General features: G+C 50.1%; 52 protein-coding genes and 7 pseudogenes (2 of these 59 running past the window's edge). 35 read left to right on the top strand and 24 right to left on the bottom strand.

All coding sequences use genetic code 11. The features are described 5' to 3' along the window. The 4 genes in view from QNH99_RS05895 to QNH99_RS05880 are tightly spaced (each overlapping or abutting the next) and all read left to right on the top strand, a layout consistent with a single transcriptional unit that may run on beyond the window. Positions 1-45 carry the final stretch of a phage N-6-adenine-methyltransferase gene (locus QNH99_RS05895; RefSeq protein WP_410517406.1) on the top strand. The gene continues 828 nt to the left of window position 1, outside the view, so only the last 45 of its 873 coding nucleotides appear in the window; its start codon lies beyond the left edge, outside the window; the stop codon is at positions 43-45. Continuing rightward, positions 42-1880 carry a DNA cytosine methyltransferase gene (locus QNH99_RS05890; protein ID WP_410517405.1) on the top strand — a complete coding sequence of 613 codons (1839 nt, stop codon included), beginning with the start codon at positions 42-44 and terminating at the stop codon, positions 1878-1880. Before QNH99_RS05895 ends, QNH99_RS05890 begins: the two co-directional genes overlap by 4 nt. Then, positions 1877-2083: a hypothetical protein gene (locus QNH99_RS05885; RefSeq protein ID WP_024471313.1), complete on the top strand. Its 207-nt coding sequence runs from the start codon at positions 1877-1879 to the stop codon at positions 2081-2083. Before QNH99_RS05890 ends, QNH99_RS05885 begins: the two co-directional genes overlap by 4 nt. Beyond that, positions 2041-3207 (top strand): Arm DNA-binding domain-containing protein, encoded by a 1167-nt coding sequence (locus QNH99_RS05880; protein ID WP_410517404.1) that lies wholly within the window; start codon positions 2041-2043, stop codon positions 3205-3207. The genes QNH99_RS05885 and QNH99_RS05880 overlap by 43 nt, the downstream gene beginning before the upstream one ends. A gap of 35 nt (positions 3208-3242) precedes the next feature. On the opposite strand, the gene QNH99_RS05875 is transcribed toward QNH99_RS05880, so the two are convergent. Continuing rightward, positions 3243-3635, bottom strand: a complete 393-nt coding sequence (locus tag QNH99_RS05875) for a hypothetical protein (RefSeq protein ID WP_410517403.1) — start codon at positions 3633-3635, stop codon at positions 3243-3245. 3 nt (positions 3636-3638) lie between these two features. Further along, the gene (locus QNH99_RS05870) at positions 3639-3908 is read right to left on the bottom strand and encodes a hypothetical protein (RefSeq protein WP_410517402.1); all 270 of its coding nucleotides are present in this window, start codon (positions 3906-3908) and stop codon (positions 3639-3641) included. A gap of 399 nt (positions 3909-4307) precedes the next feature. Here QNH99_RS05870 and QNH99_RS05865 point away from each other — a divergent pair. Both QNH99_RS05865 and QNH99_RS05860 read left to right on the top strand, forming a co-directional pair. Then, a pseudogene (locus QNH99_RS05865) lies at positions 4308-4477 on the top strand (integrase arm-type DNA-binding domain-containing protein); the annotation flags it as partial. A gap of 3 nt (positions 4478-4480) precedes the next feature. Continuing rightward, positions 4481-5904 (top strand): annotated as a pseudogene (locus QNH99_RS05860) (DUF5906 domain-containing protein); the annotation flags it as partial. Positions 5905-6116: 212 nt separating this feature from the next. Here QNH99_RS05860 and QNH99_RS05855 read toward each other — a convergent pair. From QNH99_RS05855 to QNH99_RS05840, 4 genes and pseudogenes are all read right to left on the bottom strand, one after another. Beyond that, positions 6117-7661 (bottom strand): RNA-directed DNA polymerase, encoded by a 1545-nt coding sequence (locus QNH99_RS05855; RefSeq protein WP_410517401.1) that lies wholly within the window; start codon positions 7659-7661, stop codon positions 6117-6119. A gap of 201 nt (positions 7662-7862) precedes the next feature. Further along, the gene (locus QNH99_RS05850; protein WP_410517400.1) at positions 7863-8786 is read right to left on the bottom strand and encodes a hypothetical protein; all 924 of its coding nucleotides are present in this window, start codon (positions 8784-8786) and stop codon (positions 7863-7865) included. A gap of 746 nt (positions 8787-9532) precedes the next feature. Next, positions 9533-10630 (bottom strand): annotated as a pseudogene (locus QNH99_RS05845) (IS3 family transposase). A 67-nt stretch (positions 10631-10697) separates the two neighbouring features. After that, positions 10698-10850: pseudogene (locus QNH99_RS05840) on the bottom strand (DDE-type integrase/transposase/recombinase); the annotation flags it as partial. Between the two features lie 250 nt (positions 10851-11100). Here QNH99_RS05840 and QNH99_RS05835 point away from each other — a divergent pair. The 3 genes from QNH99_RS05835 (at position 11101) to QNH99_RS05825 (ending at position 12907) form a co-directional block, all read left to right on the top strand. Further along, positions 11101-11946: a YPO3983 family protein gene (locus QNH99_RS05835; protein WP_410517399.1), complete on the top strand. Its 846-nt coding sequence runs from the start codon at positions 11101-11103 to the stop codon at positions 11944-11946. Next, positions 11936-12400, top strand: a complete 465-nt coding sequence (locus QNH99_RS05830) for a DUF943 family protein (protein ID WP_218996012.1) — start codon at positions 11936-11938, stop codon at positions 12398-12400. The genes QNH99_RS05835 and QNH99_RS05830 overlap by 11 nt, the downstream gene beginning before the upstream one ends. A gap of 192 nt (positions 12401-12592) precedes the next feature. After that, the gene (locus QNH99_RS05825) at positions 12593-12907 is read left to right on the top strand and encodes a hypothetical protein (protein ID WP_410517398.1); all 315 of its coding nucleotides are present in this window, start codon (positions 12593-12595) and stop codon (positions 12905-12907) included. A 108-nt stretch (positions 12908-13015) separates the two neighbouring features. On the opposite strand, the gene QNH99_RS05820 is transcribed toward QNH99_RS05825, so the two are convergent. Beyond that, positions 13016-13093, bottom strand: coding sequence for a hypothetical protein (locus QNH99_RS05820; RefSeq protein ID WP_410517657.1), 78 nt, complete (start codon positions 13091-13093; stop codon positions 13016-13018). A gap of 936 nt (positions 13094-14029) precedes the next feature. Here QNH99_RS05820 and QNH99_RS05815 point away from each other — a divergent pair. The 4 genes from QNH99_RS05815 (at position 14030) to QNH99_RS05800 (ending at position 16660) form a co-directional block, all read left to right on the top strand. After that, positions 14030-14494 carry a hypothetical protein gene (locus tag QNH99_RS05815; protein ID WP_410517397.1) on the top strand — a complete coding sequence of 155 codons (465 nt, stop codon included), beginning with the start codon at positions 14030-14032 and terminating at the stop codon, positions 14492-14494. 204 nt (positions 14495-14698) lie between these two features. Then, the gene (locus QNH99_RS05810; protein WP_283379315.1) at positions 14699-15316 is read left to right on the top strand and encodes a TetR/AcrR family transcriptional regulator; all 618 of its coding nucleotides are present in this window, start codon (positions 14699-14701) and stop codon (positions 15314-15316) included. A 3-nt stretch (positions 15317-15319) separates the two neighbouring features. Beyond that, a complete protein-coding gene (locus tag QNH99_RS05805) occupies positions 15320-15760 on the top strand; it encodes a DMT family transporter (RefSeq protein WP_410517396.1) in 441 nt (146 codons plus the stop codon). Between the two features lie 3 nt (positions 15761-15763). Beyond that, on the top strand, positions 15764-16660 hold the full coding sequence (locus QNH99_RS05800; protein ID WP_283379313.1) for an alpha/beta fold hydrolase: 897 nt from the start codon (positions 15764-15766) through the stop codon (positions 16658-16660). A 199-nt stretch (positions 16661-16859) separates the two neighbouring features. Here QNH99_RS05800 and QNH99_RS05795 read toward each other — a convergent pair whose 3' ends face one another. Beyond that, positions 16860-17066, bottom strand: coding sequence for a hypothetical protein (locus tag QNH99_RS05795; protein WP_410516133.1), 207 nt, complete (start codon positions 17064-17066; stop codon positions 16860-16862). Between the two features lie 638 nt (positions 17067-17704). Between QNH99_RS05795 and QNH99_RS05790 the strand changes: the two genes are divergently transcribed. From QNH99_RS05790 to QNH99_RS05770, 5 genes are all read left to right on the top strand, one after another. Next, on the top strand, positions 17705-19912 hold the full coding sequence (locus QNH99_RS05790; protein ID WP_172897328.1) for a TonB-dependent receptor domain-containing protein: 2208 nt from the start codon (positions 17705-17707) through the stop codon (positions 19910-19912). A 273-nt stretch (positions 19913-20185) separates the two neighbouring features. Then, entirely contained in the window at positions 20186-21127 is a 942-nt protein-coding gene (locus QNH99_RS05785; protein WP_410516132.1) for a siderophore ABC transporter substrate-binding protein, read from the top strand. Then, positions 21128-22087: an ABC transporter permease gene (locus QNH99_RS05780; protein ID WP_283355396.1), complete on the top strand. Its 960-nt coding sequence runs from the start codon at positions 21128-21130 to the stop codon at positions 22085-22087. It abuts the gene before it with no gap. After that, positions 22077-23069: an iron chelate uptake ABC transporter family permease subunit gene (locus QNH99_RS05775; protein WP_109717487.1), complete on the top strand. Its 993-nt coding sequence runs from the start codon at positions 22077-22079 to the stop codon at positions 23067-23069. Before QNH99_RS05780 ends, QNH99_RS05775 begins: the two co-directional genes overlap by 11 nt. Then, positions 23066-23824 (top strand): ABC transporter ATP-binding protein, encoded by a 759-nt coding sequence (locus QNH99_RS05770; protein WP_283379309.1) that lies wholly within the window; start codon positions 23066-23068, stop codon positions 23822-23824. The genes QNH99_RS05775 and QNH99_RS05770 overlap by 4 nt, the downstream gene beginning before the upstream one ends. Positions 23825-23956: 132 nt before the next feature. Here QNH99_RS05770 and QNH99_RS05765 read toward each other — a convergent pair whose 3' ends face one another. Then, on the bottom strand, positions 23957-24673 hold the full coding sequence (locus tag QNH99_RS05765) for an IclR family transcriptional regulator (RefSeq protein ID WP_145394908.1): 717 nt from the start codon (positions 24671-24673) through the stop codon (positions 23957-23959). Between the two features lie 171 nt (positions 24674-24844). Here QNH99_RS05765 and QNH99_RS05760 point away from each other — a divergent pair, with 171 nt between their 5' ends. From QNH99_RS05760 to QNH99_RS05745, 4 genes and pseudogenes are all read left to right on the top strand, one after another. Next, complete coding sequence (locus QNH99_RS05760) at positions 24845-25537, top strand: methyltransferase (protein WP_096012779.1); 693 nt, start codon at positions 24845-24847, stop codon at positions 25535-25537. After that, positions 25537-26475, top strand: coding sequence for a hydroxyacid dehydrogenase (locus tag QNH99_RS05755; protein WP_410516131.1), 939 nt, complete (start codon positions 25537-25539; stop codon positions 26473-26475). The genes QNH99_RS05760 and QNH99_RS05755 overlap by 1 nt, the downstream gene beginning before the upstream one ends. Further along, positions 26472-27404: an SMP-30/gluconolactonase/LRE family protein gene (locus QNH99_RS05750; RefSeq protein ID WP_410517395.1), complete on the top strand. Its 933-nt coding sequence runs from the start codon at positions 26472-26474 to the stop codon at positions 27402-27404. The genes QNH99_RS05755 and QNH99_RS05750 overlap by 4 nt, the downstream gene beginning before the upstream one ends. Positions 27405-27442: 38 nt before the next feature. After that, a pseudogene (locus QNH99_RS05745) lies at positions 27443-28795 on the top strand (MFS transporter). A gap of 154 nt (positions 28796-28949) precedes the next feature. Here QNH99_RS05745 and QNH99_RS05740 read toward each other — a convergent pair. The 4 genes from QNH99_RS05740 to licT form a co-directional block, all read right to left on the bottom strand. Continuing rightward, positions 28950-30290, bottom strand: coding sequence for an MFS transporter (locus QNH99_RS05740; RefSeq protein ID WP_410516129.1), 1341 nt, complete (start codon positions 30288-30290; stop codon positions 28950-28952). A 394-nt stretch (positions 30291-30684) separates the two neighbouring features. Beyond that, positions 30685-32079 (bottom strand): glycoside hydrolase family 1 protein, encoded by a 1395-nt coding sequence (locus tag QNH99_RS05735; protein ID WP_410516128.1) that lies wholly within the window; start codon positions 32077-32079, stop codon positions 30685-30687. Between the two features lie 12 nt (positions 32080-32091). Beyond that, entirely contained in the window at positions 32092-33954 is a 1863-nt protein-coding gene (bglF, locus tag QNH99_RS05730; protein WP_410517394.1) for a PTS beta-glucoside transporter subunit IIABC, read from the bottom strand. Between the two features lie 132 nt (positions 33955-34086). Continuing rightward, positions 34087-34920 carry a BglG family transcription antiterminator LicT gene (gene licT, locus QNH99_RS05725; RefSeq protein WP_218995997.1) on the bottom strand — a complete coding sequence of 278 codons (834 nt, stop codon included), beginning with the start codon at positions 34918-34920 and terminating at the stop codon, positions 34087-34089. Between the two features lie 633 nt (positions 34921-35553). Here licT and QNH99_RS05720 point away from each other — a divergent pair. Further along, positions 35554-36222 (top strand): ATP-dependent Clp protease proteolytic subunit, encoded by a 669-nt coding sequence (locus tag QNH99_RS05720; RefSeq protein ID WP_109717479.1) that lies wholly within the window; start codon positions 35554-35556, stop codon positions 36220-36222. 193 nt (positions 36223-36415) lie between these two features. Here QNH99_RS05720 and QNH99_RS05715 read toward each other — a convergent pair whose 3' ends face one another. Beyond that, on the bottom strand, positions 36416-37429 hold the full coding sequence (locus QNH99_RS05715) for a zinc-dependent alcohol dehydrogenase family protein (RefSeq protein ID WP_410517393.1): 1014 nt from the start codon (positions 37427-37429) through the stop codon (positions 36416-36418). Positions 37430-37531: 102 nt separating this feature from the next. On the opposite strand from QNH99_RS05715, the gene QNH99_RS05710 reads away from it, so the two are divergent. Continuing rightward, positions 37532-37930: a winged helix-turn-helix transcriptional regulator gene (locus QNH99_RS05710; RefSeq protein WP_013026830.1), complete on the top strand. Its 399-nt coding sequence runs from the start codon at positions 37532-37534 to the stop codon at positions 37928-37930. Positions 37931-38117: 187 nt separating this feature from the next. Here the strand turns inward: QNH99_RS05710 and QNH99_RS05705 are convergent, their stop codons facing one another. Together QNH99_RS05705 and QNH99_RS05700 are read right to left on the bottom strand one after the other, a co-directional pair. Next, a complete protein-coding gene (locus QNH99_RS05705; protein ID WP_410517392.1) occupies positions 38118-39224 on the bottom strand; it encodes a right-handed parallel beta-helix repeat-containing protein in 1107 nt (368 codons plus the stop codon). 90 nt (positions 39225-39314) lie between these two features. Continuing rightward, entirely contained in the window at positions 39315-39914 is a 600-nt protein-coding gene (locus QNH99_RS05700; RefSeq protein ID WP_410517391.1) for an NAD(P)H oxidoreductase, read from the bottom strand. A 97-nt stretch (positions 39915-40011) separates the two neighbouring features. Between QNH99_RS05700 and QNH99_RS05695 the strand changes: the two genes are divergently transcribed. Further along, the gene (locus QNH99_RS05695) at positions 40012-40917 is read left to right on the top strand and encodes a LysR family transcriptional regulator (RefSeq protein WP_410516123.1); all 906 of its coding nucleotides are present in this window, start codon (positions 40012-40014) and stop codon (positions 40915-40917) included. Here the strand turns inward: QNH99_RS05695 and QNH99_RS05690 are convergent. Further along, a complete protein-coding gene (locus QNH99_RS05690; protein ID WP_410516421.1) occupies positions 40907-40969 on the bottom strand; it encodes a helix-turn-helix domain-containing protein in 63 nt (20 codons plus the stop codon). The two genes, QNH99_RS05695 and QNH99_RS05690, sit on opposite strands and share 11 nt — an antisense overlap. 46 nt (positions 40970-41015) lie before the next feature. Next, positions 41016-41173, bottom strand: a pseudogene (locus QNH99_RS05685) (hydroxyacid dehydrogenase); the annotation flags it as partial. Positions 41174-41793: 620 nt separating this feature from the next. On the opposite strand from QNH99_RS05685, the gene ompC reads away from it, so the two are divergent. Further along, on the top strand, positions 41794-42894 hold the full coding sequence (gene ompC, locus QNH99_RS05680) for a porin OmpC (protein ID WP_410517390.1): 1101 nt from the start codon (positions 41794-41796) through the stop codon (positions 42892-42894). Between the two features lie 687 nt (positions 42895-43581). Here the strand turns inward: ompC and QNH99_RS05675 are convergent. Next, complete coding sequence (locus tag QNH99_RS05675; protein WP_410517389.1) at positions 43582-46683, bottom strand: multidrug efflux RND transporter permease subunit; 3102 nt, start codon at positions 46681-46683, stop codon at positions 43582-43584. Positions 46684-47365: 682 nt separating this feature from the next. Here QNH99_RS05675 and QNH99_RS05670 point away from each other — a divergent pair. From QNH99_RS05670 to QNH99_RS05660, 3 genes are all read left to right on the top strand, one after another. After that, the gene (locus QNH99_RS05670; RefSeq protein WP_096012755.1) at positions 47366-47905 is read left to right on the top strand and encodes a GNAT family N-acetyltransferase; all 540 of its coding nucleotides are present in this window, start codon (positions 47366-47368) and stop codon (positions 47903-47905) included. A gap of 210 nt (positions 47906-48115) precedes the next feature. Continuing rightward, positions 48116-48814 (top strand): response regulator, encoded by a 699-nt coding sequence (locus QNH99_RS05665; protein ID WP_063880659.1) that lies wholly within the window; start codon positions 48116-48118, stop codon positions 48812-48814. Next, positions 48811-49878 (top strand): ATP-binding protein, encoded by a 1068-nt coding sequence (locus tag QNH99_RS05660; RefSeq protein WP_410517388.1) that lies wholly within the window; start codon positions 48811-48813, stop codon positions 49876-49878. Before QNH99_RS05665 ends, QNH99_RS05660 begins: the two co-directional genes overlap by 4 nt. Here QNH99_RS05660 and QNH99_RS05655 read toward each other — a convergent pair. After that, positions 49875-50819, bottom strand: a complete 945-nt coding sequence (locus tag QNH99_RS05655; RefSeq protein ID WP_410517387.1) for an ATP-grasp fold amidoligase family protein — start codon at positions 50817-50819, stop codon at positions 49875-49877. The genes QNH99_RS05660 and QNH99_RS05655 overlap by 4 nt on opposite strands. Positions 50820-51297: 478 nt before the next feature. Between QNH99_RS05655 and QNH99_RS05650 the strand changes: the two genes are divergently transcribed. The 5 genes and pseudogenes from QNH99_RS05650 (at position 51298) to QNH99_RS05630 (ending at position 54527) form a co-directional block, all read left to right on the top strand. Beyond that, positions 51298-52296, top strand: a complete 999-nt coding sequence (locus tag QNH99_RS05650) for an ABC transporter substrate-binding protein (protein WP_063880663.1) — start codon at positions 51298-51300, stop codon at positions 52294-52296. Further along, on the top strand, positions 52296-53333 hold the full coding sequence (locus tag QNH99_RS05645; RefSeq protein ID WP_063880664.1) for a FecCD family ABC transporter permease: 1038 nt from the start codon (positions 52296-52298) through the stop codon (positions 53331-53333). The genes QNH99_RS05650 and QNH99_RS05645 overlap by 1 nt, the downstream gene beginning before the upstream one ends. Further along, complete coding sequence (locus QNH99_RS05640; RefSeq protein ID WP_145394890.1) at positions 53333-54094, top strand: ABC transporter ATP-binding protein; 762 nt, start codon at positions 53333-53335, stop codon at positions 54092-54094. The genes QNH99_RS05645 and QNH99_RS05640 overlap by 1 nt, the downstream gene beginning before the upstream one ends. 19 nt (positions 54095-54113) lie before the next feature. Continuing rightward, a pseudogene (locus QNH99_RS05635) lies at positions 54114-54320 on the top strand (hypothetical protein); the annotation flags it as partial. A gap of 21 nt (positions 54321-54341) precedes the next feature. Continuing rightward, entirely contained in the window at positions 54342-54527 is a 186-nt protein-coding gene (locus QNH99_RS05630; protein ID WP_283350763.1) for a hypothetical protein, read from the top strand. Positions 54528-54530: 3 nt separating this feature from the next. On the opposite strand, the gene QNH99_RS05625 is transcribed toward QNH99_RS05630, so the two are convergent. From QNH99_RS05625 to QNH99_RS05615, 3 genes are all read right to left on the bottom strand, one after another. After that, positions 54531-54785 carry a FaeA/PapI family transcriptional regulator gene (locus QNH99_RS05625; protein WP_063881235.1) on the bottom strand — a complete coding sequence of 85 codons (255 nt, stop codon included), beginning with the start codon at positions 54783-54785 and terminating at the stop codon, positions 54531-54533. 332 nt (positions 54786-55117) lie between these two features. Further along, the gene (locus tag QNH99_RS05620; RefSeq protein WP_410517386.1) at positions 55118-55591 is read right to left on the bottom strand and encodes a hypothetical protein; all 474 of its coding nucleotides are present in this window, start codon (positions 55589-55591) and stop codon (positions 55118-55120) included. Continuing rightward, positions 55578-56357, bottom strand: a complete 780-nt coding sequence (locus tag QNH99_RS05615; RefSeq protein ID WP_410517385.1) for a winged helix-turn-helix domain-containing protein — start codon at positions 56355-56357, stop codon at positions 55578-55580. The genes QNH99_RS05620 and QNH99_RS05615 overlap by 14 nt, the downstream gene beginning before the upstream one ends. 123 nt (positions 56358-56480) lie before the next feature. Here QNH99_RS05615 and QNH99_RS05610 point away from each other — a divergent pair, with 123 nt between their 5' ends. Further along, entirely contained in the window at positions 56481-56612 is a 132-nt protein-coding gene (locus QNH99_RS05610) for a hypothetical protein (protein ID WP_255474508.1), read from the top strand. Positions 56613-56832: 220 nt separating this feature from the next. Here the strand turns inward: QNH99_RS05610 and mgtA are convergent, their stop codons facing one another. Then, on the bottom strand, positions 56833-57431 hold the 3' portion of the coding sequence (gene mgtA / locus QNH99_RS05605) for a magnesium-translocating P-type ATPase (RefSeq protein WP_410517384.1). 2104 nt of this gene lie beyond the right edge of the window; 599 of the gene's 2703 nt are visible here — the last part of the coding sequence; its start codon lies off the right edge, out of view; its stop codon occupies positions 56833-56835.

The raw sequence follows: 57431 nt of genomic DNA, 5'->3' as shown, positions 1-57431 counted from the left end.
GCTGCGCAGTCGCTGACAGCCACTTTCGGAGAACAAACACTGTGAGAGAAATCATTGTCGATAATTTTGCCGGGGGCGGCGGAGCCAGCACCGGTATTGAAATGGCAACCGGCCGAAGTGTCGATATCGCTATTAACCATGATCCTAACGCGATCGCCATGCACACTACCAACCACCCTGACACACTTCATTACTGTGAGTCTGTGTTCGACATTGACCCGGTTGCAGCGACCGCAGGCGCGCTAGTCGGCCTGGCGTGGTTTTCACCTGACTGCCGCCACTTCAGCAAAGCCAAAGGCAGTAAGCCGGTTAAAAAAGAAATACGCGGACTGGCATGGATTGTCGTTCGCTGGGCGCTGGCAAAGCGTCCCCGCGTTATCATGCTTGAGAACGTCGAAGAATTTAAAACCTGGGGGCCACTGTTACCCACAGAGGAACGACCGGATCCGGCCCGCGCAGGTGAAACCTTTGCCGCGTTCGTCGGCATGCTGAGTACCGGTATTCCTGCTGATCACCCTGCGCTGGATGAGGTCTGCGACTTTCTGCAAATCGGCCGGCACAGCGCAGACGCGCAAAAACTGGTTAAAGGCCTGGGCTATGCGGTCGAACACCGGGAGTTACGCGCCTGCGATTTCGGCGCGCCAACCATCCGTAAACGTTTCTTTATGGTCATGCGCTGTGACGGGCAACAAGTAACGTGGCCGGAGCCGTCACACGGTGATCCGAAAAGCCTGACCGTCCAGTCCGGACATCTCAAGCCATGGCGAACTGCGGCTGAATGCATCGACTGGTCTATTCCCTGCCACAGCATCTTTGGCCGTAGCAAGCCACTGGCCGAAAATACGATGAAGCGCATCGCGCGCGGCATTCAGCGCTTCGTGATCGACAACCCGACGCCATTTATCGTTAAGTGCAATCACACCAGCAACCAAACCCAATATGACTGCTTTCGTGGGCAGTCGGTTGATGAACCTCTGCAGACCATAACAAAGACACACGGTTTCGCTGTGGTCGCCCCTATTTTTGCAGGTACCGGCGGATCAACCTTCCAGATGAAACCGCGCCCGGTTGATAAGCCGTTTTTTACGCTGTTGACTCAGAACCGCACCAACGTTGTCTGCCCGATGCTAGCGCCGGTGATATCCCGCCAGTTCGGTAACAGTATCGGCCACGCGGTTGATGAGCCAGCTGGCACGGTCATGGCAAAGGGTGGCGGAAAGAGCGCGCTAGTCACAGCGTTTATGGCTAAGCACTTTGGAGGCAACTATACCGGCCCCGGCGCCGCGTTAGATGGGCCAGCACATACCGTCACCACCACGGATCATCATGCTCTGGTCACTGCTAACATCATGGTTAACAACACTGGCCACCCGGGCGGCTCCGTTGAGGAACCCTCTCACACCGTGACTACCGGAAATCACCACGCTGTCGTCACGTCTAACCTGATTAAATTTCGCGGCACCAATACGGGCCAGACAACTGACAGCCCGGCACACACCATTACGGCAAACGGTAACCACCTGGGAGAGGTCCGGGCGTTCCTGATGAAGTATTACGGGAATGAAAAAGGCGGCGTAGGCCTGGACGAACCGCTGGGAACGGTGACCACTAACGACCGCTTTGGCCTGGTAACGGTTGATGGCACCGATTATCAGATTGTCGATATTGGCATGCGTATGCTGCAGCCCCATGAGCTCTATGCCGCTCAGGGCTTCCCGTCCTGGTATGTCATCGATCGGGATTATCGCGGCACCAGATATGCCAAAGATAAACAGGTTGCCCGCTGTGGCAACGCCGTTCCCCCGCCTTTCGCTGAGGCTCTCGTAAGAGCTAATTTGCCGGAAATGTGTTCGCCTCTTTCACAGGAGAAAATCGCATGAGTCTTGATTGTGTCCCCCTTTCCACCTACTGCAAAAACACTGGCGAATCGGTCGAAGCCATTAACAAACGGATACAAAGGAAGATCTGGCAGGAGGGTGTTCACGTATTAAAAGTGGACGGCGTTAAAGAGCGCTGGATTGATCTTGATGAGGTAAACAGATGGGCAAGAAAGAGCAGGGATCCGCTTTACCGCGGGGCGTGACAGTCCGCCGCCACCAAACCGGCGACACTCTTCAGCTTACCTTCACCTTTAAGGGGGTTCTCTGTCGGGAACCCCTTTCCGGTTTAGAGGTAAACCCACGCAATATTAAATATGCCGATCGCCTTCTGGGCGAAATACAAAATAAAATATCTCTGGGCACTTTTCTGTATGGCGATTACTTCCCAAAATCGAGGAAGCTGGCCACGTTCGGTGAAGTGAAGAAAACGAAAACGGTCAGGGAATACCTGGACGAGTACATTACGATCTGCACAAACCGCAAATTATCCCCCTCCACCATTGATGGCTATCAGAAGTGCATCACATCATTGTCCGCGCTTCATGCTCTCCCTGTCACCGAACTGACAGCAGGAGCTATGAAGACGTGGATCAGCAATAAAAATGCCAAGTTAAAAACCATCAGGAATCTGCTGTCATTCCTCCGCAGTGCGCTGGACGAGGCCGTAACTGATGGGCTTATCGAGCTAAACCCGGTGTCGCTCGTCACTGCATCACGTTACCGGCCCAAACAGACGTCAGACGACAAAGACGATTATATCGTTGACCCGTTCACCCCACAGGAGGCCAAAGCCATATTTGCAGCCTGTTCGCATGATCAATGGCGTTACCTCTTCCAGTTCGCTATGCATACCGGCCTTCGCAGTTCTGAACTGTGCGCACTCCGCTGGCAGGACATAGACCTGGTGCATAACACGGTACACGTTCAAAAGGCGAGTGTGGTTGGAGTCATCAAAGGCACAAAAACCGCAGCCGGTACCCGTAAAGTTGAACTGGATGAAATGGCGCTGGCGGCGCTTACGGGGATGCGACCTTATACCTTTATGCGAAGTGAATATGTGTTCGAGGATCCGAAAACAATGGAGCCGTGGAGCGGTTCCGCCGCAATACGTAAAAAGGCCTGGATGCCTGCATTACGCCGCGCGCAGGTTCGGTACCGAAATCCATACCAGACACGACACACCTATGCGACCCGGCATATCAGTATCGGCGTAAATCTTTACTGGCTGTCTGGGCAGATGGGGCATAAAGGCCCGGAAATGCTTTTCAGGCACTACGGTTCTTACTTAGCGGAATATGATGGCAGGACTGTAGCTCTGAAAAAATAACAGCATCATGAAGCCGCGCTTAAGCGCGGCGACTGTTACTTAGCAAAAGTTTTAACAATTTGAACAATTGCCCACATTACTGATGGCAAACCAATCGCGAGACCAATTATCCATTTAATACTATCAATTTTAGACTCAGACATAGATTTTTGGAGCTTCAATTCGGTATTTTCCAATTGAGCGCTAAGTAATTGTTTATGATTATCAATTTTTTCATCAAAAGAACGATGCTTAGCATCCAGTTTGTGGTCAAGACTTTCAAGCCTGTGATCCATACGAGACACGGACGTCTCATGGCTTACTTTTAGTTGCGAGATTGATTCCATAACCCACTGTAACTGAGTATTCTCGCTAGTCTTGCTGGGGGTACCCTCCCATTTTGGCGGTTCACCATCAGAGAAGCTTGAACGTCTATTTGATTCATGCATTCTCTAAACCCCTTTAGCTGTAAGCCAGTCCCATGTGTTTTTTGAATGAAAACCATAATAGGTAGTGATAGAAGTCACTATTGCCCAGCCACACAAACCATTCGTTATTCCCAAGAAATCACAAACCTCTTTGGGAGTCACCAAGTTTGCAGGAGCACTGACAAACCAAGTTGAATTATCGACTTTATGATAGTCTTGGGGGGGTAATTTTTGAGTGATGGATCCCCCCATCTTGACAGTGTCGCCAATTGCAACAACCGCAAAAACAGCCATCCTAACTCCTTAAGGATAAGGTTCGGTTGATTGCTAGTATAGCGCCAGTTGATTTCTTATGGAACTTTTAGCGTCTGCGGATGGACCTAAGCAGGACTATGATATGCACGTACAATGCACGCGAAAATTTGATTTATCAAAATATCCAATTAAATCAATTCTGAACAGTGTTTTGGGGCGCGGGTTCAACTCCCGCCAGCTCCACCAAAATTCTTTCGCGGCGATACCAGAATTGTCCGCTGAAGTCCTGAAAGCCCTCAAGGTGAAAGCTTTGCGGGTTTTTTTGTGTCTGTAACCTTCCAGGACGATCCGCCTGAATCCAGAAATAATCGGCACACGTTAAGATACACGCTTTAATGTGGGCCAAAAACATGTACCAATTATGGTCGGAAATCAGTCATGACGCGGATCACACGCCTCCTCACCAATAAAGAAATTCTCAAAGCTAAGACTCAAGAGAAAGACTTCATGCTGCACGATGGCGACGGCCTTTTCCTGCTCATCAAAACATCAGGTAGAAACTGTGCCGTTTTCGCTATCAACGACCAAATAGCAGTAGTCGCACAAATTCGCTGATGCTGATTGCCGCCGATCGCAAAGATAACGGCACAGGCCAGTTAAAGGCAGAGGAAGCTGCGAAAGCCTACAAAGTCAAGGCCGCTTTACTACTGAAGCCGGCGACTGGAACGACGTCTGGCAGACACGAGGCGACATCGTGACGCAGGTGCTTCTTACCGCCTTCACTCAACCTCACAAGTAAAGCCCGTTCGAGTTTCTCAAATCCATGAGCGCCAGTTAAAAGGCGGAGCTGCTGGTCGATCACTACGGGCAGATGCTGGCCGTGTCGCCCGTCGGAGAGAAAATCTACCGTTATTAGAACGACGCATAACAGGTGATGCTGGTACAGACGTTGCACCGTGAAATTGCCGCATTATTTCAGAAAGTGCGTGCACCGTTTTCTGCGGCCAGAATCGGCAGCATACTTTATACACTCAAACTAATGGTTCCGCATGGGTGAACCGGCGCGCCGCCTGATTGGTTTTCGTAACGGCGTTTTTGATACGACCAACGGTACTTTCAACCCGTACCGCCGCGAGAACTGGCTGCGCACGTTAAACAGCGTTTATTACTCTGCGCCGCGCCCGGGTGAAAATCTCGCAGACCACGAGCCTAACTTCTACCGTTGGTTAACTCGGGCGGCCGGAAACAATGACAATAAGCAGGAGAGAATCCTCGCGGCGTTATTAATGGTGCTGGCAAACCGCTATGACTGGCAGATGTTCCTTGAGGTGGGCCGGTCGAGGCGGAAGCGGGAAAAGCGTGTTAGCCTCGATCGCCACGCAGCTCGCTGGCCGCAAAACCACCACCTCCATTGATACGCTGGAATCATCGCGGAAACGTGCCAGCGTGATGGGACTCTCGCTGATTATTCTACCCGATCAGAAGAATTGGAGCGTCGACAGCGCGGACATCAAGGCGATTACCGGCGGCGATGCGGTAGCCATCGATCCCAAATATCGCGATCCCTACTCAACTCAAATCCCGGCGGTGATTCTAGCGGTGAACAACAATCCCATGCGTTTTAGCGATCGCAGCGTTGGCGTGTTGCGCCGTCGGGTAATCCTGACGTTCCAGGAAGTAATACTGGCGAAAGAGCGCAACCCACAGCTACTCGACAAAATCATCGCCGACCTGGCCGTGATTGTTCGTCACCTGATGCAGCGCTTCGCATCACATGATAAAGCCCGCTAACTGTTGCTGGCGCAGCAATCATCCAGCGAAGTGCTGGATGATTGCTGCGCCAGGCCGTCCGCTGGTCGATTTCTGTGGCTATCTGCTGCCGCTCAGCCTGACAGCTTTCGACCAGGCTGGGCAGCAGACGCTGAAAGAGTACGAGCGTGTGTTGCTCAAGCGCCGAACCAATAACGGTATACAAACAAATCTTACATTACATGAGGACAGCGAGGCAGACTGGTTACCTGCATGCAGTAATTAAATTAAAACACTAGCTTAGTCCGGTATTTTTAACAATCATGAATAAAAGTGATAAAAAATCATTAAAACCAATCTTAAGCCAATGCGAAATAATATATCCTCATGATGCCATCGCTATAACCGCACTCTAATCCATCAAGTTACTTGTCAACTATGCAAAAACATCCTGACCACAACAATATATTATTAGCTCATTGTTTTTAATAAAAAACCTCAAGCACTATGCTCTTTATCAAACAAATCAATTTCACTAGGTTCTATATTTGAATCCATCTCATCAAAAGCAACAGCATCCACGATTTTAGTTTTCTTTAGTAATGATATTATCCTTGATTTATTGGGGTTTTTATCTGCACCCGGTATCCAATCTAAATCCCATAACCCATCAATAGTAAAACTTTTTCCTCCATTAATTTCATCATCGATACGCAAGCATAACGCCGAGTTATATACCCCGCTCCATGCGGGGTTAATCTTTCCTTGCACCCTTTGGAACCAAATATCAAGCATCTCAGTGTTAGGTTGCTTCCCTAACTTATCATAAAGCTTTTCTAACTTTATAAATTTTAGATTATTTCTTTTATAAAGAAAGCTTAGAAGCTTGGAAAATATTGCCATGCCGACCGGGTAAGTTGTTGGGTTTTTAGCCATTATACTAGCTATTATTCCTAACATTGCCTCAACTTGATGTCCATTGTTTGCAATTTTTTTCCTTGCAAACAACCTCCTTAAAAATTCATTTAAGTACCTTACTGTTATTTTTGAATTTTGATGCCTCAAGGAAAATAAATATATTGAATATAACATTTTTTGCGGTGAACTAAACTTCAACTCTTTGATATAGTCAATTTTAGCTGGCTTAAGTGAATGGTAAATAATATCTTCATGCAGCTCTGTTTTTTTAGAATTCAAATCCAACCCAAATGATGCTAGTACAGAAACCAAACACTTAGATATTTTATCCAGTTCATCCTTACTATTTGAAAAAATTCTATAATCGTCGCGATAACGTACCACTTTATAATTTTGGATATTTAACTCATCAGTTTTAATTCTTAGTTCAAGATCTAGCTTCCCTAAGATTAATTCTGCAAAGGTGTCCATGAGAGTGCTACCCAAAGGAATCCCATTAGTTTGATTGTTCATCATCATTTGGATATGAGTGTCAATCACACGACCTGGGTTATCTTTTTTTTCTTTCTTTTTTGCCTCTTCTTTTGTCACAAAAACCCACTCAAAACTATGAGTGTAGATTGATGGATAGAAATTAGAAATGTCGGTGCTAAACATAAATTCATATTCAAGAGACAGAGATAGACTTTTTTGCTCAAACTCTTCCCACCAATTAATTATGGACGCAGCTATATTGGATGAGTTTTTCTTAATTAATGGAATACTTGAGCACAGAACATGACTATTAAGCTCAAAGTCTTTAAAAACCTTACTTATATTTTCCCAATTATCAGGTGAAGTAATTAGCCTACAAAAATAAACATAATAAAACGGATTTATCAGCGTTATACGCCGCCAACTATACAGACCATCCTTACTGACCAACACTTGATAATTTATCTCTTTCCCCATTAAATTTTTGGGCTCTGGAGTACAACTAATTCTCTCACTAGCTAAGTCAGCATTTATTTTTTCAAGAAGTGACGAGAAGTTTATATACTTCGGAAGTTCTAAGGTTGTATAAGATTCATGTTTTAAAAAATATTCCAGTGCAGAAGAACTTGAAAGTTGATATACTTTTTTCATCAATGTCGCTCTTTATGTTTTTAATTTAAGAATAGTTAAAATGCTCAACCACAGTTATATTAACAGAAAGAAATAGCATACCAAAAAAAATAAAAAATAAAATTATATTTACCTTAAGAAAATAGCCAAAACTTATAATTCATTCAAAAAAAACAACCAGCACCAATTAAATAGGTACAGACATGAAAAGATTGAGTAAAGTCAGGCATTAGAAACCATTTGGTAATATGAGAAGTAAATATTACCTGTTTGTGCTGCATGACGTTTTTTTCTCAATAACAAACTCACGAAATCAATGCGCTCTTCAAAAACAGCCATCAGGTCACCACCATCCATAAGAAGAATAGAGGCACCGCCAGCTTGATGTGCCGCTACACCATCCGGTGAGAATCCATTGATTGAAAGGAAAATTCCTAAAGTGTTTTCTAGCTTTGTACGGACTTTATCAGTAAATGCAGCCAAGGCTGATTTATTAACCAACTCCTTATGCCATTTCGCTTCAAATAAATACTCTGTACCGTCAAGTGTGAATGCGCCGTCTAACTGTTCGCCAAGATTTTTAAAAGAAGCCTTAGGGTCTAGGTCGAAAAGATCAAAAAGTTCATACATAATGCGTTCAAGTTCAAACCCTCTTCCTTGTGGATCACTCGAACTAATAAGCGACATATATTTGTTTTTTTGTGACTCAAGCTTTTGGCGAACAGCTGCATTTTTACGTAATTTTTGTGCTGCAATTTCTTGTCGTTTCTTTATTTCGTCTTGCTCGCGCTTAATATCTTGATGTGGTTCTACAAGTTGTTGCAACTGGTGAATTGCGTTACGGGCTTTCTCAACCTTCGCGGAACCACCATCAAGAACCTTAATATGAGAAAAATCTTTTAATTTGCATAATTCATAGCAAATATTGGTGAGGTCACCGAGGTGATTCGAAGGATGAGCTACAAGTAGGTCAACAACATCAGAAGCGATCTGTCGCTTGTAATTCTCCCAGTTAAATGAACTCAGAAGCCCTGGATTAGAAAGGCAAAGACTCAGAAAACCACGCAAATCGGATTTGTACCAATATACTGAACACAACGCTTCTTTAAGCGCCATTACACCTGCTGGTGAAAGTTGTTTAGCCATAGATGCTCCTAACCTCTCAAGGATTTGGCTCAATTATATAATTGTTTCCATAGGAAATGGCGCTGTCAAAGGCTTGTTCGCCAATTCACCTTTAACTCTAATATACTGAACAAGTGCTAAAAAAAATAGACTTTTCTCATTGAGGTTACCCAGAGATGTGTGTGTTGAATTATGAACACCCATTCGCAATGTTAAGATATCAGAGATAGCCTAGGGTGCATTAGTCAAAATTATTCGGGTTTTAAGAGTTCGGCTATTGGCACAGAACTTAACAGCACCTCTCTGTGAACCTTGCCATCCAGACAGCCCGATAACGCCCAATAGTCTTCACACACAATCCGGATTTGCTCTTACTAAATGCTTAGTTCGAAGTTATGACACTAGTGCACATTCACCTTCAAACCATTCATCACCTAATACCATGAATTTATTAAACAAAAAATAAAAGTGAACAGTGTGAACACTTTTCTCTAATATCATTTTATTTTGGAATTAACGCGGGGCATTCGTTATCCTTACCTGCCGTTCCGGGGTATAAGAGCCTGTAATTGGTACACGCTGCAAAGTTGAATTGGATTAAAATCTAATTTTACATGAGCTTGCGCAGTCTATTCAGATTCCGCCAGCCCAAAATTCTTTCGCGACGATACCAGAAGTGTCAGCTGAAGTCCTGAAAGCCCGCAAGGTTAAAGCTTTTCGGTTTTTTGTGCCATGAAGTCTGATTTAATCTTGTAAGCACACCGGTTTTAATTCCCCGCACTTTTTGTGATTTCCGCGTTTTCGGCCATCAGCCTGTACTCTTCCGGCGTCTGATTATTCAGAGATTTATGAGGTCGCTGGCTGTTATATTCCATCTGCCAGAGTTCTGGGATTCCCGTACTTCGTTCAGGGTTCTGAACAGGTAAAAATCCAGTATTTCTGTCCGGTAAGTCCGGTTAAACAGTTCGATAAAGGCATTCTGCGGCGGCTTACCCGGTTTGATAAAGTCCAGCACTACATCATGCTCTTCAGCCCACTGCGCAAGTGTCAGTGAGATTAATTCCGGCCCATTGTCCATCCGTATCTTCAGTGGATAACCACGGTTTGCCACGATCCTGTCCAGTACCCTGACCAATTGCTGTGCCGGGATATTCAGGTCGATTTCTGCCGCCAGTGCTTCCCGGTTAAAATCATCCACCACATTGAAGATTCTGAAGCGCCTGCTGCACACCAGTGCATCGTTCATAAAATCGATGAACCAGCTCTGGTTAAGTGCATCAGGCGTCGCCAATGGTGCCGTGAGGCGTTGCTTTCCCCTGCGACGAAAGATCAGTTTCAGCAGAAAGTAAATTCGGTGCACGCGCTTGTGATTCCAGGCATTACCCTGTCTGCGCAGCACCTGGAACAGCTTCTCAAAACCGTACCGGGGATAACGTTCAGCCGCTTCTGGCAGCGCCAGGATCACGGGCTCATCCCGGCGGAGATCGGGCTGGTAAAAATACACCGTCCTGCTCAGCGATAATGTCCTGCATGCCTGCCGTAAGCTCATAGAAAACTGCACCGTCAGATAGCTGACAAGCACACGCTTCATCACTGGTTTTAAAGCTGTTTTCGATGACATCTTTTAACGCACGATTTTCCAGACTCAGGTCGGCAAACATCTGCTTCAGACGACGATTTTCGTCCTCAAAATCTTTTATTTTTTTGATATCAGCTGCTTCCATCCCGCCGTATTTCGCCTTCCAGTTGTAATAGCTGGCTTCAGAGATACCGGCTTCATGGCAGACATCCTTGACAGTTCGCCTAGCTTCGACGGACTTCAGAACAGCGATGATCTGGTGCTCAGTAAATCGGATCTTACGCATAGCGATCTCCTCAGGGGACATAATCAGTATGTCGGAAGATCTCTAAAAGTGAATGGTTCGTTTAAGAGGGATACTTACACCCTACAGCCATCAACAGTGCGTTCAGGACAATGTCCTTTATCATCCGGGATTGCATTAACCAGCCGATTACCTTACGTGAGAACAGATCAACCACCACGGCAAGATACAACCAGCCTTAGTGGGTCCTGATGTAGGTTATGGATCGACAATATTGAGATCCAGACACAGGCCACCGATGCCAAAGGCATTGCACAGGAAATCCCCGGTAATCTGAAAGATGCCGCATGACATTTTGACTATGCGCTAAGAGCATAGAGCGTCCGCTATCCCTGCCCGGAATCTGCAAAAAATTACGGGCAGGGGCTGTACAACGTTTACACTCTGACCTTCCACCGCGTACTATTCGCTGTGAAGCCTTCTAAGGACGACAACACAAGGAATGTATCACGATGGCCGCACTACATTTTCCCTGTACCATATTCACTACCCAAAATCGTATGGACGACTACAGCGCTAAAGATATGCGCTGTGGGGATTTATCTGAATCACAGTTAAAATCTGAATATCGACTGGTGGATGTTTCAACCAGGGTCAATCCTTATACCCTGACGAAAATTACCCCGTTTAATCAGCCACAGTCTATGTTTTACGGCTCCCGTGGAGAAGGGGAGAAAATTACCCGTCAACAGTGTACCGCAATGATGTTTGATGAGTTCCGCCATTTATCGCGCCTGTTCTCGATTTATGGCCCATACAAACACCTGATCGAAAAGATGATCACCCATATGCAGTACGATAATGGCAAACCGTTCACCAATATTCACCTGGACGGTGCTTTGAGGGAGCAAATTCTCAAAGATAATTCGACAGAGAACAGTACGCGCTTGCGTTTAGAGAAAACATTTAATACGTTTATCGACTGGGATAATAAAAATTATCCCATAAAAAATAAAGATGAACTGCGTAAAGCAATAGCATTCGGAAAACTCCCTAAATTCGACAGATTTCAGGATAATTATAATGGCATGGGAATTACTGTACATGATACCTGGGCAACGCATATCACCATAAAATCGCTACAGGTTGATAATGACCGTTACCGGGCGGTAGTGCATTACAAAGTCCAGGATCATTTTGGCCTTGATGTTGACGATATTTTAAAATTCCAGTTCAACCAGTTCCGCTTTTTTCGTATCTGGTTTGTGTTACAGCGATACAACCAGTTTGGTTTCAAGCCATTCATGACAAATATTGAAGCCAAAATTGAAATCACCGGGGGACGAAATGAAAGCTAACCTCAAAAAAATTATACTTGCACTATCGTTCTTCGTTAGCTTGCTACTAGCATGTGTACTCTGGCTGTCACTGCGAACGGTAGAAATTGTTGCCGTTCATAAAGACGGTAACTACAGCTCAGTTTTAGTAAAAAACTTCCCGATTACGGACAAGGGGAAAATCGACTGGTGGCTGGAAAACAAGGATATGCTCAAAAAAGAATATGACGTTCCCGCCCCAGATAATGATGGCTTTTTCGAAGTCATTTTTTGGAATTTCGACAAGGGTTATAAAGAGACCGATGGCTATGACAATTTATGTTTTAGCGATATGAAGCCGCCAATAAATTGCATAGAGAAAGATAAGGTTTTCACTGTATGGAATGACAGGAGTAAACATATATTTTTTGGCGTTCATGATGGATTTTATCGTACAAAGGAAAATGGTGAAATGGTGAAAATTAAAGATGAATAAATTCGCGCCCCTCGCGTAGGGACAGCAATAACATTATGCTACATTGGGTAACAGTGAATAATAGAAGGGTTAGAATAAATTAATTTCGAACCTTCTAGCATTTACATATCCTTTGAATGAAAAATAATTTCACTGTTATCCACCGAGCTACATGAGTTATCATCGGTCTAAAAACACGATTTTGGTGACCATATGAACATCTTTGAATTTGAAAAAAAACTTGCTGAGAATGGTTTCAATGCAAAAGATATTGCTGCTTTAAGAATGCAAGCAGAAAAAAATGGAACTACTTATCCAGCTTTGCTCAAAGAGCTTAGTATTCGTTTTGTTGCTGCCTCAATACTTGTAATCATCCTCGCTATTGTATGGATATACACACTCGTATATAAAGATAGCCTCGCAATCACCTCTTACTCGATAACAATGCTAATTACAGCCCCAATTTTCTATATTTTTACCCCAATGAGGTTAGGCTACAGAGCATTTCGGCATTCGAGAAAAAAGTGATTTATTTTCTATTATCGCATGTAGATTTAAGAGCAGAATAGTCGTTATACATTTCTACTCCTAATTCAAAACGGCTCATATCTTTGACACCCCTAACGAAATCGGAGTTTATGTAGTAAAAAGATGAAATGTTTCAGGTTTTCTTATCAACCTAAACATGCCATAGGCAGAAAGAGCAAGATCCATACTTCTGTAAGCAATTTCACCTCTTTTTTGGTCAAAGCCAATGAATAAAGAGCTGTGGTCAATGCCTGCGTTAAAGGCCGTGAGAGCGAATGCAACGAACAACGCTCAAATAATATGGTAAGTTTGGTGCGTCGACCCTGGCTGGTGTAGGAGTTGGTTCAGTGGCCGGATTGGGATTACGCGCAGCAATAGGGATCGCCACAGCAGGAACAGGAGCGGTAGTATGTGCAGCAGTTGGCTCAATCGCTGCGGGTTATGTCGGTGCCAAAGCGAGCGACTCTATAATGGATACTATCTATGAATACATGGGAATTTGAACAATGAAGTCGGCCATAATGGTTTTAATTATGCTTCCTATGGTTTGCTTAGTGGTAAGCGTGCTTTTGTATCTAAGTAACAGATCCCGCTACCACAAATTGATTTCTGACTTCCAACAAAAGTATATGCTGCCTACCCCTTACTTATTGCATTGCAATATGGGTTACTTAGGTTCGCCACTAATGCTCTATTTTTTTATGCGATTAAAACAAAACAAAAAAATCTTCTTTTTAGACCCAAAAAGCCAAGCCTATGATTTTGCAAGTAACAGTCAACATAGCGCAGAGATAAATAGCCTCAAACCGTTATATTTTACTTTTTTATTGGGCTTTTTTTGTTGTTTTTTACTTGCAGTTATCGCTGTTCTAATCAAAATTAAAATAATTTAATGATGTAAATAAACACCTGTTAACAGCCAATTTCCCTTTACCATTAAGATAATTGATACTGAAACCGTTAAAAAATAGCCATTAACGGTGCTGGCATAGCAGGTGGTGCAGCTGGAAGTGCTTTAGCAGGTTTGGTATGCGGCCCGTGCGCACCCGTTTGTGTGTTGATTGGTGGATTTGTTGGTGGTGCACTAGCCGCCTTTGAAATGGGACGTTTTTGGGGATAGTCATGGAACAAACTCTCTCGGTAAAGCTTGTTGAGAAAAGTAAAGCAACTGATTTTCAGCAGGCCGTTTCTGAAGTAGTGATCGATAACGAACCGACGGGTATCACTATAAAAGGACAGGTACTCGAAGCCTCAGTTAAAGTCGACAATGACAGGTATATTCTTTTCACAACGGATGATGTGATCTTTGAGGAGTTTCTTACTGTTACTCTCATCAGCCTGAGTCAGGGGATTGTTGAAAGTTTGCAGGTTGGCAATGCGTATTCATCAGGTTCTTTCGAGGCGCTGTCTGTCAATCACAAAACCATTGAGTTCAATTTCATTGGCGGGTCTGTCTGGACAATTAAAGTGAACGACACCCCAAAGCTCCGTGTTCCATTCTTTTCCGATCCGCGTGGTGTAAAACGCTCTTCAGGTCTAAAAGCGTATCTGACTATAGATGCAAAGCCATCGCCCTCCCCGACATAAAAAACCTTTTAACAAAAGCAATTGGTATACATTTAGGTATACCAATTATTTTTACATTTGATATTTATATTAAATTTCATTCAGATAGGTGATTTATTCAGATTCCGCCAGCGCCCAAAAACCCCCTCCCCATCCTTCCCCTTGACAACCTCCCCCTCTATGCCTTAAAAAAGGAAACGATCATTTCCTAATTGGAGGTTAGCCATGAAACCCTCTTCCCATACCGGTAGTGCGCAATCCTCTGCGGGCCGACCACGCGCTTTCAACGAAGCACAATTTCTGGACGGGGCCATTAGGCTTTTCCGCGATCGGGGCTTTAGTGGCGTCAGCATCAGTGACATCACCGCTGCCACCAACCTCAGTACCGGTAGCGTTTACAAGGCGTATAAAGACAAACAGGGTGTTTTTGCCATGGCGCTTGAGCGCTATGTGTTTCTTCGCGAAGAGCAGATAAAAACCCGGCTGGAAAAGGCGGCAACGAGTAAAGATAAGCTTGCGGAACTGCTGCGGGACTATGTTGAGCTCAGTCAGGGAAAAGACGGCAAGCTGGGCTGCATGGTGGTGGCCGGTGTCACCAACTTCGACCAGCTTGGCGCTGCGGCCAGTAGCCTGGAGAAACAGCTGGCAAAGCGACGCAGCAACATTGCGGAATTGATTAAAAACGGAAAACAGGACGGTTCCATTGCCACGACTACCAACGAAACCGCCGCTGCCGAGGTCATTCTGGCGTTACTTCAGGGAATGCGCGTCATCGGTAAGGCCTCAACCCTCACACAGGATACTGAGCGTTTTGTGGCTCAGGCGCTGAAGGTACTGGAATAAGCCATGATTATTTACGTCGTTATTGCCGTTCTCGCCGGGGCGATGCTGCCGTTGCAGGCGGTCTTCAATGCTCGCATGGGCCATGCGCTGGGTTCACCGCTTTGGGCGGCGGCGGTATCGGCACTGGTTTCGGCACTCGTTCTTTTTATACTCGGCGCTATCACAACCGGAACCTTACCGCGCACCTCATCCCTGCCGTCTCTGCCTTTATGGGCGTGGTTTGGCGGTATTTGCGGTGTGATGACGCTGGCTGGCGTCACGGTCAGTCTACCGCGCCTGGGTGCCGCCGCGATGGTCGCCCTGGTCATCGCCGGGCAGGTAGCCTTTTCTCTGGTGATTGATCGTTTCGGTCTGTTTGGTGTTCCCCCTCATCCCATTACAGTACAACGCGCCATGGCAGCGGTTCTGCTGTTAGCCGGTACTGTACTTTTACTACAGGAATAGATTATGTCTGCTTTTATGCTCCCCGCTGCACCCGATGGTTTTAGTCACCACTTTGCGCGTGTAAATGGTCTGCGCTTTCATTATGTGACAGGTGGCCGTGAGGATGGCTTACCCCTGGTGTTACTGGCAGGTTTCCCCGAAAGCTGGTTTGCATGGCGAAATGTCATGCGGCCCCTGGCTGATAAATACCGAATCATTGCCGTTGATTTGCCGGGACAGGGGGATACAGATAAGCCGCTTTCCGGTTACGACACTCAAACGGTTGCCACGCGACTGCATGCTTTTGTCGATTCACTCGATTTAGGATCGTACTTTCTTGCGGCACATGACGTCGGTGCCTGGGTCGCCTTTACCTATGCGATGTTATATGGCGATGAAATACGTGCGCTGACCTTGATGGACGCCGGTATCCCGGGAATATCCCTGCCGGATAAACTGCCGTCGGCCTCCGACAAATCCTGGAAAACATGGCATTTTGCCTTCCATGCCGTGGCTGATCTTCCTGAAGCCTTGCTGGCAGGACGTGAGCGCATTTATCTGGAATGGTTTTTCCGCGAGAAAGCCGCTGATCACAGCTGTTATGGCGAGACTGAACTGACCGAATATGAGCGGTTGCTTAAAACACCGGGGGGATTACGCGCAGGGCTGGCATTTTACAGAGCGCTGTCTCAATCCGCTGCGCAAAATGCAGAACTGGTCAGGCTGGGGCGGTTGATCATGCCGGTGCTGGGGCTGTCCGCCGACCAGGGCTCCATTCCTGATATGGCTGCCACGTTGAAAGCCTACGGCGATGATGTACAGGGTCAGCGTCTCTCGGATTGCGGACATTTCCAGCCCGAGGAGCAACCCGAAGCCACGGCCCATGCGCTAGCCGCGTTTTTTGGTCAGTACGCACATTAAAATCCGTTGATTAGTCTGACAACGGTATAACGTAATCAGAACGCTAATTTATTATGCGAAGCCGTCATAGAACTTTTGAAATAGCGTTTTGGAGGATGATGAAGCAAACCGCTTCGGTGACTCTGCGTGAAAAAAATAAAGCCACGCATGTTAAGCCGGCAATTTCTTAAGTTGTTATCAGAATAAACCGACAGGCATCTCAATTAACGGACAAATATTGGACGCCGCGGTAAAGGTCGATAACGACAGATATCTGCTGTTCACGACAGACGATATTCTCTTTAACTGTAACGCTAATCAGCTTGAGCAAAGGGAATATTGAAAGCCTGCAAACTGGCAATACGTCTTCATCAGGTTTTTTCGAACCGCTGTCGGTAAATGACGAAACCATAACATTCAGTTTCATTAGTGGTTCTGTGTGGAAAATAAAAGTGAATGACGCCCCCAAACTCCGCGTTCCTTTCTAACGCGAGCAAGGTGGCGTCAAACGCGTTTCGGGCTTAAAGGCCTATTTAAAACAGAGGCTAAGCCCTCGCCCACCTGATAACCACCTTTGTGGCGGTGATGGATATATGCCCAGACATCCCCGTCATTTCAGCCTGTCGCACCCTGTATTGTCATGAAACCATGACAAATCTGAATGACACGCCGTCCGCGCAATGCCGGAACCAAACCGGACAAGGCCATGTTATGTTTTAAACGTTCCTGTAAAGTTGATGATGAGTTAACTATTCAATAAAAAATCGTTACTCACTCTTAAAAGCTTATGGATTATAAAGAAGAGAATATTTAATCTTTGCAAGTTACTTATAGGCACCTTATTATTTATTCTCACCGTTAACTCAATGTTAAATTCTGAAAATTACAAGTAAAAATCATTTCAATTAAATCAGTTAACGCCAAACTCTCGCGAGAGATTCATGGTGTCGCCCTCTCCTCCCGCTCGCCTTTATCCGTTAAAAAAACTATTCAGTTTCCGGACGGATTTATTTTTTCGACAATTGATAATGATTCTTGAGTTGATTCCCATTTGCATATGGAATTATGATTTCTTTCGAGTGTGGCTTCCTCAACTGGATGACAATCGTTAAAGGATTAATCGTTATGCTGCCGTTAAAAAAAATCACCCGTCATATTACTACGAGTTTATTCATTCCCGCCTTTGGTATGGTTTCCCCCGCTCTGGCTGAGCCTGATATTAACGACGACAATGAAGATGTGATGGTGGTAACGGCATCGGCAATTGAACAACGGCTTAAAGATGCGCCCGCATCCATCTCTGTCATCACCGCAGAACAGCTGGAAAGAGACATCGGTAAATCGGCCACGGATTTGGCGGATATTCTCGAACGTGTCGCAGGCGTAACAAAAGCGATTGGTACAGACGTGAGTTCCGGTATTCAACTGCGCGGGATGCCAGCGGCATATACGCTGTTGTTGGTGGATGGCAAACGCATAGGCTCAAGTAACGGCATCAAAAGCACACAGCAAAACTATTTCGACGACATTAACTGGATTCCAACCGAATCCATTGAACGTATTGAAGTGGTCAGAGGGCCAATGTCCGCGCTCTATGGTTCCGATGCGATGGGCGGTGTGGTGAATATTATCACCAAAAAAAATAATGATGCCTGGCACGGTGCATTAACGGCAGGCACCCGTCAGCCGCAAGATGGTAACCGGGGAAACACCCAAACCTGGACAGGCAGCATCGGCGGCCCGCTGGGTAATGGATTTGATTTACGCGTTAACGGTTCGTGGAATAAGCGCGAAGCGGATAAAAGCGAGACCGACGCATTGCGCTGGGGAAGCGGCCAGGAAGGACGCAAGAATGAAAATTACGGCGCAGAACTCGGCTGGGATATTACCCCTAATCACCGCCTGTCCGTTTCCACTCAGCAGGGAACCGAAAAAGGGATTCCCGGCGAGTCCAGTGACGGCAGTGAAATTGCGCTGCGTGGCGTGGATAAACTTGAACGTGAAAATTATGCGTTGGATTATCGCGGTATTTTTGACTTTGGCACGGTGAAGCTGAACGCCTATCAAAATAAGTTCAAAAACTGGGTGTCCGATATCCCGGTGATTTCTGGCGCTACGGTAACGGGCAGCCAGGATGTCGCGCTATGGAATAAAGAAAGCATCGTGGAAGGCGATATTAACCTGCCTTTTGAGTTCGGCTTACCGCACAACCTGACATTCGGCGCACAGTGGAAAAAAGAAGAGCTGAACAATCCTCGTTCTATCGGCGTGGTGGCGGACGCCTCCAGCACCTACGGCAAACACAGCGGTGAAGCCAAAAGCACCGGCCTGTTCGTCGAAGACCAGATCGACCTGCTGGAGGATGTTTCACTGACTCTGGGCCTGCGCAGAGATAATACCGATTACGGTAACAGGACAACGCCGCGCGCCTATCTGGTCTGGCAAGCCACGGACGCGTGGACATTAAAAGGCGGTTATTCAGAAGGTTTTAAAGCACCCAGCGTGCGCCAGGCAAGCAAAGGCTTTATTGAATCCTCAAAAGGCGCGGGATGTAACGGCTATGCCGATTACAACGGCGGAGGTTGTTATACGATGGGCAGTGACCAACTCAAGCCTGAAACGTCACAAAACTGGGAAGTTGGCGCAATTTTCGATTACGAGGGATGGAGCGCAGGACTGACTTTCTTTGACAGCCGATTCAAAGACAAAATTGCCGCTGCCCCTGTTGGCTATATTCCGGGCGATACCTCCGGCCGCTACTGGCTTGAACGCGTCAATCTTGACACTGCGCGCACCCAGGGCCTGGAGGGCAATTTAACCCTTCCTTTGATATCAGAAGAAAAGGGTCCCTGGATGAAGCGTCTGTCACTGAATAACACGCTCACGCGAATGATTAAAGCCGAAGATTCTCTGGGCGTGATGTTAGTGACAACGCCAAAACTCTCCACCTGGTCTTCTCTTGACTGGCAGGTTAATGACGACATAAGCCTTTCATTTACCGCAAAATACTATGGAAAAATGCTGGGACTGAACAGCAGCGCAGACCAGGCCGCGCGAGGCAATACTGCGACAGCACGTATCCGAAAAGCCTACATGATTTATGGTCTGTCAGGACAATACAGGGCAACGAAACACCTTAAGTTTAATGTCGGGCTGGACAATCTTTTTGATAAAAATCCTGTCTCTGACACTCCGTCCTCAAGCGGGGATTCAGGCAACAATTACGCGGTGCCCGGTCGCACCATGTATGCCTCAATAACGGCCTCATTCTGATCGCCCTGCTTTGTTATCAGGCCGCTGCATTAAGGGCGTTTTGAAAAGGATGATTCAGGTAAACCAGCCCGGTATGGCGATATAAAACCTGAACGTTAACAGATGCCAGCATCACGTTTTATTTATTGCGACCTGAGAGTAAGCGGTGCTGGCACGTTGAGCGTCATACAGGCAAGGTGCGCCGGTTATCTGACCTGACGCACAGATTAACGATTATTTATAACCGACTACGAATGCTTTCCCATGGATAAAAGCAACGCGCAAGGAGAACTTATGCGTTTCCCTCTTCTGACGATTTTATTTACCCTGGCCTGCATACTGACCGTTTTCCCTCCGGCTTCGGTCCAGGCGGCACAAACGGTCAGCGTCACGCATCTACAGGGAACCACCGCGCTGCCGCTGCATCCCCAACGCGTGGTGATTCTGAATCCGGCCACGCTGGATATTGCCGATGCGTTAGGCATTAACCCTGCGGGCGTCGCGCAATCCGGTTTCACCTATCCGGCGCATCTGGCTAAATACAACAGCCATGACTATTTCAATGCCGGCACGCTGTTTGAGCCAAACTATGAAGCCTTAAGCGCTGCCGGGCCGGATGTGATCTTGGCGGGTGGCAGAGCCCTTGCGGCCTACAACAAACTCAGCGATATCGCCCCAACCGTTTCGCTGGATCTTGACCCGAACAATGTCATGGCAAGTCTGACACAGCGTACTACGCAACTGGGGGAGATCTTTGGTAAACAGGCCCAGGCAAAGGCCGTTTTAAGCGCCTTTAATGCACAAATTGCAGACCTTCGCACCGCCGCCGCTCAGTCGGGCAGCGCCATGATGTTAATGGTAAACGGAGGCAAACTCAGCGCCTACACGCCGCACTCCCGCTTTGGTTTTATTTTTGATGTGCTGCAGTTCAAACCTGCACTCGCTATGCCAAACGCCAGCAAACATGGCAATGCCATTTCACCCGAGCTGATCATGCAGGCCAACCCCGACTGGCTGTTCGTTCTGGATCGTGACAGCGCCATCGGCAGCAAAGAAGGCCTGTCGGCCCGCCAGGTACTGGATAATCCGCTGGTGCGCCGCACCACCGCCTGGAAAAAGCAGCAAATTATCTATCTGGATTCCGCCTCGCTGTATATTGCCGGTGGAATCCAGAGCTACAGCCTCATGATGAAGCAGATCAGGCAGCACCTGATCGCGGCCGGGAACCAGCCCTGAATGAAATACGGGGCTTATCTTGTCAGCCTGGGCCTGCTGGCTGCGCTGGTTATTCTGAGCTTAGTGACGGGCGTAACCCGCGTGTCATTAATCGACCTGTGGCAAGATGCAGAGATGCGGGAAGTTCTGTTTATCAGCCGCTTTCCGCGTACCGTCGCGCTGGTGCTGGCCGGTAGTGCGATGAGTGTCGCGGGCCAGATCATGCAGATGCTGACGCAAAACCGCTTTGTTGAGCCTTCTGTCGTGGGCACCACGCAATCCGCAAGCCTGGGGCTTTTGCTGGTGATGGTCTGGTATCCCGCCGCGCCCGTCATCGTCAAAATGTGCATCGCGTCCCTGTTTGCCCTGGCTGGCACGGTGCTGTTTATGCTGCTTATTCAACACATCCGTCAGAAAAGCGCTTTTATCGTGCCGCTTACAGGCATCATGCTGGGGGCCGTTTTCAGTTCCGTGACGACATTTTTGGGGATGCAGTTTGATATCCTGCAATCCCTGGGCAGTTGGGAATCCGGTGACTTTTCCAGCGTGATGCAGGGACGTTATGAGTTGCTCTGGATTGTCGGGCTGATTACCCTGCTGGCGGCCTTCATTGCCGATCGGTTCACGGTGGCCGGCCTGGGCCATGATTTTTCTGTTAACGTCGGGCTTAACTACCGCAAGATTCAGTTAACGGGCATGGCCATGATCGCCATCGCCAGCGGCGTGGTTATCGTTGTGGTCGGTGTTTTACCTTTCCTGGGATTGATCGTCCCAAATATTGTCAGCATGATTTTTGGCGATAATTTGCGACGAACCGTGCCCTGGGTCGCCATGACAGGCGCCATGTTGGTATTGAGCTGCGATATCCTGGGACGGCTGATTATTTATCCCTTTGAAATTCCGGTCAGCGCCTTACTCGGCGTGCTGGGCGCAGCCGTTTTTCTGGTGCTGATTATCAGGGGAAAGCGCTATGCCAACTGATCTGTTGCAACCGTCCCACGCCCCGAGAGCGGCACGATCGCCCGTGAAGCGGTTGTGGATATTGGCGCTGCTTGCGGTCGTATTATCCCTGGTCTTTATGACACTGCATCTGCAGGGAAATATCAGCTACATACTGAAACACCGAGGGCAGATTTTATTAACCATCGTACTGGTCGCCTTTGCATCCGGAATCAGCACGCTGCTTTTCCAGACCATTACGCAAAACCGCATTCTGTCGCCGTCGGTGATGGGGCTTGAGTCACTCTTTGTGTTTCTCCAAACCCTGTTGGTGTTTTTTATTCAGCTTTCGCAACTGAGTCAGATGGGCAGCGTGGTGCAGTTTCTTGGCGAAACAGCGCTGTTAATGATCTTTGCTACGCTGCTCTACCGCTGGTTATTCAACCGCAGTGGGTTGGATCTTCACCGGGTATTGTTAACTGGCCTGGTGTTCGGCACGCTGTTTCGCAGCCTTTCCGGTCTGATGCAGCGCTTACTGTCACCTGGCGAATTTGCCGTGCTGCAAAGCAGGATGTTTGCCACCTTTACCCATGCTGATGCTGAGGTACTGGCCATTTCAGCCATGATGATTGTTGCAATCACCGTTATCGTCTGGCGGCTTCGGCATCGCCTTGACGTCATTGCGCTAGGGCGCAATAGCGCGACGGCACTGGGTGTGCCCTATCAACATTATGTGACCGGCCTGCTGCTGCTGATTTCGCTGTTGGTGGCGATTTCAACCGCGCTGGTCGGGCCGATGACGTTTCTGGGACTGTTGGTGGTTAACCTTGCCTGGCCGGTGGTGGGCTCCTGGCGTCATGGTTATTTGCTACCGGGGGCGATTCTTATTGGCATCATTATGCTGACGGGCGGACAGTTGCTCCTGGAGCAGTTGTTCAACATGGCGGGAACGCTGTCCGTCATTATTGAATTCTTTGGCGGTGGGCTCTTTATTTATCTGGTTCTGAAAAAGGTGGCGACGTGATTGAAGTTGCAAATGTTAATAAAGCGTACGGACCCTTATCTGTCCTTAAAAACATTAATGAAACCCTGCCCTCATCCGGTATCACCTCAATCATCGGGCCTAATGGGGCCGGCAAATCCACATTACTGTCAGTCATTAGCCGCCTGATGATGCCCGACAGTGGCGAGGTCAGGATCGACTCGCTGGTCGTCAATGAAACGCACAGCGAGAAGCTGGCGAAAATCATGTCAGTCCTGCGGCAGGATAATCATTTTACCAGCCGACTCACGGTTTACGATCTGGTGAGTTTTGGCCGATATCCCTATTCAAAAGGGCGCATAACGGAAAACGATAAGCATCATATTCATCAGGCATTATATTTTCTGGATTTACTGCCACTGGCTGAACGGTATCTTGATGAACTGTCCGGAGGACAGCGGCAGCGCGCCTTTGTCGCCATGGTGCTGTGTCAAAATACCAAATACGTTCTGCTGGATGAGCCGCTGAATAATCTTGATATGAAACACAGCGTGACCATGATGAAGCAGCTACGGCGCGCCGCTGACGAGCTGGGAAAATCCATTATCCTGGTCATCCATGATATTAACTTCGCCTCGACCTATTCAGACCATATTATCGCCATGAAAAACGGTGAGGTTTTTTTCAGGGGCACCCCGGCTGAAATGATGAAACCCGATCTGATCGAACGCCTTTTTGAAATACCTGTCGCGGTTGAAACCGTGGCGGGGCAACATATTGCGGTTTACTACCGTTAATCCTGTGCACTGAGCATGAACGCCGGCGGTGTTCCCCGGCCCTGTCACGCTCATGTCGGGCAACCATCCGCCTGTCAGCCGCGTCTGCGCTAATGTGGGCCTACAGAATGCGTGTTTTTCGCCGTACGCTTTTCACGCGTTACGTGCATACACGAAATCACAGAAAGGTTTTCTCGCGCCCAGTTGGGCCGACAGTCTGGCCGCACTGTCCCGCATCAGGTCGCCCAGTCCTGCCGCTTTACGATCCAGGGTTAATCGTGACGATGGCCCCGTCAGCGCAAGGGCTGCCGTCAATTTATCCCCTTCGCCAAACACCGGGATGGCAAAGGCGGCAGTATGCGGATCGCGCGCGCCTGAGGTATAGAGCGGTAAATCGGGCGCGTCAGTAAACAAGCTTTCGCCCATTCCCCAGTGACGCAGCACCTGGCTAATCGCCGAGTTATCCAGCGGATAAAGCGAGCCAGGCAGTCGCGTATGGCGCAAACCGTCCGACGACTCCGCACGGAAGACACAAAGACGCTGGCCGTTATCAATCACATACCAGCTGGCGCTTTCGTTTGTTGCCGAGGCCAGCGCCTGCAGTTCGGGCTGAACCACGCTGGCCAGATGAAACGACTGTTCATACAGCTTGCCCAGATACAGCAACCTTGGCCCCAGGGTATAAATGCCATTCTCCCTTCTGACCACATAACTCATGCGTTCCAGCGAATTCATCAGGCGATAAACGGTGGTTTTATGGTAACCCGAAAGCTGTGACAACGCCGTGAGTGACAGACTTTCTTCGCCTGGCTTAAAACAGTCCAGCAAGGCCAGTGCCTTCTCTACAGCATTAACGCCTTCATTTCCCATTTTGCTTCTCCTGATTTTTGCTGGAACCGAGTGTACCCGAAACTGTGAGTCACATCTTGTTTACATCACAAACAAGCTCGCAACACTGGCGTCATCGTCAGTATCACCGATATAGTGGTTTCATAATGTACAACCTGATTTTACTGTGTAAAACAACCTATGAGGTACGCTATGTCCGCTAATGAAAAACCCATGATTAACCGTGAAGTTACGCGAGTCAGCGCTGATTATGTCAGACGCGCGGCTGAATTTCAGGCCGCGATTATTGCTGATGTGGCAGGCAGAAGGGGCACACTTCATGGCCGCATCAAGCCGTTGGGTGCACATATGAAAGTGGCGGGTCCGGCAGTGACCGTCGAGGTTCGTCCCGGTGATAACCTGGCGATCCATGCTGCGCTGGCGGTTGCTAAACCTGGTGACGTCATCGTGGTTGATGGTAAAGGTGATATCAGCTGCGCGCTATTGGGCGAGATTATGGCAACCCAGGCCGAAGCGTCCGGCATTGCTGGCATCATCATCGATGGCGCAGTCAGGGATGCCGATGCACTCAGCACGCACACCTACCCTGTTTTTTCCGCAGGCCTTAACCCTTGTGGCCCAACCAAGTCGATTCCCGGGCGCGTGAATTATCCCGTTTCCGTTGCCGGTGCCACGATTAACGCGGGCGATCTGGTCGTCGGGGATATCGATGGCGTGGTGGTCGTGCCGCGCGACGACGTTGAAATAGTATTAGCACTCGCGGCGAAAAAGCTGGATATGGAAACCCGTCGTATTGCCGCGATCAAAGCGGGGGACAAAAGACCGGGCTGGCTAAACGGTGCACTGCGTGCAGCTGGCATGTTAGCGGAAGGGGAGGAACTCTGATGCGCAAACAGGACACCGTCATCGTAACTGGCGAAGATCTTGCCCCCGCCGCCCTCGCGATGCTGGACAATTATGAGGTGGTTTTTGCGGGCAGTAAGCCGTCTGAAGACGACTTATTCACGCTGTGCCAGCAGTATAATCCCGTTGGGATCGTGGTGCGCTATGGAAAAATCAACGCACGCATTATGGATGCCGCGCCTGCGCTGCGCGTGATCTCCAAGCATGGCAGCGGCATTGACGTCATTGATCAAGATGCGGCGGGCGAACGCAACATCAGCGTCCAGTCTGCGCCAGGCGCCAATGCGGCGGCGGTGGCTGAACATACCTGGGCACTGATTCTGGCCTGCACAAAATCCCTGCTCCCGCTGGATCGCCGGATGCGTGAGGGACACTGGGATAAATCCACCCACAAGTCACTTGAACTGGAAGGTCGGACGCTCGGGCTCGTCGGGCTGGGCGCGATTGGCGGCCGGGTGGCAGATATTGGTCGCGTGTTTGGCATGCAGGTTATTGCTTACGATCCCTGGGCGAAAACCTTGCCCGCGGGCTGTGAGCAGGTGGACGATTTAGCCACGCTGTATGCACGCGCAGATATTGTGTCACTGCACTGTCCCCTTACCGCGCAAAACAGCAAGATGATTAATGATCAGGCGCTGGCACAGTTCAAACCCGGTGCCGTTCTAATCAACACCGCACGTGGCGGACTGATTGATGATGATGCCCTGGTTCGTGCGCTTAAAAGCGGCAAACTGAGCTCGGCGGCGCTGGACAGCTTTACCGTTGAACCCCTTACTGCGCCGCACATCTGGCAGTCTGTCGAAAACGTCATCATTACCCCACACATCGGCGGCGTAAGCGATAACTCTTATGTGAAAATGGGCACCGCCTCCGTGACCAATCTGCTCAAGGTCTTAGCGCAAAAGGAAGCCACCGTATGATGTGCCTGACAATGGCGGAAGTCAGGCAGACAACGATTTTCACCCGGCTGCCTGACCGTTTCCGCGTCCCCGACAGCAACAATGCCTGGGCTGCCGCCAATCGCGGCGGCCAGCTTACCGATTCGTTTCTGGAAGGGCCGGTCTGGCATCCTTCGGGCTGTCTGTACCTGACCGACATCCCCTTTGGCCGGATATTCCGGGTCGATATGGCAGGCAACTGGGAGATCGTCATGCAGTACGACGGCGAACCCAACGGCATGAAACTCACCGACCCGGATACGCTTCTGATTACGGATTATCGTCACGGGATAATGAAGCTTTGTCTTAAAACGCAAACGATCACCCCCAGGCTGTCGCGCCGCAATAGCGAGAGTTTTCGTGGCGTTAACGATTTAACGCCTGACAGTCGCGGGAATCTTTACTTCACCGATCAAGGGCAAACCGGGCTGCACGATCCCACCGGACGGGTTTACCGGCTCAGCCAGGACGGCCGACTGGATATCCTGCTGGATAACTGCCCCAGCCCAAACGGGCTGGTTCTGTCGCCAGATGAAAAGGTGCTGTATGTCGCCATGACGCGCGGTAACTCAATCTGGCGCGTGCCGCTTCAGCGAGAGGGTTCGATCAGCAAGGTCGGTCAATATTTTACCTCGCACGGACCCAGCGGTCCCGACGGGTTAGCGATGAACGCGCGCGGCGAGCTGCTGATTGCCAATCCGGGCCTGGGCCGCGTCTGGCTGCTCAACGATCTGGCTGAGCCTGCAGAAATCCTCACCAGCCCCGCCGGACGCTCCACCACTAATCTCTGTTTTGGTGGAGAAAATTTACAGCAGCTGTTTATTACCGAATCCGTCAGCGGCAGCATTCTTACCTGTTCAATGAAAACACCAGGCCACCCACTGCCCTTCCTTTCCACTGCTTTTCTCTGAGAACAACTCTGCGTTTCCTGAACGCAGCGGAGGCAACCATGAATCTGCATTCTGCAAGCGCCGGCTCACCTGTTGAGCCGCAAGCCGTGTCCGCATCTCGTGAAGAAATGAATCAAACAGATTTTGAACAAAGCGAGTTAGCGGCGGGTAAAGCGTTCCGCCGTATCCTGCCCTTTATTTTCCTCTGTTACGTCGTGAGTTATCTGGATCGCACCAATGTCAGCTTCGCCGCACTGGGCATGAACGCCGATCTGGGCATCACGGCTGAACAGTTTGGGTTTGGGGCCGGGATGTTTTTCATCGGCTATTTCCTGTTTGAAGTGCCCAGTAACCTGATCATGCAAAAAGTAGGGGCCCGTATCTGGATCGCCCGCATCATGATTTCGTGGGGCATCATCTCCATGGCGACCGCCTTCGTCACTGGCCCTGCCAGTTTTGCCTTTGCCCGTTTCTGTCTGGGCGTGGCCGAAGCAGGATTCACACCCGGTATTTACCTGTTCTTCACCTACTGGTTTCCCGGAAGCTGGCGCGCAAAAATTACGGCGGCGTTTTTGGTCGGGATTCCCGTGGCAAACATCATCGGCGCGCCCTTATCCGGCATGCTGATGCAAATCACCGGACACGAACATATCCGTAACTGGCAGTAGCTGTTGCTGCTGGAAGGTTTTCCGGCCGTTATCCTGGGCATAATATGCTTGTTCTTTTTGCATGACCGCCCAGCAAAAGCAAACTGGTTAAGCGATACGGAAAAAACGTTGCTGAGCAGGCGACTGGCAGACGAGCAACAGCAGATAGAAAAGGCGCACGGTTCCAGCCTGCGTGATGCACTGCGTAATCCGCTGCTCTACCTGCTGGCTTTCATTAACTTTTGCGGCATTGTGGGTTCTATCGGTGTCGGCTTGTGGATGCCGCAGATCATCAAGCAGATTGGCGTTAGCCATACCGCGACCGGCTTCCTGACCGCATTACCTTACGTCTGCGGCGCGTTAAGCATGCTGTTCTGGGCGCAGCGGGCAAATGCATCCGGCCACCGCATTCGCTGGATCAGCGCTGCGCTGGTGATCGCCGCCATCGCGCTGGCCTGCAGCGCCGTGGTGGATGAACCCGTGGTGAAGATGCTTGCACTGTGCTTTACCGTGAGCGGCATTCTGGCTTTTCAGGCATCGTTCTGGGCATTGCCTTCAGGCTTTCTCACAGGAAGCGCCGCCGCAGGGGGTTTAGCGATGATTGTCTCTGTCGGAAATCTGGGCGGCTTTGTCGGGCCTTCTCTTATTGGCTATGTGCGCCAGACAAGCGGAGGATTTATGTGGGCGCTGCTGGCGGTGTCCGCTGTGTTAATGACAGGTGCCGCCACCGTGGCGTTAATCAACGATCCTTACCGCAAAACGTAGCGCAATCGGCAACTTATCTTTTATAAGAAAAACAAGGCGCTCCGGGCGCCTCTTTCCTTTCCTGCGCCCTCCTCTCGCCCTTTATCTGCCCTGTAAACGTGTCTGGCATAAAAAAAGCGCCCTCAGGCGCTTTACCGATGTTCAGACGAACCCACTATTTGCTTGCGGTCGACAGGCTTTGATCCACCTCGATTTTCGCCGCGCTTTTGCGGCCCATGATCAGCACCGCAATGCCTCCCGCACTGCAGAGTACCGCCAGTGGAACCATCGCCAATGCATGACTGCCGGTTTGCTCATTGATAATGCCGTAGACGTTAACCATCAGGCCACCACCAATCAGATTCGCCATTGCGCCGATAGCGGCTAAGCCCGCCGCCGCGGTGGTGGAAGACATCCAGCCCGACGCCAGCGCCCAGAATGGCCCTTTCATGGAGTAAGCACCAATCAGCACCAGCGACAGAATGACCACGCTTCCCGCCAGCGACTGCGTGAGGAACGCTGACAGCAGACCGCCCGCGATCAAGAAAAGCGTTAACGCAGTATGCCAGCGGCGTTCACCCGTGCGGTCAGAGCTGCGTCCCCAGATAATCATCAGCACCGACGCCAGGCCATAAGGAATGGCGTTAACCAGACCGGTGGTGAAATTGTCCAGCCCAAACGACTTGAGCAACTGTGGCGACCAGACGCTCAATGTGGAACCGGCAGCCGAAGCGCCCGCATAAATCAGTGCCATCACCCAGATGTGTTTGTGGCGCAGAAGCTGCCACAACGAAATATGACCAATCACTTTGCGTTTTGCATTTTCTGCCGCAAGCGTGGTGCTGAGCCAGTTACGCTGCTCTTCGGTTAACCAGGTCGCATTTTCAGGGCGATTGCTTAACAGGAAAAAGGCGGCGATACCTAAAAGCACGGCGGGAACGCCTTCTAAAATAAACAGCCAGTGCCAGCCGCGTAATCCGAACCATCCATCCAGTGACAATATTGCGCCCGAGATCGGTGAACCAATGAAGTTTGCCGCCGGGATCGCAACCATAAAGGTGGCAATGACGCGGGCGCGATATTTACCCGGAATCCAGTAGGTTAAATAAAGGATAACGCCGGGAAAGAACCCTGCTTCGGCAGCCCCCAGCAGAAAGCGCAGGAAATAGAGCATTTCGGCACTTGAAACAAACGCGGTGCAGACGGACACGATGCCCCATGTCACCATGATGCGTGATATCCAAATCTTTGCGCCAATCTTTTGCATCGCTAAGTTGCTGGGCACTTCGAACAGGAAATACCCGACAAAAAACAGGCTGCTTGCCAGACCAAAGACCGCCCTGGACAAGCCAAGATCCTCGTTCATTTGCAACGCTGCCATCCCGATGTTGCCCCGATCGATAATCGCGATCAGATAACAGACGATCAGGAACGGCAGGATCCGTCGTATAACGCGCTTTACGGTCTGCTGTTCTATCTCGGAGGTTAAAGCGCCATTCGGCATATTTTCAGACATGGTGTTCCTCGCAGAATTATCATGGTTTTACGCCGGGACACAATCATTGTTTCACCCTGTAAAACTACGGTGTACAAAGTACAATCATTATCTGGGTAAACCTTTCCCTGTGCAGGTAAATGTTATGAGGTTGTGTGATTTGTCACAAAAAGGTAGCTGCACGAGTTGTGATATGTGACGCTGCAGGAGTTTTCAGGCGGTGATCTTGTAGCTACGTGGGGATAAGCCGCAGAGAAAAAGCAGGCAGAGCCTTCCCGCAAATGGGGTTTGGCCCTGTGCGGGATAATACGACAGAGAGAATGGCCTACTGGTTAACGCTCGCCACCAGCGGCGCGAAGAATGGCAGGCAAGTTGAGGCGACACGATGGATTAGCCTCAACCAGCCTGAAGGTCGTTATGCTTTCAACGAGGCACCTTTAGAGGCAATCACGTTCTGATACCAATAAAAGCTCTTCTTACGACTGCGTGCCAATGTCCCGGCCCCGGAATCATCGCGATCAACATAGATAAAACCATAACGTTTAGACAGTTCTGCCTTAGACGCGCTCACCAAATCGATCGGCCCCCAACTGGTATAACCCATCACATTCACGCCATCTTCAATCGCCTCACGGACCTGCAGCAGATGGTCATTGAGGTAATTGATGCGGTAATCATCCTGAACCATACCGTTCGCATCCGGCGTATCTTTGGCACCCAGACCATTTTCCACAATAAACAGCGGTTTCTGGTAGCGATCCCATAAGGTATTCAACAAGGTGCGCAAGCCGACAGGATCGATTTGCCAGCCCCACTCTGAACTCTTCAAATGAGGATTGGGCACCATGCTCAGAATATTGCCCCGCGCCTGCTTGTTCAGTTCTTCATCGGTGGTCACGCAACCGGTCATGTAGTAACTGAAGGAGATGAAATCCACGGTCGACATCAGCGCATCGCGGTCTGCGTCGGTGATATCCAGCTCAATCGCGTTTTCACGAAAATAGCGCAACATGTAGCCGGGATACGCGCCCCGGCACTGCACGTCTCCAAAGAACTGCCAGGTGCGGTTTTCCTGCAGCGCCTTCAGAACATCTTCGGGCTTGCTGGAGAGCGGATACACCAGCCCACCCAGCAGCATATTGCCAATTTTGCCGTCTGCGATGACCTCGTGACAGGCTTTAACGGCTAACGCGCTTGCCACTAACTGATGGTGAATGGCCTGATAAACCTGCGCTTTGCTGCTGGTTTCCGGCAGGCCCACGCCTGTCATCGGCGCATGCAGCGACATGTTGATTTCGTTGAACGTCAGCCATAGCTTCACCTTGTGTTGATAGCGGGTAAAAACGGTACGGGCATAACGTTCGAAAAAGCCGATGACCTTGCGATTGCCCCAGCCGCCGTATTGTTTAACCAGCCCCCACGGCATCTCGTAATGAGACAGCGTGACCAGAGGGGTAATGTTGTGTGCTGCCAGTTCATCAAACAACTTATCGTAAAAAGCCAGGCCCGCCTCGTTAGGTTGCGCCTCGTCGCCATGGGGAAAAATGCGCGTCCAGGCGATGGAAACGCGTAAACAGCTAAACCCCATTTCGGCAAACAGTGCGATGTCCTGGGGATAGCGGTGATAAAAATCGATTGCGATATCTTTGATGCCGCTGTCTCCCGCCACGCGTTCGACAACCGGGCCAAAAACCCCTTGTGGTTGTACATCAGAGGTGGACAAGCCTTTACCATCCTTGAGATACGCGCCTTCTACCTGGTTAGCGGCAAGCGCGCCGCCCCACAAAAATGTCTCTGGAAATGTTTTCATCTGACTCTCCTGTTAGTGGTCACTGACGCGCAGCAACGGCATTCCCGCCTCCACAGCGGAAGAGGACAAAACGGTCACCGTGTCGAAGCTGTCGCTATTACTGATAATGATGGGCGTTGCCAGATCAAATCCGGCAGCAAGCATGGCCTGACGATCAAACGTCAGCAGAATGTCCCCAGGTTGCACCTTGTCGCCGACGTTTACGTGGGCGGTGAAAGGTTTCCCTTCGAGTTTGACGGTGTCGATGCCGACATGAATAAGCACTTCAATACCGCTATCGCTCAGCAGGCCAATGGCGTGTTTCGTCTGGAAAAGCGAGGCGACTTCGCCCGCAAAGGGCGCAATAACCTGGTTATCGGCTGGAATAATGGCGACGCCTTTACCCATCACGCCGCTGGCGAACGTGGCATCAGGCACCTGATCGAGAGCTAACACCGTCCCCGTCATCGGTGCCAGCACCTCGTTCTTCTCGACAGACAGAACGCCTGGAAGATCGGGCGCCAGCGTTTTGGGCATGCCAGCCACAAGGGTCAGCACACCGCTCAGGACGAATGCCACCAGCGCACCGACGATGCCGCCCCACAGCGTCATATCGACGCCACCAGGCGGGATCATCTGCGCGATGGTAAAAATATTGGCAAAGCCAAATGAATAAACGTGCGCGTGGCTGAATCCCACGATGGCTCCGCCAATCGCGCCTGCGACACAGCCGAAGATAAACGGACGCCGCAAAGGCAGATTCACGCCATACACCGCAGGCTCGGTAATGCCGAAGATGCCGGCCATGATCGACGATCCCGCCAGCATTTTCTGACGGGCGTCTCGGGTGCGTAAAAAAATCCCCAGCGTGGCGCCCACCTGGCCCATCACGGCGGGCAGTAACATGGGAAGCATTGAGTCATAACCGAGCACCGCCAGATTGTTGATCATTAACGGAACCAGGCCCCAGTGCAGACCAAAAATCACGCAGACCTGCCATAGTGCGCCCATTGCCGCGCCGGCCAGCCACGGTGCCAGTTCGTAGATCCATTGATAGCCATTCGCGAGCAACTGGCTGAGCCACGTCGCCACCGGGCCAATAACCAGAAAGGTCAGCGGCACGGTCACCACAATACAGATCAGCGGCGCGAAGAAGTTTTTCATCGATGAGGGCAACAGCCTGTTGCCCTGCTTTTCCAGCCAGCAGCTGACCCATGCAGCAAGAATAATGGGAATCACAGAGGAGCTATAGTTGAACCAGGTAATCGGGATGCCAAGAAATGACTCGCTTATCGCCCCGGCTTGCTGACTGGCGTGAAAAGCCTCAAGCATCATCGGATGCGTCAGCGCGCCACCAATGACCAGGGTAATAAAAGGATTACCGCCAAACTTCTTACCGGCCGTATAACCCAACACCAGCGGAAAAAAGAAGAACAACGCATCGCTGGCGGCAAACCAGATTTTGTAGGTGCCGCTGTCGGTGGTCAGCCATCCGCACACCACCGCAAGAGCCAGCAGCCCTTTCAAAATACCGGAGGCGGCAAGAATGCCGATAAACGGCGTGAAAATAGCGGAGATCACATCAATCAGGCGGCCAAAAAAATGCCCCTTTTCAGCCTTATCATCGCTGTGGTCGTGCGTCTCGTCAGTGAGTCCCGCTTCATCACATACCGCCAGCCAGACCTCGTGAACGTGGTTGCCGATCACCACCTGAAACTGTCCACCGCTCTCTACCACCATGATGATATCGGGATGCTGCCTGAGCCCTTCAACATCCGCCTGATGATGGTCTTTGAGCCGGAAGCGAAGACGCGTGGCGCAATGCACCAGACTGATGATGTTCTCTTTGCCGCCGACGTGGCTGAGAATATCCCTGGCCAACGGTTGATATTTCATGTTGATGTCCTCAGAGCGATGCCGCTGGCATCTGTTAAAAATAAAAAAACCTGAGAACGGCCCCCTTGTGTGTCATGGGCCGCGCTCAGGTTTTGCCTGCGCAATGCAGTTACAATCCTGTGTTAATAAGGCTTAATGCGCCTCTTTTCTTACCCGTTCGATATGAATGGCAAGAAACATAATCTCTTCCGTTGTCAGTTCGCGCTGATAGCTTTGCTGTAGATACTGTGAAACTTTCTCCGCGCATTTCCAGGCTTTCGCATAGTTGTCTTTGACTGCCGAATGCAGTGAAACATCATCATCCGGCACCACGGTGCGCGTTAACATGCGTTGAGCAAAAAATTTCAGGTGCGTCACAAAGCGCTGATAACTGAGCGACTCTTCCTGGTAATCCAGCTTCAGTTGATATTTCACCAGTTGCAGGATTTCCTGCATAACATGCGTCACGTGCATCACTTCTGGCATTTCACTGTTGAGCTGCGCGGTGACCAGATGCAGCGCGATAAAACCGGCTTCGTCCTCGTCCAGCTCGGTATGAAGACGGCTGGCAATGATTTGCCTGGCCTCCTGCCCTAATGCAAACTCCCTGGGATAAAGCCGTTTGATGTCCCACAGCAGAACGTTCTTAATCGCCAGCCCTTTCTTCTGTCGCTCAATCGCAAAGTAGCAGTGATCGGTCAGGGTGATGTACAAACTGTCCTGCAATTTCCCCAGCTGTTGTGTTGCCCGTTCGATAATGCGATCGCAGGTCGTCATCACCTCCAGCGGAATCTGGTTGAGTAACTCCCCGAGGCGATGAACCAGCTCATCGTTTTGCAGCGCAAACACCTTTTCTACACGCTGCTTGTCCAGCGCTTCACCCACACGTTTCTGAAACGCCAGCCCCCGGCCCATAACAACCTGCTCACGCCCGTGCTCATCCAGAACAACCACCACATTGTTATTAAGTATTTTGGCGATTTTCATCAGAACCCCAGAAACAAAAAAACCCGACTTCCGGCACAGGCCAGGAAATCAGGTTTTGCCTGCCGCAGCAGTAACAATCCAAAAAAGGCATCTTATCAGTTTCATTTTGCGCCTCAATACACCGCCACTAAAAACGTGATGTCGCGCGAAGGTCTCTTCATGTTTTCACTGCACGCGAGCGCAGACAGGCGAAAATACACCCAGGATAAGGCGCGAATCGATGACCTGACCGACACCGACAGCGTTTTGTGTTGAGAGCGCCTTCAGTGCACGCGTCGAACGTGCCTGGTCAACGCATTCACGGTTATCCGGCAATCACCCGACAACTGGATTATCCTCCATGCGCCACTATTTGCTTTCAGGTAACAGCACTCCGTTCAGAGGCGCAGGTGTTCACTGATAACAGGTTTCGCGATATTCAAAACAGTGTTAAGCATCAGGTATTCCGGGATTCACGCTATTACTATTAATATCGCGAGGAAAAAAAATTCGCACCCTAATAATTAAAAATGCCTGATAAATAATAATGAGAAATATAGTAAAGGGTAACAAAGCCCTGCAACAAACGAATCGGCATTGCATAAAATCCCTGTGGCTGATAAGAAATGAAAAAAACGGAGGGATGATTCAACAATGAAATATAACGCTTTGATAGCGGCCCTGTTTATTACGATCAGTGCACCCTCTTTGGCTGCTATCAACAGAGTCGTTGACGGCAAACGCCCGCCAAATACGGTTAAATCCGTAAAGGTGTTTTTTACCGGCGCGGTCACGCTTAATAAGGTGATGTCGCTTTCATCCGTGCTCGATGAGATCGGTCAGAATTATAAATCAGCCACGCAGGTGCTGCTCTATATCAGCAGCCCCGGTGGTGACATTGATGCCGGGAAAATTGGTTATCAGGTCGTTAAAAACTCCCCCATTCCCGTTACGACCGTGAACGCCTCCTCCGTTGAGTCCTCGGCAACGATGATCTACTGCGGCGCACAAAAGAGGCAGGTTATGGGTGACAGCATTTTCTTACTGCATGCGCCAACCGTTGGAAACCCGCCGCGTAGCAATGTCAGTGAAAATATGCTGGACGAGAAAAGCGAATTTACCAGCAGATACCGGAACGTGATAAAAACGATTTATCAGTCCTGCACCCACCTCACTGATGAGCAGATTGAAAAGATCACCTACAGTGAAGATAACCATAAGCTGCTGGACAACAAGCAGGCATTAGCCACGGGCATCGCCACAGGCGAAATGACCGATTTTCAGCCTGCTGATGCCGCGTATTATATTCATGATAATGACTAAAAGATGATGAAGAGGGGCTGAGCCTGCAAGTCAGACAAGGTTCGAGCCGTTGGATGACAACACCGCTCATTTCCCCTTGCTGTGCAGGGGGTTTTGTTGAAAAGGGTGCACAGCATATGCACCCTTTTTTGACAGACGACATGCAGGTTTTCGCCCTTTAGGACATGGCTTACCTGCCCACTTTATCTACCTGTCACCACTCAACACAGATTTTGCCCAGATGCGAGCCGCTCTGCTGCCAGGCGAAGGCCTCGGCAATATCGTCATATTTAAACGTCCGGTCAATAACCGGTTTCTGGTTCATGCTTTCCAGCGCCTTCACGTAGTCAATCTGGTCCTGACGACTGGCAACGATCACGCCTTTAATGCTGACCTGCTTCGCCAGAACAGACAGAATGGACAGCGTTGCTTCATCGCCGGAAATGATACCGATTTGGGTGATGTGCCCACCGATTTTGACCGCTTTCAGTGACTCGCCCAGCGTCGCCGGGCCGCCCACCTCAACAACATGATCCACGCCCACGCCGTTGGTCAGTGCGAGGACGCTATCGCCCCAGTTCGGGGTGCTGCGGTAGTTGATGGTTTCATCGGCACCTAACGCTTTAACGTACTTAAGCTTTTCATCTGATGAGGAGGTGGCGATCACCCTGGCACCCATCGCTTTGGCGATCTGCAGGGCGGCAATGGACACGCCGCCCGTTCCCTGCACCAGCACGGTATCGTTGGCCTGCAGTTTGCCTTCGGTAATCAGGGCGCGCCAGGCTGTCAGGCCAGATGTGGTGATCGTGGCTGACTCAGTGTGCGTCCAGCCTTTCGGGGCATGGGTAAAGGCATTCTCAGAACGCACCACGTATTCGCTGGCCATGCCATCAATGCCGTCTCCTGGCGTGTGGGCGAAGCCACCGACGTCTGCCGTGGGTTTGCCGGACAGCCAGACAGGAAAGAACGTCGAAACCACGCTATCGCCCACACGGAAATCGTTAACGCCTTCGCCAATGGCGTCAACAACGCCTGCACCATCAGACAGCAGGATGCGGCCATCTTCGGTTGGAAACTGCCCGGTCGCGACAATCAGATCGTGAAAATTCAGGGAGCCGGCTTTGATAGCGACCCGAATCTCACCTTTGCCCGGTTGGCCCGGATCGGCGATGTCCGACACTTGGATATTGTTGAGGCCGCCTGGTGCTTTAAGGGTAAGTGCTTTCATGCTTTTCTCCGTTAAAAGAGGGATGTCTTAATCAGCAGTTGCTAAACATAGACCATATGTGCATTTTATTAAATACGGTCATTTAGGTGATATAGGTACATTTTGGATACTGTAAAAACCCCAAGATATGAAAATTACGATGCGGTGGCCTGCCCGGTTGAAGCCACGCTGGAACTGATTGGCGGCAAGGGTAAAGGGATGATTCTTTACCACCTGCAAAACGAAACGCTGCGGTTTAATGCGCTAAGAAGACGGCTGGGTGATATCACGCCGCGGGTACTCACGCGGCAACTTCGGGAACTGGAAAACGTCGGGTTAATTCATCGCGAAGTGTATGCTGAAGTTCCGCCGAAGGTGGAGTACAGCATGACCGAAGAAGGCGCTTCGCTTGCGCCCTTGCTTGGGCTGTTAAAGCAGTGGGGAGAGCAACACGCGCTGGCCTTATTAGGCAAAAAAAACCCCGCCGTTGTGCCGGAAACGTCCGAGGCTGAAGCACAATGAATGGTCGTGCGCGCTGACCCCGAAACCTGTTATGACTGACGCTGGACAGGTTCCTCCGCAGGATATCATGGGGAGGAACCCGAAACGCCCGTGGTGAGGTTCAGTCGTTTAGTGCGTTTCCATCTGCCACATCAGAATGTGGCCCGCAGCAACCGATGACCGGTTTTCTGTGCAGCCTCGCCATCGATTATTTCGCAAGCACAGAAGCAACCGACTCACAGTTCACCGGCATCCTGTGCTCTGTCACGGAGACAACACAAAATCCGGCCGCATCTTTGCTGTAATGTGCCGCCACACTGAAACGATTGTGGCGTTTAATCTCCTCAACCGGCGGGATTGAGCCAGGCACACCACCCACTGCGGTTTGCGAGCCTACCGTCCAGGGCTGGGTAAACAGATTGTCGTTAACGCTAACCGGCCCGTCGGTCGGTACACCTCGAATATAAACACTGCCTCGGTTTGACGTCCCGTAGCGGCCATAATCAAACAGATTATTGTTTATGATGATGTTTTTCCCGCCGTGGCCCTGCGCGCCCTTGTGCATATCAAACTGATGGTAAGCGCCCCGTGCTCCGCCATTGAGCACAAGGTTGTTATAAGCATGATAGCCCTCACCGTCATCGCCTTTTCCGGCAATAGCATGACGATTAGCGTTAAAGGTATTGCAGTAGATATCGGCCTGGGCGTGGCCATTTTGTACCACCACACCGTAGCCCAGTTGGGTACGGATATTATCGTGGATAACGTTGTGATGAATTTTATTGTCGACGGACGTTTTTACGCTAATCCCGGCCCACGGCCAGTGATAAATCTCATTGTTGTCGATATCAATATGATCGGTGCCGGGTAAAAACTGGATACCAATCGTTTTATTCGGCGTGTTCGGTTGTCCAGAGGGGCCTTCAATACGCAGCCCGGTTATCCTTGCTTTAGCCTCAACAACATACACAGGATATTGATTAAGTCCGTCATTGAGCCGCGGCGTTTGTAATAAAGCGCCCCGACTGCCTTTTTCACCACGATTGCTAAAAAGCGTCTGCCCGGCTTTGATGCGCAAAGCCTGTGGCTGATTCGGCACCGTGATGGTGACATCACCCGGGACATAGATGAAGGGATGATTGCTGTCGACAGCCTGTTTCAACGCATCGAAAGTGCGGACAGTAACATAGTGGGCGACGTTATCCGGCGTAAGACGCTCCTGATACTGCGCCCCACCACCAATAACATCGCAACTGCTCACCGCGCTAATGGCAGAGCCGGATATCAGTAACAGGCCCGCTATGGCTATTTTCATTTTGGTCATCTCCTGTCGACGCCCGACCGCCGATACAGGCCAGGCTGTCACGTACGCCGTTTTGCAGGGCAGCAATCGCCCTGCCATGTTTTATCCAATGGTACTGTCTACGACCGCCCGCGCTTGTGCAAACAGTTGCTCATAATGCGAGTGGCTGTCCTCAATCGTCTCCTCCACCCCCAGGGTGTTATAGAGGAAATGAACCTCCACGTCACCGATCGCCAGATAGTCCGTAACGCCCATCATGTAATCCGTAATGTTTTTCTCCCAGCCGTATTTAATAAAGGTTTGCTGAGAACCGCCGACCAGCGCCAGCCAGCGTACTTTTTTATCTTTTAACGCGCTGTTTTCACCGTAGGCCAGACCATAGTTCCACACGCGTTCCAGATAGCCTTTTAACATGGCGGGATAGCTGTACCACCATAACGGGAAGACAAAAATAATGGCATCCCGATCGTTAAGCTCGTTGAACAGGCGATGGACTTGTGGCGAGTAGCATTTAGCGGGATTTTCCCACTCTGGTTCGTCCTCTTCCCGCATCGCCGGATCAAAGCCACTGCGGTAGAGATCCAGCGTTTTAACATGCGCGCCCCGTTGTTCCGCCCGATGGCGCAGGCTCGCCACCATCTGTGCGGTGAGTGAATCGGCACGGGGATGTGACCAAACGATATACAGGTTTGCTGGTTTCATCTTTCACCTCATCTTGTGTTGAGGCACTCACATTACGCTCGCCACATTACTGTGTGAAACCTATGATTTGAGATGGGTTAATGAGAGATTTTCACTAATGAAACTGAACGTTTATGACTTCGCGACCTTTATCGCGGTCGCCCGCCACAAAAGCTTTCGCGCGGCCGGTGACGAGCTGGGCCTGTCGCCCTCGGCGGTTAGCCATGCCATAAAGCAGCTGGAGCAGCGGCTGAAAATTCGGTTGTTCAACCGTACGACGCGAAGCGTTGCACTCACGGAAGCGGGTGCAAATCTGTTTGAACGTTTGCGCCCGGCCGTTGATGAAATCAATGTGATACTCGATGAGGCTAACTGTTTTCGTCAGACGCCAATGGGGTCACTGAAAATTAATTCCTCGCGTCTGGCCTCGCGCATGGTGTTAATCCCGCTGGTGGCAGCATTCAGTCGGCTTTACCCGGATATCCGCGTGGAAATCACCACAGAAGACCGGCTGGTGGATATCGTTAAAGAGGGTTTTGACGCAGGCATTCGTCTCAGCAGCAGGGTTGAAAAAGACATGATCGCCCTTCCTGTCGGCCCCAAAATTAAGTTGGTTGTGGTGGCCACGCCGGACTATTTCGCCCGCCATGCGCCCCCGGCGCACCCACGTGACATCGTTAATCATCAATGTGTGATGTTTCGTCACGGCAGCGGTCGCATTTATCAATGGGAATTCGGCGGCCCGGAAGGCAGGCTTGAGATACTTCCGGGCGGTAATATCGTACTGGATGATATGGACTCTCAGCTTGATGCCGTGCTGTGCGGCGCGGGAATGGGCTATCTTTATCACGAACAGGTTAAACCTTACCTGGCGGACGGTCGGCTGATTCCGGTGCTGGAGGCATGGTTACCCGAACAGCCCAGCCTGCAGTTTTACTATCCCAGCCGCCATTATATGTCCTCGGCGTTAAGGGCATTTGTTGACTACATCAAAGACGCTTCGTCAGCCGCGTTCAGCCGCTAAGCTCGTACTCTTTTAACTTACGCCACAGGGTTGTCGGGCTGATGCCGAGCATGGTTGAGGCGAGCGATCTGCAGCAGTGCGTCTTTGTCGATCACATCGCGATCGGACATTTTTGAAAGACGAACGATAATGCCGTCACAGCCAGAGATATCTCGAATGATATCTTCCTCTCCCATCCCTGAACCCGTAATCAGTTCATAGCCTCGACTTTCTAAACAGGCGCGCCCTTCCGCCATACTTCCTGAGAGGGCAAAATCTTATACGTCGTTTAATGATCTCCTGTGTTGAACTCAGCATTTCTTTTGCACCTCAGCAAAAATATAAGGGGAAACAACAGAGCGCAATTCGCTAATATATTTTTTACTGGCAACTAATGATGCGTTTATGTCCATTGCCAAATTTTTTAATATTTATTTTAAAAAATCAATATTGAATACCGACTTCAATCTTCGTTCATTTCAACATAAAATCCACCATTCAATAATACCAACCTAACAACCCAACCTACCATTAAGTCATTCACTTACATATGGAGCGGGAAATTAACCCGTCCATTCATCATTTAAAACAATTAAAAAACACCGCAAAGTAAAAATAACCACCCAACCAAAATAAAATCATAAAAAACCATATTAAAAAAACAACAAAGACATTAAAAAAACAAACCAACCAAGAGAAGCAATTAAAAAACACAATGATAACATACAGTTCCACTCACATAGATCCAGATCATATAAAGATAAATAAGTCGCACGCACAGGAAACTTATTATTGAATTCGTACCGCATTGTCATTTAAAAGTAGTGAGCCATTTAAGCGCGCCTCATTCATCAATGGCTCAGGTAAATACAAAAGATAAATAAAAGGACTTCTCACATGAAACTTAAATTAGTTGCAGTGGCAGTAACTACATTGTTAGCAGCAGGTACAACAAATGCTGCTGAAGTTTATAACAAAGATGGAAACAAACTTGATCTGTACGGCAAAGTACAGGGCTTACATTATTTCTCAGATGACAAAGGTGAAGATGGTGATCAGTCCTATGCTCGTCTGGGCATTAAAGGCGAGACGCAGATTACCGATCAACTGACTGGGTTTGGTCAGTGGGAATACAATATGCAGGCTAATAAAACGGAAAGTGACAACGATCAGTCATGGACCCGCCTGGGCTTTGCAGGTCTGAAATACGGTGACTATGGCTCGTTTAACTATGGCCGTAATTACGGTGTGGTTTACGATGTGACCTCATGGACCGATGTGTTACCTGAGTTTGGCGGCGACACTTACGGTTCTGATAACTTTATGCAGCAGCGTGCCAACGGCCTGGCGACCTACCGTAACACCGACTTCTTCGGTCAGGTTGATGGCCTGAACTTTGCCTTGCAGTATCAGGGCAGAAACGGGGGCAATAGCGGAGAAGGCGCCACCAATAACGGGCGTAATGCTCAGAAGCAAAATGGTGATGGCTACGGTGCGGCTGTAACCTATACCTTCTGGGACGGTATCAGCGCAGGTCTGGCCTATTCTCACTCCAAACGTACTCTGGACCAAAATGGTATGACACTGGGTGAAGGTGATAATGCCGAAACCTATACCGGCGGTTTGAAATATGATGCCAATAATATTTACCTGGCAGCGCAGTTCACTCAGACCTATAACGCCACCCGCATCGGTGATGGTGCCATCGGTTTCGCTAACAAAGCGCAAAATTTCGAAATGGTCGCGCAGTACCAGTTCGACTTTGGCCTGCGTCCAACCCTTGCTTACCTGCAGTCCAAAGGCAAAGATATTGAAGGCAATTTTGGCGACCAGGATCTGGTGAAATACGTGGGCGTGGGCGCGGCCTATTACTTCAACAAAAACATGTCAGCGATTGTCGATTATAAAATCAACCTGCTGGATGACAATGACTTCACCAAAGCAGCCGGTATCTCCACGGATGATATCGTTGCTGTAGGTCTGGTTTATCAGTTCTGATAAGACCTTACTCATACAAAGCCAGCTCTTGTGGGCTGGCTTTTTTGTATTCACTCAGGTGAAAGAGGAAAGCCCTGCAAAGGTTTAGCGGACATTGCCTGTGTGGAAAGTGTCAGTTTCTCCTGCAGGCCGACAGGCTGGATATGTCTGCCTGCCATTGCACGCGGTGCAAGAAAGGGTCGGGCGGCATTGCCATGTATCCTGAGCGACCCGCGCGCCTGACATCGTCGGCCAGTTAAGCGTCCCTTTGCATTTCGCCTCGTCTTCAGGCGGCAAAGCGTATTTGTGGCGGCCCGCCAGCGTTTATACGCACTCTCTGCGCCAGCGGCTTTATTCCCCGGACACAGCCTGCCCTGATGAAAGATGAGCTCCGTCGTCTGGCTTTAGCGGCTGAAATCGCCACCGAGACACAACCTGCATTTTGATGACTTCGGTGACGTTGGTGACATTGGTGACTGACCGGACACTATGCCCGTTTTAGCGATGGGGCGTTCGCCTTCATAAACGCACGCCGCCAATCGTGGTAATCCATATCACCACAGCCCACCGGACAGGCCGAGCCGTATAGCATGAGGCTCTCGAACGGTTTTTTATACTTTTATGGCAGGCCTGGCTGCGATGCAGACGGAAAGGACGCGACAGCATACCGGGTTCAGGCTTGCCATCACGTCCGTTTTTCAAGGACTGTTAAGACCTTTTACGCGCCAACTTCTCTGTGACGTTCATAACGGAAAAGTAGAACAGCGGTACAAAGAATATTGCCAGCAGCGTGCCGCTGATCATGCCGCCAAACACGCCGCTGCCAATCGCCTGCTGCGTTCTGGCACTGGCCCCGCTTGCCAGCATCAATGGCATCACGCCTAACGTGAAAGCAAGTGATGTCATCAGGATAGGTCGTAAACGCATACGCGAAGCTTCCAGCGTTGCCTCAACCAGCCCTTTTCCCCCTTCATGCATCTGTTTAGCAAATTCGACAATCAGAATGGCATTTTTTGCGGACAGTCCAATGATGGTGATCATGCCGACTTTGAAAAAAACATCATTCTGCATATTCATCAGGCTGACGGCAATGACCGCGCCCAGCAGCCCAAGCGGCACAACCAGCATAACGGAGACCGGGACCGACCAGCTCTCATAAAGGGCTGCCAGCACCAGGAACACCACCAGCATGGACAGCACCATCAGCATCGGCGCTTCGGAAGCCGATTGCTGCTCCTGCAACGAGCCACCGGTCCACTCAATCGCGAATCCTTCGGGCAGCTGTTTAGCCAGGCGACTCATCTCGTTAAGCGCATCGCCGCTTGAATATCCCTGTGCGGGGTTGCCGTTTATCTTTATGGACTGATAGCCCTGATAGCGGACTAACTGCAGCGGTGCTGTTTCCCATTCGGCATGAACAAATTCAGAGAGCTGAACCATCCCGCCCGTCGCATTACGGACATACAATCCGAGTATATCGTCGAGCTGCATACGATATTTCGCGTCGGCCTGAATGATGACCTGCTGCATACGATCGCTGTTTGGGAAATCATTAACGTAAAGCGACCCCATCGCACCGGACAGCGTCTGGCTGATTTCGTCAAAAGAAACCCCCATGGCAAAGGCCTTTTGCCGATCGATATTAAGCCTGATCATCTGCCCATCGGGTAAACCGTCAACGTACACATCCCGCACCACATGGCTTTTCGCCGCCAGGGCCAGTAGCTGCTCTTCCGCCTGTTTCAGCGCTGCATAACCTTTACCAGCATGATCCTGCAGGCGAAGGGTAAAACCCGATGAATTACCCAGTCCGTCAATGGCCGGCGGGATGAGGTTGAAGGTATCCGCGTCGGGATTAGCCGACATCACTTTCTGAGCACGTTCGGCTTCGGAAAAGGCAGTGGCCCCCTGCCGTTCGCCCCAGTCTTTTAACGTCGTGAAGGCCATGGCGGAGTTGGGGCCGGACCCCGCAAAGCTGAACCCCATAATCGCGATGCTTGACTGGATAGCGGGGCTTGAAAGCACCTGCTGTTCGAACGCTTTAACCACTTTTAGCGTGCGCTCACTCGTAGCGTCTGACGGTAGCTGGATAGAGGTCATAAAGAATCCCTGGTCCTCTTCCGGCAGAAACGAAGAAGGCAGGTTTTTCATCGCAAGGACAAGCAGCAGACACAGGGCCAGATAAACCCCTAATGCGCCGCCCACCCGTTTTAATAAGCGGCTTACGCCGCGACCATAAAGGTGAGTCATGGCGGCAAACTTATTGTTAAACCAGCCAAAAAAGCCTTTTTTCTGATGGGCATGCTTATCAGTGGATTTTAACAGCGTGGCGCACAGCGCAGGCGTCAGGCTGAGCGCCAGGAAGGCAGAGATTAAGATGGAAACCGCCATGGAGAGCGTAAACTGCCGGTAAATCGCCCCGACGGAACCGCTGGCCATCGCCATGGGAATGAAGACGGCACTCAGCACAAGGGTGATACCGATTACCGCACCGGTTATCTCTTTCATCGCCTTTTGCGTCGCTTCTTTTGGACCGAGCCCCTCTTCCGCCATGATTCGCTCGACGTTTTCAACCACCACTATCGCATCGTCAACGATAATCCCTATCGCCAGAACCATACCGAACATGGTTAACACGTTGACCGAGAAACCGGCCAGCAGCATAACGGTAAAGGTGCCCAGCAGGGCGATGGGCGCAACGATGGCAGGGATAAAGGTATAGCGAACGTTCTGCAGGAACAGGTACATCACCAGGAAGACCAGAATCATGGCTTCTATAAAGGTATGAATCACCTTCTCGATAGAGATCTTCACAAACGGCGTGGTATCAAAAGGAATGCTGTAAGCCATGCCCTCTGGCATTGCCTGCCTCAGCTCGTTCAGGCGGAGTTTGATCCGCTCTGCGGTTTTTACCGCATTTGCGCCGGACGAAAGCTGGATAGCCGCGGCGGTCGAAACATGTCCGTTTTCACGGCTGGCAAAACTGTACGTTTGTGAGCCGAGTTCCACTCGCGCCACATCGCTCAGCACCACGCGTGAGCCATCCGGATTTGCGCGCAGGGTGATATTCGCGAACTCCTGCGGTGAACCAAGCTGTCCTTTAACCAGTAATGGATAGCTAACCTGCTGACCGGCAACCGCTGGCGAGTCGCCGGTACGTCCGGGCGCAATCTGGGTATTTTCGGTAGTAATGGCCCGACTGACATCGCTGATGGTCAGGCGATACTGGCTAAGCCTTACCGGGTCCACCCAGATTCGCATCGCTTTCTCTGCACCAAACAGCTGAACGCGACCGACGCCCTCAACCCGACGAAGCTCTTCGGAAATATTACGGGAAAAATAATCACTGAGATCGGCCTCGGTAAGCTTGCCGTCCTTCGACGTCAGTCCGACGATCATCAAAAAGTTAGCACCTGAGGCTTCAACGCTCAGTCCATTCTGCCGCACGACCTGCGGCAGCCGCGACTCAATCACTTTGATGCGGTTTTGCACGTCCACCTGGGCCAGTTCCGGATCGGTGCCTGGCGCAAAGGTCACCGTTATCGTCGCCATGCCACTGGTATCGCTGGACGATTCGTAATACAGCACATGCTTAACCGATGAAAGCTCGCGCTCAATCAGCGCCACCACACTGTTATTCATGCTTTCCGGCGTCGAGCCTGGATAAGAAGCGTTAATGCTGATGGTTGGCGGTGCGACCGAGGGGTAAAGTGCGACAGGCAATTTTGGAATGGAGAGCAGACCAAACAAGATAATAAAGACGGCAATTACCCAGGCAAAGATGGGTCGATTAATAAAAAACTGAGGCATGATTTACCCTGACTAAACAAAAGAAAGATGCTGGCCAAAGCCCTCATCTGTTGTGCTGTTATTCACGCGCCCTCGCGTGATCTCTGATGTAAAACGTTGTCTGTCAAACCAACATCATCGTGACTGGCTTGCCTGCTGTATGCGTTCACGGCTCCCTGAGTCGGCGCAGAGCAGCCTTATATAAAAGCCGGGTTGCGCGGCCTCCCCGGCAGGCCAGTGCATGGGTAGCCACCGCTTCCCAGAGCGTTTTCTGGGCTGTACGCCCGGCAGAACGACTGAGGGGTTTCACAGGGCGGTACGGCGTCGCTATGACGCTTTTCCCCTGAACGGTCATATAAGGATGTTGTGATAAAACTGTTGCGGGATTTAAACCGGTGGCGAACAGTAACAAAAATAAAACACAAAAGTTTAATTTTATTAAATTCCGGGGCGTCATCACACATACTCTCTAATAATGCGCATTATTCCGGAGTGTAATCCGTTAACAATGACCTATTATGTAAAATTTATGGAGAGAGTATGGATGCGTAAAAGTTAAAAAAATTTATTCATAAAGTAATATATTAGATAGACAACTTAAAAGCGCAGGACGTAATATACGCCAAAATTCATTCATTAAACAGATTAATACAGCACAGGACAAAAATAACCCTCCTGTCTATTTCACCGGGAAAAATCTGATATGAAAATAGCCGAATCCGAAAGGTTAATCATCAGAAAATTTATGGAACAGGATGCGGCGGGCCTGTTTGCGTATTTATCCGATCCTTATCCAGCCTGTTTTTTGGATGAGAAGCTGGAGGATTTTGCCGCCGCCGTGCAGGAAGCAAAAAACAGAAGCCGCGACGCGACGCAGTTTGCCCTGTGTCTGAAACAGACGGATGCCTTAATTGGCCATTTTTTTGCCTCTAACGACGACGAGCCTGACGCGAAGACAATGAGCGTGGGATGGTATCTTAATCCTGAATATCACGGTCATGGCTTTGCTCAGGAAGCCGCAACCTGCCTGTTTAATTACTTATTCAAGGTGAAAAATGTGAGGCGCATTTACGCCTACGTTGCGGATTATAACGACGGATCGCAAAAGTTATGCCAGCGTCTGGGAATGCGGCTGGAGGGCTGTTTCAAAGAGCATGTGTCATTTACTGATGATGACGGCATAACCCTTTATGAAAACACGCTGATTTTCGCCATCTTGCAGAAAGAGTGGTGCGGACGCTGATAGCCTTCCCCGTCGCCGCATCACCGCGCGACCCGGTCACCTCGCGGTGTGCGAATGGCAGGCAGGTCGTTTTATTCTGCTGCCCGGCCCGGTGCTTTTGCTGGTCTGCCTGTACTGACAGGCGTAATGTTCCTGATGCAAGGGCGAGCTTAATGTCTGACTGTGCTGCCCTCATCATCCGCAACAGGTTTTATTCATCTTGAGGGCGTTATGAGTAACGATAATCTAATCCTGGTGGCAGAGGATGACTTTGAAATTTCTGATATCTTAATCAGTTACATCAAACGCGCCGGAATGAAAGCCGTACATGCGGCAGATGGCGAAAACGCCCTGGCCTTAATCAAAAGCTTACAGCCTGACCTGGTGCTGCTGGACATTCAACTGCCGTTAATAGATGGCTGGAACGTGCTTTCCACCTTGCGTAAAGACAGCAACACGCCGGTGATTATGGTTACCGCGCTGGATCAGGATATCGATAAACTGATGGGGCTTCGTCTGGGTGCCGATGACTATATTGTTAAGCCCTTTAACCCGTCGGAAGTGGTCGCCCGCATCGAAGCCGTTCTGCGCAGAGCCAAAACGCAGGCCCCACCACAAACCCTGATAAGAACCCGCTTTATGACCATCTATCCCGATGAGTTCTCTGTTGAGATCCATAGCGATGGACAGACGTTTACACCCGTTCTGACGACCACAGAATTTAAGCTGCTCACGCACATGGCAAAATATCCCCGTAAAGTCTTTAGCCGCGAAGAGTTGCTTAATGCCTGCCTGCCCGAAAGCGATACGCTCGACAGAACGGTAGACAGCCATATGAGCAAGTTACGTAAAAAATTTGAAAGCTGTGGCTTATCCGGCGTGCCAGAAAGTATTCGTGGAATAGGCTATCGCCTGGGTGAACAGAAGTGAACAAAGACAAAGCGCTCAGTCGGCAAATCCTCCTGTTTATGCTGTCTCTGACATTTACTATCATTATCGTCGCCGTGGTGGGCTCCTACCTGTTCTACAGCTTTATCATCGATAATTTCCCCGGCGGTTTATCCGCCAGTAACAGTGAAAGCATGACGGTCTTTGACTGGGTCTGGATAGCGATCAGCTCTGTAATCAGCTTCCTGATTGCCTTACTTTTTGCTTTTAAGCTCTCCGCGAAAATACTGAATCCACTCAGCTCCGTTGCCACCAGTTTACGCCGCATTTCTCAGGGGGATTTAAGTGCCCGCGCCGCTAACAGTCGGAGCCGCCTTGGTGAGGTCAATATTCTGGTCAGAGACTTTAACGAAATGGCAGAAAAGTTGCAGACGCTGGATAACGAACGCAAGTCCTGGAATGCCGCCATTGCCCATGAACTCAGAACGCCCGTCACGATTTTACGCGGCAGGCTACAGGGGCTGGTAGAAGAGGTATTTGAGCCCGATCCGCAGCTGTTTAAAAGTCTTTTGCGACAGACTGAGGGATTATCCCGGCTTATCGACGATTTACGCGTTGTGGGGGCGGCAGAAGGCGGTTCTTTTATGCTGGATGTTAAACCCGTCGCCTTTAACGACGTGCTGGAGAACGTTAGCGCCTCGTTTTGCCATCAGTTTAGCGAGCAGGGATTTAACCTGATCATTGAGCAAAATACTGCCGTTACGCAATGTGATCCGCTGCGGATTATTCAGTGCCTGACCATCTTATTTGATAACGCCCTTAATTACGCCACGCCGGGCGTCATCCGGGTGCGCAGCGGACACCAGGACAACACGTTTTTTATTGAGGTGGAAGATGCTGGCCCCGGCGTGCCCGAGGATTTCCAGCGTCATATGTTTGAGCCGTTTCAACGCGGCACGGCGGGTCGGGCGATAAACCCTGCGGGATGTGGGCTGGGTTTATCGGTCGCGAAGGCCATTATGCAGGCCCACGGTGGCGACATCAGTTATCAGACCTCCTCTCAGGGCGGTTCACTGTTTTTACTGCGCTGGCCCGTTGCCCTTTAGCGTAGATCCACCGCTGGGCTGGAAGGAAAGCGGTGGGTTTTATGGTACGCCTGCTGCTGCCACATCGCGCCGAGCTTAGCATCCCATTCCTGAGGCAGGATTTTGAGCTTGCCGCGCTGGGGCGTTAAGGTTATTTCGCTGAAATACAGGCTGTCGTCTTTGAGCATGATATCCACTCTGCAGTAGTCAATGTCTTTTGCCAGCGCCTGGGCAGCAGAGAGTGCGCGATAGAACAGCGCAGGTTCCGGTATCGAAGCAGGATGGTTGGGATACTCAATCTGGAATGGCTGCAGTTCCCATTTTCTGTTGTAGACATTCACATATTCCCTGCCCTGCTCATCGGTGAAGTCGGCTTCAATAAAACTCGCACAACCCGCAAAGCAGTGGATGCGCAACATTTCAGGCGTCGTGCCTCTGTCCCGCCCCTCGAACAGCTCAATATATTCCTCACAAAGAAGGGTCGGCACGATGTCTTTGTATTGCCATTCTCGTGTGCAGTAATACATATTTTTCTTCATGGCCAAATCCAGCGTTAATAACGCGGCTTGCGTATTGAACGTACCTTTATCTTTGCAAATTATCGTGCTGCCACTGTCGTGATTGCACTTAATAACGAAGCTATTTGGCAAGGTGTTAAAATCAATATCTCTGGTGTTTTTGTAGGTATTAATTAACGGCGCGATCATCAGTTCATCGGTTCGGCTGAGCACATATTCACGCACGGCGAGTTTATCTGCCAACTGCGTATAAAGCGGGTTTCTGTCATAAATCAGTCGATAGCACATTTTTTCATTCAGCGTGACAGGATGAATCAGATTCGGCTCTCTGTTTAGCAACGTGCGCAGTCGTTGCGTATGAAAACGTGTGTCATTGATGAGGAAATACCTCGCGACTTTGAGGTTATATTCCACATATTTAGCGATGTAGTTCAGCGTATTCATTTCATCCTCCACGAAAGTGGCAGGATGATAAGCAGAATAGATTGCTGGAGTTTGTGTGGATGATGGAGCAGAGATGGAGCAGACGGGCCCTGCCGATAGCGTTGCGGACGCTGCCCAGCCAGCAGCCAGGTCATTTGGCGCTGTACGCACCTGCGGCCGGGTCAACCCGCGCCCCGGAACGCCCTGCCGTCGCGTTTATCACGTTTCATATGGTTAATATTATTTTATCTATCATAAGGTTAATCATCACCACCTTCACTTCTGCGGATTATTTACGCCCCTGTTTTAGCTCAATGTTATTTATTTCTATATCCACCGGTCAGGTTACCTCCCTTTAATCACTCAAGTTATTTTTATACATTTCGGCAAAAAGATAACCCATTTAATAATGATTTCTATTTACATTTTATGTCTGATAAAATTCGCCGCGCCAGAATGTTAAAAGCACGCAGTCTCATTTTATTGATGGACAAAACAAATGAAAAAAATGCTTAGCCTGTTGAGTTTTATTTTCCTGACGACGAGTTCCGCCTGGGCAACCACTTATCCTCTGACGATTGAAAACTGTGGTCAGAAAGAAACCTTTACTAAGGCACCCGAACGCGTGGTGGCGCTTGGGCAGAATACCGCTGAGATTCTGCTGTTGCTGGGACTGCAGGATAAAATGGTTGCCAGCGCATTCTGGCCGACCAAAGTCTTACCCCAGTTAGCGGAACAAAACGCCAAAGTGCCGGTACTGACGGTGGAGATCCCCACGCTGGAGTCCATCCTGGCGAAGAATCCCGACTTTGTTGCCGCACAGATTCAGTTGCTGATGGGGCCTAACAGCAAGGTTGCCAAACGTGAAGACTTTGAGTCAGTGGGGATGAATACCTATCTGTCTCCGGGCATGTGTGCCACCAAACAGAACACCGGCGACATTTACGGTAGCCGTGCCACGCTGTGGAATATGTCCTACGTTTATGAAGAGATTGCCGATTTTGCCAAAATCTTTAACGTAGAAGATCGCGGCCAGCAGGTGATCAACGACTTCAAAGCCCGCGAAAGCGCCCTGAGAAAAGCCTTCCCGAAAGGCAAAAAAGATCTCTCCTTCCTGTTTTGGTTCTCCAGTTCCTCGCCGTCTGCCGATGCTTACGTGGGTGGTAAAAACGGCGCATCGGGTTTTATTGCCAATGTGTTAGGCGGTCATAACGCGATTACCACGGAAACCGAGTGGCCCACCGTGAGCTGGGAAAGCATTATTGCCACCAATCCGGATGTCATCGTGGTCACCAGCCTTGACCGTAACCGCTGGAAACTGGATAACGCCGAAGAAAAGATCAAGTTCCTGAAAAGCGACCCGGCGGTCAGCCAGCTGGATGCCGTGAAGAAAGGCCATATTGTGGTGATGGACGGTCAGGCGATGAACCCGACGATCCGGACAATTTATGGTGCAGAACAGGTTGGCGAACAGTTACGTAAGATGGGCCTGAATTAATGCGTGAAGAGGTTGTGCTGGTGCGACGTAATGTGAGCTTTATTGCTATCGCGCTCATCGCCATCGTCGTGCTGTTTGTCGTTATCGCGCTGGGCGTCAGCGTGGGCGAACTGTCGATACCGTTGAAATCGGTGATGTACACCGTGACCAATAAACTGGGTATGACGGATGTGCCCGTTAATCGCATTCATGAAAGCGTTATCTGGGATTTCCGTTTAAGCCGGGCATTGGTTGCGGCGCTGAGCGGTGCGGGCCTGGCCATTTGCGGCGCCGTCCTGCAGAGCCTGTTGAAAAATGCGCTGGCCGAACCCTATGTGCTGGGCGTTTCGGCTGGCGCATCAACAGGTGCGGTGTTAATCGTGGTATCGGGCGTCGGGGCCGGCGCCATCTCTCTGTCTCTGGGTGCCTTTACCGGTGCCTTTGCCGCTTTTGCGTTTGTTGCTCTGCTGACCAACGGCGCGCGCGGCGGAACAGAACGTACCATTCTGGCCGGTGTGGCGGCATCGCAGCTCTTTAATGCCATTACCGCTTACACTATCAGTACCTCGGCTAACGCCCAACAGGCACGTGACGTGATGTTCTGGCTGCTGGGCAGCTTTAGTGGCGTGCGCTGGCCTGAGTTTCAGTTGGTTCTGGTGATTGTGCTGATCGGCTTAGCGGTCTGCCTGTACTACTCCCGCGCGCTGGATGCCTTTACCTTTGGTGACGACGCAGCGGCCTCGCTGGGTATTCCGGTCGGCGTGGTCCGTCTGGTGCTGTTCACCGCGACCGCCCTGATGACCGCCACGATTGTCAGCATGGCAGGCTCGATTGGCTTTGTCGGTTTGGTCGTTCCCCATGTGATGCGTTTCTTTTTTGGGCCGCTGCACAGCCGGTTGCTGGTGGCCTGTGCCATTGCGGGCGCAATTCTCATGGTGCTGGCGGATATCGCATCGCGCATGTTGATTGCGCCACAAAGCCTGCCGGTTGGCGTAGTCACCGCGCTGGTCGGCGTGCCTTTCTTTGCAATTATTATTTATCGCTCCAGGACGCAATAATGAGCATCAGCGCGCAAAACCTTACCTGGAAGGTAGGGAAAAAAATTATCGTTAACGATGTCTCCCTGGCGGTGTCACCGGGCGAAACCGTGGGTTTGCTGGGCCCGAACGGCTCCGGTAAGTCGTCACTGTTGCGCCTGCTGGCTGGCCTGCGTAAGCAACATAAAGGCAAGGTACTGCTGGACGGCAAAGATCTGTCATCCATTGCCAGAAAGCAACTTGCCCGTCGCGTTGCCTTTGTGGAGCAACATGCGTTAACCAGCGCCAATATGACCGTGCGTGACGTGGTGAAACTGGGTCGAATCCCGCATCATTCGCCTTTTTCCAGTTGGACACATCAGGACGACGAGATAGTCGAAGCCGCCCTGAAGCGCGTGGATATGTGCTCACGCTGCGATCAGGGCTGGCAAAGTCTTTCCGGTGGGGAGCGGCAGCGCGTGCATATCGCCAGAGCGTTAGCGCAGGCACCCAATGAAATTCTGCTTGATGAACCCACTAACCACCTGGATATTCACCATCAACTCCAGTTGATGAAGCTGATCAGCGAACTTCCGGTTACCAGTATTGTTGCCATCCACGATCTGAATCATGCGGCACTCTTCTGTGATCGGCTGATTGTGATGCTGGAGGGGGAACTGATTGCCCAGGGATCGCCAGATGAGATCCTGACCGAATCCCTGCTGTGGGAGGTGTTCAAGGTCAGAGCTAAAATTGAGCCATCGCCAGTACATGGCAAGAAGCATATTCATTACTATGCCTGACGCTGCGCTGCGTTTTTAAATCTGTGTCACCGTTACCGCCGCGCCTCCAGGCTTATGGACGTCGGCTCTGCCAGCCAGCCAGTTTGTCTTTGCTATCGGCTTCTATGCGCGGGTGCCCTTTCTGGCGCTCTTTCTGCGCAATGATATGCGCCTGTCGGGCAGCCTGAGTGGATTGCTCCTGGGGCTGCGCACCTTCGCGCAACAGGAGATGTTTCAGGTCGAGGGCGCTGCGCTGGCCGGAAATGTCATGATGGGCAACCCGCTAAATGCTGTGCTGACGCCGTCTCCAGAAGCCACCCTGGCCGGGTTACAACTGGCTATTTTCCCTTTTCTGAGTGCTGTCGCCCTGCTGATTATTTGTCGCCCATTAAAGAATAAAAGGCAGGCCAGATCGCACCGCGTATTTTATAAGAACAGAGATAAGATGTATTAATTATTAAAGGATGAACCATTTGCAGGATTTACGTCCTGGCTCTTTTTTTAATAAGCCACTGTTTTCCAGCTTCAGTAACCAGTTTCTCGCGGCATAAATAGACATATCACATTCATCCGCAACGTCCCGGGTCACAATGCCTTCAGCCTGACGTTTAATCAGGCACATCATCACGTCTTTCATTTTGGGTTTTCTTTCCGTTTCCTGAAGCTGATTCCATTTCGCCTCACACTGAATTTTATATGCTAAATTTTTCATCGCTGGCTCCGTATAAAGGTCAAAACCTGACTTCATTGAAGAAATTAAACGCCCGGATAAGATCGCCTGTCTGTAACAGCAACAAACCTCACTGACGGCAATCTTACCGACGGCTTAATTTAACAATGACGCCAAAGGACAACCACAAACACTTAAACTAGACCAATATTAGATACAAAATTCTAATTTTATAAATAAATACAAAACTATCATCTGAAAAAGACGACATGAAGCTCGCGCAAGGCGCACCAGAAAAGAAAAAAAAGCGCGCACTCAGGCGAACGTGCCGCGTTTTATGCAGCCCGCTATAACGTGCACGTTGGGTAAATCAGTTAGCGTGTATGGCAGACAATGAGCGGTAAAACGCGTGTGCCAATTAATACCGCATCATCCATATCGGTTATTTTGGTGATATAGAGGTAAGAAAAATCAGTATTCAGGACGTTAGCAGGCACATTATCCCGCAGCCCCCGGTGGACGGTGAAATGATTGAGTTTATAAAGAAACTGGATATAGGGAGAATACTGGAACTCCGCATTACGTCTTAATACGTAATCTTTACCGTTTTTATGCACGGTGCCATCAACAGAGACCATTGCCTCGCCTGAATAACGTAGCGTCAGCACAAAGCTGGCATCCAGATGAAAGTCGGTGGTCGCATCGCGCTGTTGTAAATTGGCCGCACAGGTAAATTCAAACATTTCACGGTGCGATTTAACGTAGTAATAGCTGATATAAACCAGCAAGCCCACTAAGACAGTTATCAGACCCAGCAACGAGGCAAGGCGTTTTTTACGGGTTGTCATTGTCCGGCCTCCATCCCAGCTCTGTATAATTTGAGCATGCTATTTTTTTGTTCTCTGTTCTGACGCAGTAAGAGACATACATGTTGCCAGGGTGTCCGGCCATAACATTCCTGTCGGCATAAAACATATACCGACCGCCCTTCTGACAGGCCATCTGGCTACTCGCAATTATTTTGCGCCACACCGCTTCAGTCGGAAACGTCGATTCTCCAGGGTGAACCGGGAGATAAAACACATCACAGCCGTTAAGTTGGCCGACGCTGATGGGCGTCATCGTCTTTTCTCTTATGAGCTGCGGGAGCAGAAATCCAGCCCCCACCAGCACCAGGATGCCGAAAAACACCCAGTAACGACGCGCGCTGCGGCGTGTAACCGGTAAGGAGGCGGGAGGAATGTCCTCCGTGGAAGACTCAGGCTGGATTTCCGTTTTGTGGATACGGATAACCGGATTAAAAACGAACCCCACTTTGTAGACGGTGGTGATCGCCTCCTGATCGATGCCAAGAGAGGACAACCCACGCCGTATTGCTGAAACGTAAGCATTCAGGCTGTTAGAAGATGGCGTTGCGCCCGTTTCTTGCCAGAAGTTATCCAGAATCTGTTCCCGGGACAGCACGACGCCGGAGCTTTTCAGAAACATTTCCAGTAAATGGTTGCAGGCCGGCGATAACGGCACGCTGGTTTCGCTGGAATCCACCAGACACAGCAAACTCTGAGCCGGTATATACCGAACCAACTCATCAATCACATACTCTGTCTGTTGCATTCTGTCCTCCGGCAACAAACAGCGTGGATAACCCATAAAAAACACATACGTGGCAACGAACCTTTATCTGCTCAGGGAAAGACGCGCAATTATTCGCTGTAGAGCACCATGCCCGAACGATAAATGCGTATTCAGATACAGCAGCCTTATCGTCGTGAAGACCAACACGGAATGTTAACGACCCACGCCCGCTGTGGTGGACGCGGTATAGCAGATATCGGCTTACCTGAAGATTCCCCGACGCTGGGGCGGTGAATTTTTCGCAAATTGTATCAGAGAAATCCGACGGGAGAGAGGGAATGACTAACGGCTGGTTTACATTTATGGCATCGCTTTTGATAAATTGATCCATAACAACGTGTGCAATGCAGAAAAACGCTGGGATTTTGCGGGAAGACAGGTGGATGCCTGGGCGAAACGATGCTGACATCCACCTGCGGTTGATTAGGTTATGGGTTTACCGCTAGCTGGGGGATTAATACCAGCGCCCAAAACGTTTGATATAAAACATTTTCATGCCCTGCGCCACCAGGCAGTAGCTCAACAACGTCAGCACCAGCCAGGGGAAATAGTGCCATGGCAGCGGCACTAACCCGACCATAGCGCCAAGCGAAGAGAATGGCAGCAGAATCCCGGCGGCGGAAATCCCCACGGTGGTCAACAGCACGGGTAACCTGGCACAACTCTGAATAAACGGGATTTTCTGCGTGCGTAGCATGTGCACCACCAGCGTCTGTGACAGTAAGCCTTCAACAAACCAGCCGGACTGGAACAGCGACTGTGCACCCGCATGATTCGCGCCAAACACATACCACATCAACGCAAAGGTCGTGACATCGAAAATGGAAGACGTTGGCCCCATCCACAGCATAAAGCGTTTGATGTTACCGGCATCCCATTTGCGGGGTTTACGCAGAAACTCGCGGTCCATTTTATCCCAGGGCAGCGCCAGCTGAGAGATGTCATACATCAGGTTCTGAATCAGGAGCTGAACAGACAGCATAGGCAGAAAAGGAATAAACGCACTGGCAATCAGCACGGAGAACACATTGCCAAAATTTGAACTGGCCGTCA

This window comes from Pantoea allii (assembly GCF_046529425.1).
Taxonomy (GTDB): Bacteria; Pseudomonadota; Gammaproteobacteria; order Enterobacterales; family Enterobacteriaceae; genus Pantoea; species Pantoea allii.
This window is presented reverse-complemented; position numbering and strand designations above follow the sequence as displayed.

Excerpts from the sequence above, each read along its gene's own strand:
- QNH99_RS05670 (WP_096012755.1), top strand. The coding sequence starts at position 47,366 with ATGAAAATAGCCGAATCCGAAAGGTTAATCATCAGAAAATTTATGGAA.
- QNH99_RS05740 (WP_410516129.1), bottom strand. The coding sequence starts at position 30,290 with ATGTCTGAAAATATGCCGAATGGCGCTTTAACCTCCGAGATAGAACAG.
- QNH99_RS05615 (WP_410517385.1), bottom strand. The coding sequence starts at position 56,357 with ATGCAACAGACAGAGTATGTGATTGATGAGTTGGTTCGGTATATACCG.
- QNH99_RS05835 (WP_410517399.1), top strand. The coding sequence starts at position 11,101 with ATGGCCGCACTACATTTTCCCTGTACCATATTCACTACCCAAAATCGT.
- QNH99_RS05765 (WP_145394908.1), bottom strand. The coding sequence starts at position 24,673 with ATGGGAAATGAAGGCGTTAATGCTGTAGAGAAGGCACTGGCCTTGCTG.
- QNH99_RS05820 (WP_410517657.1), bottom strand. The coding sequence starts at position 13,093 with ATGGATCTTGCTCTTTCTGCCTATGGCATGTTTAGGTTGATAAGAAAA.
- QNH99_RS05805 (WP_410517396.1), top strand. The coding sequence starts at position 15,320 with ATGATTATTTACGTCGTTATTGCCGTTCTCGCCGGGGCGATGCTGCCG.
- QNH99_RS05810 (WP_283379315.1), top strand. The coding sequence starts at position 14,699 with ATGAAACCCTCTTCCCATACCGGTAGTGCGCAATCCTCTGCGGGCCGA.
- QNH99_RS05705 (WP_410517392.1), bottom strand. The coding sequence starts at position 39,224 with ATGAAAATAGCCATAGCGGGCCTGTTACTGATATCCGGCTCTGCCATT.
- QNH99_RS05755 (WP_410516131.1), top strand. The coding sequence starts at position 25,537 with ATGCGCAAACAGGACACCGTCATCGTAACTGGCGAAGATCTTGCCCCC.
- QNH99_RS05780 (WP_283355396.1), top strand. The coding sequence starts at position 21,128 with ATGAAATACGGGGCTTATCTTGTCAGCCTGGGCCTGCTGGCTGCGCTG.
- QNH99_RS05700 (WP_410517391.1), bottom strand. The coding sequence starts at position 39,914 with ATGAAACCAGCAAACCTGTATATCGTTTGGTCACATCCCCGTGCCGAT.
- QNH99_RS05885 (WP_024471313.1), top strand. The coding sequence starts at position 1,877 with ATGAGTCTTGATTGTGTCCCCCTTTCCACCTACTGCAAAAACACTGGC.
- QNH99_RS05815 (WP_410517397.1), top strand. The coding sequence starts at position 14,030 with ATGGAACAAACTCTCTCGGTAAAGCTTGTTGAGAAAAGTAAAGCAACT.
- QNH99_RS05790 (WP_172897328.1), top strand. The coding sequence starts at position 17,705 with ATGATTTCTTTCGAGTGTGGCTTCCTCAACTGGATGACAATCGTTAAA.
- QNH99_RS05630 (WP_283350763.1), top strand. The coding sequence starts at position 54,342 with ATGATGGGCAACCCGCTAAATGCTGTGCTGACGCCGTCTCCAGAAGCC.
- QNH99_RS05850 (WP_410517400.1), bottom strand. The coding sequence starts at position 8,786 with ATGGCTAAACAACTTTCACCAGCAGGTGTAATGGCGCTTAAAGAAGCG.
- QNH99_RS05620 (WP_410517386.1), bottom strand. The coding sequence starts at position 55,591 with ATGACAACCCGTAAAAAACGCCTTGCCTCGTTGCTGGGTCTGATAACT.
- QNH99_RS05775 (WP_109717487.1), top strand. The coding sequence starts at position 22,077 with ATGCCAACTGATCTGTTGCAACCGTCCCACGCCCCGAGAGCGGCACGA.
- QNH99_RS05640 (WP_145394890.1), top strand. The coding sequence starts at position 53,333 with ATGAGCATCAGCGCGCAAAACCTTACCTGGAAGGTAGGGAAAAAAATT.
- QNH99_RS05655 (WP_410517387.1), bottom strand. The coding sequence starts at position 50,819 with ATGAATACGCTGAACTACATCGCTAAATATGTGGAATATAACCTCAAA.
- QNH99_RS05760 (WP_096012779.1), top strand. The coding sequence starts at position 24,845 with ATGTCCGCTAATGAAAAACCCATGATTAACCGTGAAGTTACGCGAGTC.
- QNH99_RS05750 (WP_410517395.1), top strand. The coding sequence starts at position 26,472 with ATGATGTGCCTGACAATGGCGGAAGTCAGGCAGACAACGATTTTCACC.
- licT (WP_218995997.1), bottom strand. The coding sequence starts at position 34,920 with ATGAAAATCGCCAAAATACTTAATAACAATGTGGTGGTTGTTCTGGAT.
- QNH99_RS05785 (WP_410516132.1), top strand. The coding sequence starts at position 20,186 with ATGCGTTTCCCTCTTCTGACGATTTTATTTACCCTGGCCTGCATACTG.
- bglF (WP_410517394.1), bottom strand. The coding sequence starts at position 33,954 with ATGAAATATCAACCGTTGGCCAGGGATATTCTCAGCCACGTCGGCGGC.
- QNH99_RS05675 (WP_410517389.1), bottom strand. The coding sequence starts at position 46,683 with ATGCCTCAGTTTTTTATTAATCGACCCATCTTTGCCTGGGTAATTGCC.
- QNH99_RS05695 (WP_410516123.1), top strand. The coding sequence starts at position 40,012 with ATGAAACTGAACGTTTATGACTTCGCGACCTTTATCGCGGTCGCCCGC.
- QNH99_RS05715 (WP_410517393.1), bottom strand. The coding sequence starts at position 37,429 with ATGAAAGCACTTACCCTTAAAGCACCAGGCGGCCTCAACAATATCCAA.
- QNH99_RS05875 (WP_410517403.1), bottom strand. The coding sequence starts at position 3,635 with ATGCATGAATCAAATAGACGTTCAAGCTTCTCTGATGGTGAACCGCCA.
- QNH99_RS05880 (WP_410517404.1), top strand. The coding sequence starts at position 2,041 with ATGGGCAAGAAAGAGCAGGGATCCGCTTTACCGCGGGGCGTGACAGTC.
- QNH99_RS05650 (WP_063880663.1), top strand. The coding sequence starts at position 51,298 with ATGAAAAAAATGCTTAGCCTGTTGAGTTTTATTTTCCTGACGACGAGT.
- QNH99_RS05665 (WP_063880659.1), top strand. The coding sequence starts at position 48,116 with ATGAGTAACGATAATCTAATCCTGGTGGCAGAGGATGACTTTGAAATT.
- QNH99_RS05795 (WP_410516133.1), bottom strand. The coding sequence starts at position 17,066 with ATGAAACTGAATGTTATGGTTTCGTCATTTACCGACAGCGGTTCGAAA.
- QNH99_RS05625 (WP_063881235.1), bottom strand. The coding sequence starts at position 54,785 with ATGAAAAATTTAGCATATAAAATTCAGTGTGAGGCGAAATGGAATCAG.
- QNH99_RS05800 (WP_283379313.1), top strand. The coding sequence starts at position 15,764 with ATGTCTGCTTTTATGCTCCCCGCTGCACCCGATGGTTTTAGTCACCAC.
- QNH99_RS05720 (WP_109717479.1), top strand. The coding sequence starts at position 35,554 with ATGAAATATAACGCTTTGATAGCGGCCCTGTTTATTACGATCAGTGCA.
- QNH99_RS05825 (WP_410517398.1), top strand. The coding sequence starts at position 12,593 with ATGAACATCTTTGAATTTGAAAAAAAACTTGCTGAGAATGGTTTCAAT.
- QNH99_RS05855 (WP_410517401.1), bottom strand. The coding sequence starts at position 7,661 with ATGAAAAAAGTATATCAACTTTCAAGTTCTTCTGCACTGGAATATTTT.
- QNH99_RS05645 (WP_063880664.1), top strand. The coding sequence starts at position 52,296 with ATGCGTGAAGAGGTTGTGCTGGTGCGACGTAATGTGAGCTTTATTGCT.
- QNH99_RS05610 (WP_255474508.1), top strand. The coding sequence starts at position 56,481 with ATGCGTATTCAGATACAGCAGCCTTATCGTCGTGAAGACCAACACGGA.
- QNH99_RS05735 (WP_410516128.1), bottom strand. The coding sequence starts at position 32,079 with ATGAAAACATTTCCAGAGACATTTTTGTGGGGCGGCGCGCTTGCCGCT.
- QNH99_RS05830 (WP_218996012.1), top strand. The coding sequence starts at position 11,936 with ATGAAAGCTAACCTCAAAAAAATTATACTTGCACTATCGTTCTTCGTT.
- QNH99_RS05870 (WP_410517402.1), bottom strand. The coding sequence starts at position 3,908 with ATGGCTGTTTTTGCGGTTGTTGCAATTGGCGACACTGTCAAGATGGGG.
- ompC (WP_410517390.1), top strand. The coding sequence starts at position 41,794 with ATGAAACTTAAATTAGTTGCAGTGGCAGTAACTACATTGTTAGCAGCA.